The organism is Intrasporangium sp., assembly GCF_039812505.1.
In the GTDB taxonomy this organism is placed as follows: Bacteria; Actinomycetota; Actinomycetes; order Actinomycetales; family Dermatophilaceae; genus Intrasporangium_A.
The window spans coordinates 1-47341 of record NZ_JBDIAQ010000013.1 but is presented as its reverse complement, the minus strand read 5'-3'; the positions used below and the strand labels follow the sequence as shown (position 1 = coordinate 47341).

The 47341-nt window shown below is 71.8% G+C and carries 46 protein-coding genes and 1 pseudogene; 24 read left to right on the top strand and 23 right to left on the bottom strand.

From position 1 onward, the window contains the following. Nucleotides 1–131 precede the first annotated feature (131 nt). From WMI84_RS03620 to WMI84_RS03610, 3 genes are read right to left on the bottom strand one after another with little or no spacing between them, the layout of a single operon-like run. Nucleotides 132–818 (bottom strand): response regulator transcription factor, encoded by a 687-nt coding sequence (locus tag WMI84_RS03620; protein ID WP_347350642.1) that lies wholly within the window; start codon nt 816–818, stop codon nt 132–134. After that, nucleotides 811–2052 carry a hypothetical protein gene (locus tag WMI84_RS03615; protein WP_347350641.1) on the bottom strand — a complete coding sequence of 414 codons (1242 nt, stop codon included), beginning with the start codon at nt 2050–2052 and terminating at the stop codon, nt 811–813. Before WMI84_RS03615 ends, WMI84_RS03620 begins: the two co-directional genes overlap by 8 nt. Before the next feature lie 36 nt (nt 2053–2088). Then, nucleotides 2089–3309 carry a DNA recombination protein RmuC gene (locus WMI84_RS03610; RefSeq protein WP_347350640.1) on the bottom strand — a complete coding sequence of 407 codons (1221 nt, stop codon included), beginning with the start codon at nt 3307–3309 and terminating at the stop codon, nt 2089–2091. Nucleotides 3310–3374: 65 nt separating this feature from the next. On the opposite strand from WMI84_RS03610, the gene WMI84_RS03605 reads away from it, so the two are divergent. The 4 genes from WMI84_RS03605 to WMI84_RS03590 all read left to right on the top strand — a co-directional run bounded on the left by WMI84_RS03605 (nt 3375) and on the right by WMI84_RS03590 (nt 7140). After that, the gene (locus WMI84_RS03605) at nt 3375–4226 is read left to right on the top strand and encodes a thioesterase family protein (protein WP_347350639.1); all 852 of its coding nucleotides are present in this window, start codon (nt 3375–3377) and stop codon (nt 4224–4226) included. A 515-nt stretch (nt 4227–4741) separates the two neighbouring features. After that, nucleotides 4742–5836 carry a redox-regulated ATPase YchF gene (ychF, locus tag WMI84_RS03600; protein WP_347350638.1) on the top strand — a complete coding sequence of 365 codons (1095 nt, stop codon included), beginning with the start codon at nt 4742–4744 and terminating at the stop codon, nt 5834–5836. A 243-nt stretch (nt 5837–6079) separates the two neighbouring features. Next, complete coding sequence (locus WMI84_RS03595; RefSeq protein WP_347350637.1) at nt 6080–6664, top strand: ArsR family transcriptional regulator; 585 nt, start codon at nt 6080–6082, stop codon at nt 6662–6664. Next, nucleotides 6655–7140 carry a hypothetical protein gene (locus WMI84_RS03590; protein ID WP_347350636.1) on the top strand — a complete coding sequence of 162 codons (486 nt, stop codon included), beginning with the start codon at nt 6655–6657 and terminating at the stop codon, nt 7138–7140. Before WMI84_RS03595 ends, WMI84_RS03590 begins: the two co-directional genes overlap by 10 nt. A gap of 350 nt (nt 7141–7490) precedes the next feature. Here the strand turns inward: WMI84_RS03590 and WMI84_RS03585 are convergent, their stop codons facing one another. From WMI84_RS03585 to WMI84_RS03570, 4 genes are all read right to left on the bottom strand, one after another. After that, nucleotides 7491–8510, bottom strand: coding sequence for an LLM class flavin-dependent oxidoreductase (locus tag WMI84_RS03585; protein ID WP_347350635.1), 1020 nt, complete (start codon nt 8508–8510; stop codon nt 7491–7493). A 63-nt stretch (nt 8511–8573) separates the two neighbouring features. Further along, complete coding sequence (locus WMI84_RS03580; RefSeq protein ID WP_347350634.1) at nt 8574–9236, bottom strand: DUF2461 domain-containing protein; 663 nt, start codon at nt 9234–9236, stop codon at nt 8574–8576. An 86-nt stretch (nt 9237–9322) separates the two neighbouring features. Next, nucleotides 9323–10045, bottom strand: coding sequence for a PIG-L deacetylase family protein (locus tag WMI84_RS03575; protein WP_347350633.1), 723 nt, complete (start codon nt 10043–10045; stop codon nt 9323–9325). 34 nt (nt 10046–10079) lie between these two features. Continuing rightward, a complete protein-coding gene (locus WMI84_RS03570; protein WP_347350632.1) occupies nt 10080–11720 on the bottom strand; it encodes an MDR family MFS transporter in 1641 nt (546 codons plus the stop codon). A 51-nt stretch (nt 11721–11771) separates the two neighbouring features. On the opposite strand from WMI84_RS03570, the gene WMI84_RS03565 reads away from it, so the two are divergent. Further along, nucleotides 11772–12284, top strand: a complete 513-nt coding sequence (locus WMI84_RS03565) for a GNAT family protein (protein WP_347350631.1) — start codon at nt 11772–11774, stop codon at nt 12282–12284. Here the strand turns inward: WMI84_RS03565 and WMI84_RS03560 are convergent. Beyond that, the gene (locus tag WMI84_RS03560) at nt 12233–13021 is read right to left on the bottom strand and encodes a DsbA family oxidoreductase (RefSeq protein WP_347350630.1); all 789 of its coding nucleotides are present in this window, start codon (nt 13019–13021) and stop codon (nt 12233–12235) included. The genes WMI84_RS03565 and WMI84_RS03560 overlap by 52 nt on opposite strands. A 122-nt stretch (nt 13022–13143) precedes the next feature. Here WMI84_RS03560 and WMI84_RS03555 point away from each other — a divergent pair, with 122 nt between their 5' ends. Continuing rightward, entirely contained in the window at nt 13144–13494 is a 351-nt protein-coding gene (locus tag WMI84_RS03555; protein WP_347350629.1) for a DUF488 family protein, read from the top strand. Between the two features lie 66 nt (nt 13495–13560). Here the strand turns inward: WMI84_RS03555 and WMI84_RS03550 are convergent, their stop codons facing one another. The 4 genes and pseudogenes from WMI84_RS03550 to WMI84_RS03535 form a co-directional block, all read right to left on the bottom strand. Next, nucleotides 13561–15249 carry an ABC transporter ATP-binding protein gene (locus WMI84_RS03550; protein WP_347350644.1) on the bottom strand — a complete coding sequence of 563 codons (1689 nt, stop codon included), beginning with the start codon at nt 15247–15249 and terminating at the stop codon, nt 13561–13563. Between the two features lie 87 nt (nt 15250–15336). Next, a pseudogene (locus WMI84_RS03545) lies at nt 15337–16152 on the bottom strand (ABC transporter permease); the annotation flags it as partial. Between the two features lie 56 nt (nt 16153–16208). Then, on the bottom strand, nt 16209–17297 hold the full coding sequence (locus WMI84_RS03540; RefSeq protein ID WP_347350628.1) for an ABC transporter permease: 1089 nt from the start codon (nt 17295–17297) through the stop codon (nt 16209–16211). 89 nt (nt 17298–17386) lie between these two features. Then, nucleotides 17387–19000 carry an ABC transporter substrate-binding protein gene (locus tag WMI84_RS03535; RefSeq protein WP_347350627.1) on the bottom strand — a complete coding sequence of 538 codons (1614 nt, stop codon included), beginning with the start codon at nt 18998–19000 and terminating at the stop codon, nt 17387–17389. Between the two features lie 213 nt (nt 19001–19213). Here WMI84_RS03535 and WMI84_RS03530 point away from each other — a divergent pair, with 213 nt between their 5' ends. After that, nucleotides 19214–20191, top strand: a complete 978-nt coding sequence (locus WMI84_RS03530; protein WP_347350626.1) for a universal stress protein — start codon at nt 19214–19216, stop codon at nt 20189–20191. A gap of 226 nt (nt 20192–20417) precedes the next feature. Here the strand turns inward: WMI84_RS03530 and WMI84_RS03525 are convergent, their stop codons facing one another. Together WMI84_RS03525 and WMI84_RS03520 are read right to left on the bottom strand one after the other, a co-directional pair. Continuing rightward, a complete protein-coding gene (locus WMI84_RS03525; RefSeq protein ID WP_347350625.1) occupies nt 20418–21440 on the bottom strand; it encodes a hemolysin family protein in 1023 nt (340 codons plus the stop codon). Further along, complete coding sequence (locus tag WMI84_RS03520) at nt 21437–22858, bottom strand: hemolysin family protein (RefSeq protein ID WP_347350624.1); 1422 nt, start codon at nt 22856–22858, stop codon at nt 21437–21439. Before WMI84_RS03520 ends, WMI84_RS03525 begins: the two co-directional genes overlap by 4 nt. Before the next feature lie 156 nt (nt 22859–23014). Between WMI84_RS03520 and WMI84_RS03515 the strand changes: the two genes are divergently transcribed. From WMI84_RS03515 to mshB, 3 genes are all read left to right on the top strand, one after another. Further along, nucleotides 23015–23482: an NUDIX domain-containing protein gene (locus WMI84_RS03515; protein WP_347350623.1), complete on the top strand. Its 468-nt coding sequence runs from the start codon at nt 23015–23017 to the stop codon at nt 23480–23482. A gap of 13 nt (nt 23483–23495) precedes the next feature. Then, nucleotides 23496–25415, top strand: a complete 1920-nt coding sequence (gene typA / locus WMI84_RS03510; protein ID WP_347350622.1) for a translational GTPase TypA — start codon at nt 23496–23498, stop codon at nt 25413–25415. A gap of 115 nt (nt 25416–25530) precedes the next feature. After that, nucleotides 25531–26403: an N-acetyl-1-D-myo-inositol-2-amino-2-deoxy-alpha-D-glucopyranoside deacetylase gene (mshB, locus tag WMI84_RS03505; protein ID WP_347350621.1), complete on the top strand. Its 873-nt coding sequence runs from the start codon at nt 25531–25533 to the stop codon at nt 26401–26403. 65 nt (nt 26404–26468) lie between these two features. On the opposite strand, the gene WMI84_RS03500 is transcribed toward mshB, so the two are convergent. Further along, nucleotides 26469–27512 (bottom strand): GNAT family N-acetyltransferase, encoded by a 1044-nt coding sequence (locus WMI84_RS03500; protein WP_347350620.1) that lies wholly within the window; start codon nt 27510–27512, stop codon nt 26469–26471. Between the two features lie 49 nt (nt 27513–27561). Between WMI84_RS03500 and fdxA the strand changes: the two genes are divergently transcribed. Genes fdxA through WMI84_RS03485 form a run of 3 tightly spaced genes read left to right on the top strand, consistent with a single transcriptional unit; the run spans nt 27562 to nt 30417 of the window. Next, entirely contained in the window at nt 27562–27888 is a 327-nt protein-coding gene (gene fdxA / locus WMI84_RS03495; RefSeq protein WP_347350643.1) for a ferredoxin, read from the top strand. Between the two features lie 13 nt (nt 27889–27901). Next, complete coding sequence (dapC, locus tag WMI84_RS03490; RefSeq protein ID WP_347350619.1) at nt 27902–29068, top strand: succinyldiaminopimelate transaminase; 1167 nt, start codon at nt 27902–27904, stop codon at nt 29066–29068. Between the two features lie 56 nt (nt 29069–29124). Further along, nucleotides 29125–30417, top strand: coding sequence for a citrate synthase (locus WMI84_RS03485; protein WP_347350618.1), 1293 nt, complete (start codon nt 29125–29127; stop codon nt 30415–30417). Nucleotides 30418–30553: 136 nt separating this feature from the next. On the opposite strand, the gene WMI84_RS03480 is transcribed toward WMI84_RS03485, so the two are convergent. Both WMI84_RS03480 and dapD read right to left on the bottom strand, forming a co-directional pair. After that, complete coding sequence (locus tag WMI84_RS03480; protein WP_347350617.1) at nt 30554–31447, bottom strand: hypothetical protein; 894 nt, start codon at nt 31445–31447, stop codon at nt 30554–30556. A 33-nt stretch (nt 31448–31480) separates the two neighbouring features. Continuing rightward, nucleotides 31481–32407: a 2,3,4,5-tetrahydropyridine-2,6-dicarboxylate N-succinyltransferase gene (dapD, locus tag WMI84_RS03475; RefSeq protein WP_347350616.1), complete on the bottom strand. Its 927-nt coding sequence runs from the start codon at nt 32405–32407 to the stop codon at nt 31481–31483. A gap of 77 nt (nt 32408–32484) precedes the next feature. Here dapD and dapE point away from each other — a divergent pair, with 77 nt between their 5' ends. The 4 genes from dapE to WMI84_RS03455 are packed head-to-tail and all read left to right on the top strand — an operon-like array spanning nt 32485 to nt 36180. Next, nucleotides 32485–33591, top strand: a complete 1107-nt coding sequence (gene dapE / locus WMI84_RS03470; RefSeq protein WP_347350615.1) for a succinyl-diaminopimelate desuccinylase — start codon at nt 32485–32487, stop codon at nt 33589–33591. 32 nt (nt 33592–33623) lie between these two features. Then, a complete protein-coding gene (locus tag WMI84_RS03465) occupies nt 33624–34406 on the top strand; it encodes a TIGR00730 family Rossman fold protein (RefSeq protein WP_347350614.1) in 783 nt (260 codons plus the stop codon). Continuing rightward, nucleotides 34403–34972, top strand: coding sequence for a DivIVA domain-containing protein (locus tag WMI84_RS03460; protein ID WP_347350613.1), 570 nt, complete (start codon nt 34403–34405; stop codon nt 34970–34972). The genes WMI84_RS03465 and WMI84_RS03460 overlap by 4 nt, the downstream gene beginning before the upstream one ends. Next, the gene (locus WMI84_RS03455) at nt 34969–36180 is read left to right on the top strand and encodes a hypothetical protein (RefSeq protein ID WP_347350612.1); all 1212 of its coding nucleotides are present in this window, start codon (nt 34969–34971) and stop codon (nt 36178–36180) included. The genes WMI84_RS03460 and WMI84_RS03455 overlap by 4 nt, the downstream gene beginning before the upstream one ends. A gap of 172 nt (nt 36181–36352) precedes the next feature. On the opposite strand, the gene WMI84_RS03450 is transcribed toward WMI84_RS03455, so the two are convergent. Then, nucleotides 36353–37156: an enoyl-CoA hydratase-related protein gene (locus WMI84_RS03450; protein WP_347350611.1), complete on the bottom strand. Its 804-nt coding sequence runs from the start codon at nt 37154–37156 to the stop codon at nt 36353–36355. A 143-nt stretch (nt 37157–37299) separates the two neighbouring features. On the opposite strand from WMI84_RS03450, the gene WMI84_RS03445 reads away from it, so the two are divergent. Next, nucleotides 37300–37473, top strand: coding sequence for a DUF3117 domain-containing protein (locus WMI84_RS03445; RefSeq protein WP_076262632.1), 174 nt, complete (start codon nt 37300–37302; stop codon nt 37471–37473). A 125-nt stretch (nt 37474–37598) separates the two neighbouring features. Here WMI84_RS03445 and WMI84_RS03440 read toward each other — a convergent pair whose 3' ends face one another. Beyond that, nucleotides 37599–38222: an O-methyltransferase gene (locus tag WMI84_RS03440; protein WP_347350610.1), complete on the bottom strand. Its 624-nt coding sequence runs from the start codon at nt 38220–38222 to the stop codon at nt 37599–37601. A gap of 192 nt (nt 38223–38414) precedes the next feature. Between WMI84_RS03440 and sigE the strand changes: the two genes are divergently transcribed. Genes sigE through WMI84_RS03420 form a run of 4 tightly spaced genes read left to right on the top strand, consistent with a single transcriptional unit; the run spans nt 38415 to nt 41532 of the window. After that, on the top strand, nt 38415–39047 hold the full coding sequence (sigE, locus tag WMI84_RS03435; RefSeq protein ID WP_347350609.1) for an RNA polymerase sigma factor SigE: 633 nt from the start codon (nt 38415–38417) through the stop codon (nt 39045–39047). Continuing rightward, nucleotides 39044–39760 (top strand): hypothetical protein, encoded by a 717-nt coding sequence (locus WMI84_RS03430; RefSeq protein WP_347350608.1) that lies wholly within the window; start codon nt 39044–39046, stop codon nt 39758–39760. Before sigE ends, WMI84_RS03430 begins: the two co-directional genes overlap by 4 nt. Further along, nucleotides 39757–41133: a trypsin-like peptidase domain-containing protein gene (locus WMI84_RS03425; RefSeq protein WP_347350607.1), complete on the top strand. Its 1377-nt coding sequence runs from the start codon at nt 39757–39759 to the stop codon at nt 41131–41133. Before WMI84_RS03430 ends, WMI84_RS03425 begins: the two co-directional genes overlap by 4 nt. A 54-nt stretch (nt 41134–41187) precedes the next feature. Beyond that, nucleotides 41188–41532 carry a preprotein translocase subunit TatA gene (locus tag WMI84_RS03420; RefSeq protein ID WP_347350606.1) on the top strand — a complete coding sequence of 115 codons (345 nt, stop codon included), beginning with the start codon at nt 41188–41190 and terminating at the stop codon, nt 41530–41532. 26 nt (nt 41533–41558) lie between these two features. Here WMI84_RS03420 and WMI84_RS03415 read toward each other — a convergent pair whose 3' ends face one another. The 4 genes from WMI84_RS03415 to WMI84_RS03400 form a co-directional block, all read right to left on the bottom strand. Beyond that, nucleotides 41559–42701: an Mrp/NBP35 family ATP-binding protein gene (locus tag WMI84_RS03415; RefSeq protein ID WP_347350605.1), complete on the bottom strand. Its 1143-nt coding sequence runs from the start codon at nt 42699–42701 to the stop codon at nt 41559–41561. Between the two features lie 74 nt (nt 42702–42775). Beyond that, nucleotides 42776–43312 carry a DUF1003 domain-containing protein gene (locus WMI84_RS03410; RefSeq protein ID WP_347350604.1) on the bottom strand — a complete coding sequence of 179 codons (537 nt, stop codon included), beginning with the start codon at nt 43310–43312 and terminating at the stop codon, nt 42776–42778. Further along, a complete protein-coding gene (locus tag WMI84_RS03405; RefSeq protein ID WP_347350603.1) occupies nt 43309–44613 on the bottom strand; it encodes a CBS domain-containing protein in 1305 nt (434 codons plus the stop codon). Before WMI84_RS03405 ends, WMI84_RS03410 begins: the two co-directional genes overlap by 4 nt. A 21-nt stretch (nt 44614–44634) precedes the next feature. Further along, a complete protein-coding gene (locus WMI84_RS03400; protein WP_347350602.1) occupies nt 44635–45165 on the bottom strand; it encodes a hypothetical protein in 531 nt (176 codons plus the stop codon). Nucleotides 45166–45253: 88 nt separating this feature from the next. Here WMI84_RS03400 and WMI84_RS03395 point away from each other — a divergent pair, with 88 nt between their 5' ends. Together WMI84_RS03395 and WMI84_RS03390 are read left to right on the top strand one after the other, a co-directional pair. Continuing rightward, a complete protein-coding gene (locus WMI84_RS03395) occupies nt 45254–46306 on the top strand; it encodes a CoA ester lyase (RefSeq protein WP_347350601.1) in 1053 nt (350 codons plus the stop codon). A gap of 43 nt (nt 46307–46349) precedes the next feature. Then, a complete protein-coding gene (locus WMI84_RS03390) occupies nt 46350–47252 on the top strand; it encodes a CoA ester lyase (RefSeq protein WP_347350600.1) in 903 nt (300 codons plus the stop codon). Nucleotides 47253–47341: the final 89 nt, after the last annotated feature.

The following is a 47341-nucleotide window of genomic DNA, read 5'->3' as shown; positions in this document are numbered from 1 at the left end:
CACGAGCGCGCCACGCGGGACGAGTGCAAGCTGCTGCATCGCGTGGTCCTCTCTCGTGGCCCACCTCGCGTGGGCTGCTGACACCACCATGCCAAGTCCACGTAGCTCGCAAAACCCCCAGAATCGGGGGGTCAGTCGCCGTCCAGCAGGTCTCCCGGCCCGATCCCGAAGGCTCGCTCGATGTCGCCCGGGCTCGTGTCCCGCAGGTAGTGGCGCAGCTTCACGCAGGCCGCCTGGTAGTGCTCGCGGGCCACTCCCTCGGTGATGTGGAGCATCGCGGCGATGTCCTTCCAGTGCCGCCCGCGAGCGCGGGCTGAGATGACCTGGCGCTGGCGCGGGCTGAGGTCGAGCGTGGTCTCGCGTCGGTCGAGCAGCTCGGTCAGGCCGACCAGCGACTGGGTGACCACGACCTGTCCCTGCCGGATGTCGCGCACCGCCTGGACCGCGACATCCGGCGGGTCGGACTTGTGCACGACGCCGTCGGCGCCTGCTCGCAGGCACAGCGCGAGGACCAGGGGGCGGCGTTCGTCGGTGTAGATGCAGACCGGGTAGCCGAGGCCACGCACCGCGCTGATGGCGGCCCGGCCCTGCTTCACCGCCGGCGTCGCCTGTTGCCGAGGGTGCCGCAACAGAAGGTCGAGGACGACCACGTCGCAGCTGGTCGGGTGCGCCTCGAACTCCTCGACCGTCGCGTACGTGGCGATCACGTCCAGACCTGGGTGGACGGTGGCGAAGCCGCCCCGGATCACGGTGCTGTCATCGATCACCACGACCCGCGGCGGGCCGGTCTCCGTGCGCGAGGCGTTCGGCTCAGCCACGACCGCTCGTCCTGCCACGTGGTGGCTCGGACCGGTGCGCCTGCTCCGCCGCCACCGGGCCCACGATGGTGACCGTCGTCCCTCGCCCCGGCGCAGACTCGATCCGGGTCAGGATGTCGAGGTCGCCCAGGACCTGCCGCACCTGGGTGTCCAGCCCGAAGCCGAGCGGGCGCCGGTCCTGGTCGAACCCGACGCCGTCGTCGGAGATGCTGACCTCCCAGGTGCGTCCGTCCGTGTCGGCGTGCACGACCACCTGGTGGGCGTGCGCGTGCAGGCGGACGTTGTGCAGCACGGTCGTCACGGCTCCGCGGGTGCCCGCCCAGACGTCGTCGGGGAGCGGAGTCGGTGCGCCCAGGTCGATCGCGAGTTCCAGCGGCAGGTCCTCGAAGCCCTGCAGGGCGGCGGCCACCATCGTGCCGACGGTGCGCTGCGTGTCCCCCGGGCGGGGCGCCTGCCGCCCGAGGTAGTGGCGCAGGCGTCGGGCCTCGAGGTCCGCCTGGCGTCGCAGGCCGGGAAGCACGGCTGCCGGGGTGGCCTCGTCGGACAGCAGCCGCAGCACGCTGGTCGCGTCGTGGACGGTCAGCTGGTAGCGCTGCAGCTCGAGCGCACGCGTCGCTGCCACGGCGTCCTCGCGGGCCTGGTCGGCGTCTGCGGCGAGGTCACGGACGTAGCGGACCAGCAGCGCCACCACGATCGCGTAGCCGGGGATGGTCAACGCGTCGGTGAGCAGGCTCGGCAGGGAGCTCACGCCGGCCATGGCGGTCCAGGCGAAGCACCAGGCGCCGAGCGCCACCGAGCTGCCCACGGCCACGGATGGTCGCAGCCACGAGGCCGCCAGCGCGGCGACGTTGATGGCATAACCGGTCGCCCAGGTGCCCCAGTCACCGACGATGTGGCCGGGCATCAACAGGGCCATCGCGGGGAAGCCCACCCAAGCCAGGGCGAGGTCCGGGAGATGCCAGGCTCCGCGGCGCACCGACCGCAGCGCGACGCACTGGACGATGACCAGGGACGAGACCGCGACGGCCGCCACCGTGAGCACCAGGTACCCGTCGGGGTGCGGCGAGACCTGGGCACCACCCACCGCGCCCAGGATGATCTGGAAGAGGACCACACCGCGCACGACCGGGGCGAGCAGGGCGATGTACTGCTCCGCGCGCTGGCCGGCGGAGGGCATCGGGCGCTCACCTGCAGAGGGGTGGGCGTCGGGCTGGGGCGTCACGAGGTCGGCCACCCGACCATGGTGGCAGGTGCTCGGCAGGTCGGCAGGTCAAGCAGTCCTCGTGACCCGCTCCGGGTCGTCGGCGCGGCTCACCTGCTCGGCGAGGAACGCCGCGTCACGGTTATCGCTGGTCGTTGCCGTGGAGTCCGTCGCCTCGACCAGCTCGGGGACGCTGAGCGTGCGCGGCCCGTTCGTGACCGGCTCGAGGCATGGCTCCTGTTCCGAGTTCAGCTCGAGCTCACGCATCCGTCGGGCGGTGACCATGACCCTCGACTCGAGGGTGCCGACGAAGCGGTTGTACTGCTCGACCGACTTCGCGAGGCTCTGCCCCATTCCCGAGACATGCTTGCCGAGCGTCGTGAGCCGCGCGTGCAGCTCCTGCCCCAAGCGCAGGAGCTCTCGGGCGTGCTGTTCCAGGGCCTGCTGCTGCCAGATCGCCCCGATCGTGCGGAGCACGGCGAAGAGCGTGCCGGGCGAGGCGAGGACCACGTTGCGGGTCAGTGCGTGCTCGTACAGGCCGGGGTCGCGGGCCAGTGCGGCACCCAGCACCGCCTCACCGGGCACGAAGCACACGACGACCTCGGGTGACCGCTCGAAGGCGGTCCAGTACGACTTGGCAGCCAGCGACTCGACGTGTCGCCGCAACGCTGTGGCATGGGCCGCGAGCAACTCCGTGCGCTCCGTGTCGGCGACCCCGTCGCCCTGGGCCCGCAGGAACTGGGTCATCGGCGCCTTGCTGTCGATGACGACGTGACGTCCGCCGGGCAGGTTGACCACGGCATCCGGCCGGATCGAAGCGCCGTGCCGGCTCACGGCTGACACCTGCTCGGCGAAGTCGCAGCGCGGCAGCAGCCCGGACAGCTCGAGGACGCGGCGCAGCTGCAGCTCTCCCCAAGCGCCCCGAACCGACGAGGCATTGAGTGCACTCGCCAAGGAGGCGGTCTGGGACCGGAGCGACTCGGTGGAGGCCCCGACGGCCAGCAGCCGCTCACTCAGCTCGCCGAACTGGTGCGCGCGGTCCCGTTCCAGCACTCCCACCTGCCGCTCCACGCGGACGACCGTGTCGCGCAGCGGGGCGAGCAGGAGCCGCGTTGCCTCGTCGTCTGCCCGCGCGGTCTCGAGCTGCGCGACGTGGCTGCGGAGCACGTCACGCTCCGACTCCGCGCTCGCGGCTCGCGCCAGCAGACCGGTGCGCCCCCACGACCAGGCCAGCACCGCACCGAGGATGACGCCGACCAGCAGACCGATCATGAGCATGGTTGTGTCCATGCCCGTCACCCTGTCACCCGGCACCGACAGTGCTGGCGGGAGCCCCGTCTGCTAGAGATGAGCCCGTGCACGAGTTCGACACGGCCATGCAGCTACGCCCCGACTCCCACGGCCGGTGGAGCGGTGCCTTCCACGACGGTTGGCGGATCGGCAAGGCGATCAACGGCGGCGTCGCCATGGCACTCGGGCTCACCGCCCTCGGCCGGCATCTGGCCGAGGACCCGGCCGAGACGCAGCGCCACCTCGACCCGGTCGTGCTCTCGGCCTACTTCATGACGGCCGCCCTTGCCGGGCCGTGCACCGTCGAGACGGAGACGCTGCGGTGCGGACGACGCCTGTCGACCGGCCAGATCAGCGTGTGCCAGCTCGGTCCCGACGGCGCTTCGGTCGAGCGGATGCGAGCCCTCGCCTCGTTGGGCAACCACCACACCGTGAGAACGGGCCGACAGGCCGAGCCGCCCGACCTGCCGCCGCCGGACCGGTGCATCCCCTCCGGCGCCGCCTCGCCGGACTTCCTGAGCGCGAGCCCCTTCCTCGACCGGCTCGACCTGCGCCTCGACCCCGACACGGCGGGCTGGGCGGTCGGCAAGCCGTCGATGCGCGGACTCATGCGCGGCTGGCTCCGCCTCAAGGACGGACGTGAGCCGGACACGACCATGCTCATGTGGGCGCTCGACGCCTTCCCACCCGTGGCCTTCGACCTCGGCATCTACGGCTGGGCGCCGACCCTCGAGTTCACCGGGCACGTCCGTCGTCGCCCTGCCGCCGGCTGGCTACGCGTGGTCCTGTCGAGCGACACCATGACCGGCGACCTCATGGAGGAGGACGCGACGATCTGGGACTCGGCGGGCAACCTCGTCGCACAGTCGCGCCAGCTGTGCAGCGTGCGTCCGGTCCCACCGGCTCCGGGAACCTGACCGACCACCAGCGTGGTCAGGTCGCCTGCCATGTGTGGTCAGGTCGCCGGTCGTGTGTGGTCAGGTCGCCAGTCGTCTGTGGCCAAGTCGCCGGTCATGTCGCAGGCAGGGACAGGGTCGAGCACGCGGCCTGCGTCGCGTTGCGACATGACCGGCGACTTGGGGCCGCGTTGCGACATGACCGGCGACTTGGGGCCGAGTTGCGACATGACCGGCGACTTGGGGCCGAGTTGCGACATGACCGGCGACTTGGGGCCGAGTTGCGACATGACCTGCGACCGGAACCGCCCGGCGACATGACCTGCGACCTGGTTGGAGTTCTGCGCCGGATCGGCGGGCCTCCGGACGCACCGGCCTCCGGACGCACCGGCCTCCGGACGCACCAGGCTGATGAGACTGTCAGGACCCGACCCACGGACCCGGCCGGCCGCTCGGCGGCCGGGACCGCGGTGCGGCACTGAGCGGCATACACGCTGGTCGGGAGCCCGCCACGCGCCAACTACACTCTCGGTCTTGTGGCACTCACCATCGGAATCGTCGGACTGCCCAACGTCGGCAAGTCCACGCTCTTCAACGCGCTGACCAAGAACCAGGTCCTCGCCGCGAACTACCCCTTCACGACGATCGAGCCGAACATCGGCATCGTGCCACTTCCCGACGATCGGCTGGGCCGGCTCGCCGAGCTCTTCAAGAGCGAGCGGATCGTGCCCGCGACGGTGAGCTTCGTCGACATCGCCGGTCTGGTCCGCGGCGCGAGCGAGGGGGAGGGGCTGGGCAACAAGTTCCTGGCCAACATCCGCGAGTCCGACGCGATCTGCCAGGTGGTGCGGGCGTTCCAGGACGACGACGTCGTGCACGTCGACGGCAAGGTCGACCCCCGCAACGACATCGCGGTCATCGAGACGGAGCTGTGCCTGGCCGACCTGCAGACACTCGAGAAGGCCGTGCCGCGCCTCGAGAAGGAGGTCAGAACCAAGAAGGGCGAGAAGAAGTCCGCTGAGCTCTTCGACACGGCGCTCGCCGCGCAGCGGGTGCTCGAGCAGGGCACCACGCTGTATGCCGCTGGGCCGGGCGCCGGAGTCGACATGGAGCTCGCGGCGGGGCTGGGTCTGCTCACCACGAAGCCGTTCATCTACGTGTTCAACCTCGACGAGGACCAGCTGACCGACGAGGCGCTCAAGAAGGAGCTCGGCGAGTCCGTCTCGCCGGCCGACGCGGTCTTCCTCGACGCCAAGCTCGAGATGGACCTCATGGACATGGAACCGGACGAGGCCCTCGAGATGCTGCAGGGTTTCGGCGCGGAGGAGTCCGGGTTGGACCAGCTGGCACGCAAGGGCTTCCACACCCTCGGGCTGCAGACCTACCTGACCGCGGGGCCGAAAGAGGCGCGGGCCTGGACGATCAAGCAGGGGTGGACCGCACCGCAGGCGGCCGGGGTCATCCACACCGACTTCCAGCGTGGCTTCATCAAGGCCGAGGTCGTCTCCTACGACGACCTCGTGGCAGCAGGGTCGATGGCCGCGGCGAAGGCGGCGGGCAAGGTGCGGATGGAGGGCAAGGAGTACGTCATGGCCGATGGCGACGTGGTCGAGTTCCGGTTCAACGTGTAACGCCATTGACGTTCAGCGTCACCCGGTTGTCGCTCGACGAGTTCCGCGTCCCGTCAGGCAACCGACGCGGCCGGCGAGCACAGCATCGGGGTCAACGACCACTGGCGGACGTGTCTCGTGTCGGGCAGGCGTCGGACGGGAGGAGATGGAGCAGCTCCCGCCTCCCGAAATCAACGTCCGGCCCGCCAGAACCGGGACGTACTCGCCTTGGCTATTCATATAGTGGAGGATAACCTCAGTTTCATGAGAAGTGAGGCGCCGCTCCTCGCTCCGGTCTTCCGATCGGACGGTCAGGCGCGTCTGCTCTCCACATTGTTGCTCATCGACGACGAGCTCAGTATCACCGATCTGGCCAAGCGAGCCGATCTGTCCTATCCGACCGCGCACCGCGAGGTCGCGCGCCTGTTGGACGCCGGCATCCTGAGCGAGCGGCAGGTGGGCCGTACCAGGCTGATCCGCGCCAACGACCAGAGCCCGCTGGTCGACCCCTTGCGCGCGATCCTGAGGGTCGCGACCGGGCCTGTCATGATCCTGGCCGAGGAGTTTGCCCGTATCGACGGGATCGAGTCGGCGTTCCTCTACGGCTCCTTCGCCGCGCGGATGCTCGGGAATGCCGGTCCCGCGCCGCGCGACATCGACGTCATGGTGCTCGGTGAGCCCGACGTGGATGCGGTCTACGAGGCAGGCACCCGGGTCGAGACCGCAGTGCACCGTCCCGTGAACCCGACCATCCTGACTCCTGAGGAGTTCGCTGAGGCCTCCGGGTTCTTGGATAACGTGCGCAGCGGGCCGGCGGTGGCCGTGATCGGGGAGCTGCCGTGGCGCTGATCCCGCTCACGCGTGCCCAGCAGGGCACTGTCCTCGCGCTGGTCGAGGCGCGACGTCTCCATGTCGTGCACACCGACCTGACTCGTGCGACCTCGTTCCTGCGCCAAGCTGAGGAGCGCCTGAACCAACTACCGCTACTCACCAGTGTCGTCGTCAGGTACGGCATCGCCTACGACGCCTGTCACGACACCGGCGAGGCGTTGCTGGCGGCGTATGGGTTCCGGACGACCAACGGGTCCGGCCAGCCCGAGGCGCTCGGCCGCTACCTCCGTGTCGTCTTCGACAAACCGCCCGCGGACCGGGCGGCGCGAGAGTTCGACCGTCTGCGACGCGCTCGCAACCAAGGTCGCTACGAGGCTAAGCCGGTCGGTGCCGCGGCGACCCAGAAGGCCGAGCAGATCGCCTGGACGCTGTTCAAAGCCGCCCTCGCCAGGGGGATCTCGCCGCGACCCAGCAGTCCGCGAGAAGTCCGGTGAGACCGGCGATCGCCGATGACGTCCCACGCTCCCGCGCATGTCCGCCCAGCCACAGGACGTCCTCCGGAGTGCGTCATCCATTTGACGGCCGGGTCGCGAGTATGACTCTGACGTGCCGTCTCGTGGTCTTCACCACTCCGGGTCGTACCGTACGAACCGCACCCGGTTGCCGGCTCGGGCCGACCGGCCAGCGAGCTGCGACCCGCGATGCACGCCCAATCGGCAGACCGCCCCTGGTGCGCGGCCGAGGACCCGGAGCGCGGACGGAACCGCGACGAGGTCCGCAAGGGATATCGCCGGTACAGCATCTCGGCGCTCCGCGCCGTCTGGACGGCAGCCCACCTCCCGCCTCAGCGCCACCCCAGCTCCGGCGCGACCAGCCGCAGGATGCTCTCCAGCACGTGGGCGTTGTAGTCGACCCCGAGCTGGTTCGGCACGGTCAGCAGCAGGGTGTCCGCCGCCGCGACCGCCTCGTCGCGGGCGAGGTCACGGACGAGCTGTTCGGGCTCGGCGGCATACGTCTTGCCGAACCTGGCCAGCCCGCCCTCGAGGAGGCCGACCTGGTCCTGGCTCGCGGTCTCGCGCAGGAAGTAGGCCCGGTCCAGGTCGCTGACGATCGGGAAGATGCTGCGGCTGACCGAGACCCGCGCCGCGCGCTCGTGCCCGGCCGCCGCCCACGCGTCGCGGAAGCGTTGGATCTGCTCGGCCTGCAGCTGGTGGAACGGCACCCCGGTGTCCTCGGTGAGCAGCGTCGAGCTCATCAGGTTCAGCCCCTGCCCGGCGGTCCACTCGGCGGTGGCCCGTGACCCGGCGCCCCACCAGATCCGGTCCCGCAGACCCGGCGAGTGTGGCTCGAGCCGAAGCAGGCCCGGGGGGTTGGGGAACATCGGGCGGGGGTTCGGCTCGGCGAAGCCCTTACCGTCGAGCAGCTCGAGGAAGGTTGCCGCGTGCCGGCGCGCCATCGTGGCCGCGTCCGAACCCTCCTTCGGGACGTGGCCGAAGTAGCGGTAGCCGTCGACGACCTGCTCGGGCGACCCCCGGCTGATCCCGAGCTGGAGCCGCCCGCCCGAGATGAGGTCGGCGGCACCCGCGTCCTCGACCATGTAGAAGGGGTTCTCGTAGCGCATGTCGATCACGCCGGTGCCGATCTCGATCCGCTTGGTACGAGCGCCGATCGCCGCGAGCAAGGGGAACGGGGACCCGAGCTGGCGCGCGAAGTGGTGCACGCGGAAGTACGCCCCGTCGGCGCCGAGCTCCTCGGCGGCGACGGCCAGCTCGATCGACTGGAGCAGCGCGTCGGAGGCGCTGCACGTCGCGGAGTGCGGTGAGGGCGTCCAGTGGCCGAACGACAGGAACCCGATCCTCTTCATGCCGCTGCAACGTCGATGCGCCGCTCGTGCTTCCGCAGGTCGGCCCCCGATCCGGCGGGACGCCTACCGCGGATCGGCTCGTTCGCCCGGGCCTGCCCGACCCACCACGGCAGCGAGCCACTCGACGAGGGGGCGCACCTCGCGCCACCGCTCCCGCACCTGCTCGGCCAGCCGGGGCGTCTCGACGACGGCGGGGTCGGCGATCCAGCGCATCACCGTCAGCGTCCGGTGCCGCAACAGGGCGATCCGGGGGTGGTCGCGTGGGACCCCGCGAGGTGCGGTGCGCAGCGCCTCGTCGTTCAGCTCCCACCCGGAGTCGGTCAGGTCGGCGACCATCCCGGCCAGCGCGGCGCCGGACGGCCCGGCCACGGCGGTGCGGTAGGCCGCGAGGGCCGCTCCGTCGGGGTGGTAGAAGCCGCCGCCGAGGCGGAACCCTTCGGCCGACACCTCCGCGTACCAGCCGGTGAAGGGCCCGGCGGCCCCAACGAAGATCCCCTGGTTGGTCTTGTACGGGGTCTTGTCGCGGGAGTAGCGCAGGTTGCGGTAAGGGCGGAACGCCTTGCCCGGGCCGAACTCGCCCTCGAGCAGGTGCAGCAGGGCGGTCATCGGGTCGTGGACGGCCCGGTCGTAGGTGTCGCGGTGGGCGAGCCAGAACTGCCTGCTGTTGTCCTTCTCGAGGGCGGCGTAGAAGTCGACGGCGGCCCTTGGGAGCCCGGTGAACGTCATACCGGCAGCGTATGTCGCGGCAACGGCTCGGCCGGGGCGCGCCGGGAGCTCGTCGGTGCCGTCGTACCCGCCGCGCGGTCGCCGGCTCAGCCCATCCGGATCGCCCGCACGCCCAGGGCCCGCTCGACGCCCGCAGCCGCGCCGCCCTGCGTGACGACTCCGGTGACCAGCTCGCGCGGCGCCGGGTGGTCCGGCAGGGCCGCGAGGTAGACCTCGTGCGCCTCGAGCGAGGCGACCGCCTTCTCGACGGCGTCGGCGCCGAGCTCGATCGCGTGGGTCGGGGTCGCGCCGGTCACGAGCAACCACCGCGTGGACCACGGCTCGAGGCCCTCCTGCTCGCGCAGCTCGCGGAAGACCCACGGGTTGTCGGCATCGCGGATCGCGTCGGCGGTCGCCAGCCCGGCCGCGCGGTGGTCGGCGTGGTTGAGGCCCCATGGCACCTCGAGATCCCAGGTGGTGCAGAGGATGGCGTGCGGCCGGACCTGTCGGATCCGGCGGGCCACGTGCCTGCGGGTGGCCAGGTCGGGCTCGAGCACCCCGTCGGGCAGGTCGAGGATCGTCAGGTCCTCCACCCCGACCGTGGCGCAGGCCCGCCGCTGCTCCCGGGCGCGCAGCGGTCCAACCTGCGCAGGGTCACGGTCGCGGATCCCTGCCTCGCCCGACGTCAGCAGCAGGTAGGCGACCTCGATGCCGTGGGAGGTCCACTGCGCGACCGCCGCCGACGCGCCGTACTCCATGTCGTCCGGGTGGGCCACCACGCACAGCACCCGGGTCACGTCAGGGTCGTCGAACAGCTCGAGGTCGGCCATGCCCGCACGTTACCGGCCGGAGGAGGTATGCCGCTCAGCCGGCTTCCGAGGGCCGGTGCCCTCGGGCGTCGCCGGCCTCCCCAGCCGCGGAGGCCTCCCGGTCGACCGGCACCGCACGGTCGGGAGTCGCGGCCTGCGGTGTGGTCGTCCCCCCGGCGGCGGACGCCTCCGACGGGGCCTCCTCGACCGTGGGGAAGTGCCGTGGCACGACGAGCAGCACGAGCAGCGAGGCGACCCCGGCCGCGAGCAGGCCGAGGAACACCGCATGGGTCGAGGCCTGCAGGGCAGAACGCATGAACTCCTGCGCGGCCGGCGACGGGTGTCCGAGTAGGGCCCGGCTCACCTCGTCGACGCTCGACGGGACGATCCCGCGCAGGTCTGCCGGGGTCGTCTCGAGGTGGCGCAGCAGGACGAGGTTGGTTATCGCGCCGAAGACCGCGGCTCCCAGGCTCTGCCCGAGGAAGCGCGAGAACATCGCGCCGCCGGTGATCACCCCGCGCTGCGACCACGTGACCATCGACTGCAGCCCGACGATGAGCGGGGTGGTGATCAGGCCCATCCCGGCACCCATGAGCACGCTGCCGAGGACGGCCAGCCAGATGGTGCTGTCCTGGCGGACCTGGACGAAGACCACCCCGGACGCGATCGCGAACCCGGCACCGACGATCGCGGTGTCCCGGAAGCCGATGCGCAGGTAGAGCCGGCTGGACAGGCCCGAGGCGATCGGCCAGCTCATGCTCATCGTCCCGAGCACGAAGCCGGCCGCCACCGGGGTCAGGCCACCGACCGCCTGCGCCCAGGTCGGCAGGAAGGTGGACAGGCCGATGACGGCCAGGCCCGCGAGGATCGTGGCCACGTAGGATCCCGCGGTGATCCGCTTCGTCCACAGCCACATCGGCATGATCGGCTCCGCGGCCCGCCGCTCGACGCGCACGGCGGCGACGCCGGAGAGTCCGGCGGCCACGAAGATCACCACGCTCGGCACCGACCACCAGGGCCAGCTGGTGCCCCCCTGCAGCACGCCGAACATGCCTAGCCCGGCGGCCAGGAACAGCAGCACCGCGCCCACCCAGTCGATCCGGTGCCGGTGGTGCTCCACGTCCTCGTGGACCCGGCGCACGATGAAAGTCAGGGCGATGGCGCCGATGGGGATGTTGACCAGGAAGATCCAGCGCCAGCTCGTGTACTGGGCGAAGATGCCGCCGAGCGTCGGCGCCACGACGGCAGAGATGCCCCAGACGCTGGACAGGTAGCCCTGGATGCGTCCCCGCTCGCGAATGTCGTAGAGGTCGCCGGCCAGGGTGTTGACCGTCGCGCCGATCGCACCGGCACCGAACCCCTGCAGCGCGCGGAAGAGGATCAGGGCGAGCATGTTCCACGAGAAGGCCGACAGGACCGAGCCCACCAGGAAGATCACCGAGCCGATGACGAGGATCGGCTTGCGCCCGTAGATGTCGGCGAACTTCCCGTAGATCGGGATCGTCACCGTCTGGGCGAGCAGGTAGATCGAGAAGACCCAGCCGACGAGGGCGAACCCCCCCAGGTCGCTGACGACCTGGGGGATCGCGGTTGCCACGATCGTCGTGTCCATCGCGATGAGGGCCATCGCGAGCATGAGCGCGACGAGGACGGGGGTGCGTGAGTCACGCGGGTGCACGAGGCGGCTCAGCTGCATCCGTCCTCCTTCCTGCGCACGTCTCCATCCTGCTCCTCGTAGTCTTCCGGTATGCCGCTCACCCCGTCGGTCGCGCTTCGTCCGCTCCGCTCCGGCGAGCTCGCGCAGGACTGGCCTGCCGACTCGGAGTTCGACGACTTCGGGCCCCGGGACGCCCACCTCGGGCCGCCGTGTCGACTCGACGGCGACGGCCACCTCGGTGTCGTGGCCGACGGCCGCCTGGTCGGGACGATGAGCTGGACCTGGGTGGGCTGGGGTCCCAACGAGGCGTCCCGGTGCCCGATGATCGGCATCTGGCTGCGGGCGGACGCCCGCGGAGCCGGGGTCGGCACGCAGGCCCAGCGTGACCTGGTGGACCTGCTCTTCCGGCACACTGCGACCAACCGGGTGCAGGCGCACACCGACGTCACCAACGGCGCCGAGCAGCGCGCCTTGGCCAAGGCCGGGTTCACGGCCGAGGGGGTCGTGCGCGGCGGGCAGTGGCGCAACGGCTCATGGCACGACGGCAGGCTCTACTCGATACTCCGGTCGGAGTGGCGGGCCGACCGAGCCGCCGCCGGTTGAGGCGCCCGCGCAGGAACGGCCGATCGGCCCGGGATGACGCAGCCGTCGGGACCGCACGCCGGGTCGTCCTCGGCCGCAACCGGGCTCACCATGACGAGTGGGTTCGCCTCGCGCCACACCTGCTCCAGCGTCTCGCTGAAGACCTCCGTCGGCTGGGCGCCGGACACGCCGTACTTGTCGTCGAGCACGAAGAACGGGACGCCCTGGATGCCGAGGCTTCCCGCGCGGCGGATGTCCGACTGCACTGCTGCGCGGTAACGCCCGTCTGCCAGAGCCTGCTCGACCTCGCTGCCGTCCAGCCCCGCCGCGGTGCCGATGCGGACCAGGACCTCGAGCGAGCCGATGTCCTCGCCGTGCTCGAAGTGGGCCGACAGTAGCGCCTCGTTGACGGGTCCGTCCAGACCGTGCGCGGCGGCCAGGTGGACCAGCTCGTGGGCGCGCAGGCTGTTGGCCACGACGAGCGAGCCGAAGTCGTAGCGCAGTCCCTCACCGGCGGCGACCCCGCCTATGTGGTCGAACATCCGGCGCACCTGCTCGGGTGTCATGCCCTTGCGACCGGCGAGGTAGTCGAGCTCGGCGCCGTCGTAGTGCTCGGGCAGGTCCGGGTCGAGCTGGTAGCTGTGCCAGCTCACCTGCACGTCGTCGCGGTGGGCGAACCCGACCAGGGCCCGCTCGAACCGCCGCTTGCCGATGAAGCACCACGGGCAGGCGATGTCCGACCAGATGTCGATCCTCATGACCGTGCCAACACGGCGGAGGCGGCGGCCCTTCCCGGGTGTCCGACGGCTGGACGGCGGGCCGTCCCCACGGCGGGGGCGCGCCGACGGGTTAGTCTCGAAGGAGAGGGAAGGACGGGTCCATGGCAACGGTGCACACCAAGCGGGTCTACGAGGAGGCGGCTCCCGAGGACGGCTACCGGGTGCTGGTCGACCGGGTCTGGCCGCGTGGCATCTCCAAGGAGCGGGCCCACGTCGCCGAGTGGCAGAAGGAGGCGGGCCCGTCGACGGAGCTGCGCAAGTGGTTCGGGCACGTGCCGGAACGCTACGAGGAGTTCCGGCGCCGCTACCGTGACGAACTCGTCGGCAGCGACGCTCTGGGGCACCTGCGCGAGGTCGTCGCGGGCCATGACGTCGTCACGTTGGTCTACTCGGCCAAGGACGAGCAGTACAACCAGGCAGTGGTGCTCTCGGAGCTCCTGCGCGAGCCGTGATCCCCGGCCCGACGGGGCCGCGCCCCCAGGACCACGGTCGGGCCACGGGGCACGGTCCCGGGGCCCTCAGCTGATGTCCGTCAACAGGTTGCCGCGCTCGGCCCGCCGGCGCCGCTGCTCGACGGGGTCGGGCACCGGGACGGCCGCGATGAGCTGCTTGGTGTACTCCTGCTGCGGGGAGCCGAGCACCTGGGCGCGCGAGCCGATCTCGACGATGCGGCCGCGCTGCATCACGGCCACCCGGTTGGCCAGCATGTCGACGACCGCCAGGTCGTGGCTGATGAAGATGCACGCGAAGTGCAGCTCGTCCTGCAGCTCCGCGAACAGCTCGAGCACCCGGGCCTGCACCGACACGTCGAGGGCCGAGGTCGGCTCGTCGGCGATCAGCACCTCGGGGCGCAGCGCCAGCGACCTGGCCAGGCTGACGCGCTGGCGCTGCCCGCCGGACAGCTCGTGGGGGAAGCGCTCATCGTACGAGGCGGGCAGCTCCACCCGCTCGAGCAGCTCGCGCACGTGGGACCGCTGCTCGGCGGGGCTGCGACGTCCCTCCGCGCGCAGCGGCTCGGCCACGCAGTCCCCGATCGACATCTGCGGGTTCAGCGAGGCGGCCGGGTCCTGGAAGACGAAGCCGAACCGGCTGCGCAGCGGCTTCAGGTCGCGGTCCGAGAGGCCGGAGACCACCTGACCGCTGAGCCGGACCGTCCCTCCGGTGGGCTTCTGCAACCCGACGACACAGCGGCCCACGGTCGACTTGCCGGAGCCGGACTCGCCGACCAGGCCGAGCACCTCGCCGCGGTGCACGGTCAACGAGACGTGGTCGACGGCCCGGAAGCGGGGTTGGCCGAACCGGCCGGGGAACTCGACGACCAGGTCGTCGATCTCGAGCACCGGCTCGGCGCCCTCGGTCACGGACAGGTCCGTGCCGAGACCGTGGCCCAGGTGCGGTACGGCGTCGAGCAGGCGCCTGGTGTAGGGATGCTTCGGGTCGGCGAACAGCGGACCGACCGGTGCCTCCTCGACGATCGTGCCGCGGTACATGACCACGACCCGGTCCGCCATGTCGGCGACGACCCCCATGTTGTGCGTGATCAGCACGATCGCCGTGCCGAGCCGGTCGCGCAGGTCCAGGAGCAGCTCCAGGACGGCGGCCTGGACCGTCACGTCGAGCGCGGTCGTCGGCTCGTCGGCGACGATGACGTCGGGCTCGCAGGCGATCGCCATGGCGATGACGACCCGCTGCTTCTGGCCGCCGGAGAGCTGGTGCGGGTAGTAGTCGACGCGCCGCTCGGGGTCCGGCAGGCCGACCATGTCGAGCAGCTCGACCGCCCGGGCGCGGGCGTGCCGGCGGCTGACCTTCTGGTGGGCCCGGATCCCCTCGACGATCTGCCAGCCGATCGTGTAGACCGGGTTGAGCGCGGTGGACGGCTCCTGGAAGATCATCGACACCTCGTCGCCGCGCACCTCCTGCAGCACCTTGGCGGGCGCCCCGATGAGCTGCTGCTCACCACCCGACTCGGTGGTGAGCACGGCCGACCCGGAGACGCTGGCGGTGGGGGGGAGCAGGCCCAGCACCGCTCGGGAGCTGACCGACTTGCCGGACCCCGACTCGCCGACCACCGCGACGACCTCACCGGGTGCCACGTCGAAGCTGACCCCGTCCACGGCGTGCACCGGGCCGCTGTCGGTCCGGAAGGTGACCGTCAGGTCGGTCAGGTTCAGCGTCGCGACCCGCCGGTCGCCCTCGGCCCGGCGCACGACGCTGGCGTGGCTCGCCAGTCCCTCCACCGCGACCTCTGCCGCGTCGGCCTCGCTGGTGTCACCACGCCGGGCCCGCAGCCGGGGGTCGAGCAGGTCGTTCAGGCTCTCCCCGACCAGGGTGATCCCGAGCACGAGCAGCACGATCGCGGTGCCCGGGAAGACCCCGGTCCACCAGATCCCGTTGGTCGCGTCGGACATCGCCTTGTTCAGGTCGTAGCCCCACTCGGCGGCGGCGGACGGCTGGATGCCGAAGCCCAGGAAGCCGAGGCCGGCCAGGGTCAGGATCGCCTCGGAGCCGTTGAGGGTCGCGATGATCGGCAGGGTCTGGCGGACGTTGGAGAAGACGTGCCGGGTCAGGATGCGGGGCACCGGGGTGCCGACGACCCGCGCCGCGTCGACGTACGGCTCGACCTTGACGCTCAGGGTCGCGTTGCGGACCACCCGGAAGTACTGGGGGATGAACACCACCGTGATCGACAGGGCGGCTGCCATGATGCCGGCGGTGACGCCGGACTGGCCGCCGGACAGGACGATGGCCACGATGATGGCCAGCAGGAGCGAGGGGAAGGCGTACATCGCGTCGGTGATCAGCACGAGGACCCGGTCGAGCGCGCGGCCCACGTAGCCGGAGAGCAGGCCGAGGGGAACGCCGATGCACAGCGAGAAGACCACGGCGAGGACGACCACCTCCAGGGCGGTCCGAGCCCCGTAGACGACCCGGGAGAACACGTCCTCGCCGCCGACGCTCGTGCCGAACCAGTGCGCGGCCGAGGGCGCCCCCTGGATCGGGAAGTCGTGGCCGTTGGCGCTGGCGTCGTTGAACCCGTAGGGGGCGATCCACGGCGCGAAGACGGCCAGCACGACGAACAGGACGATGATGACGACGCCGGTCAGGACCATGGCGCGCTGGACGCCGCGGGTGTTGCGGATGAGGGCGAACATGGGGTGCTCCTGGCTCAGAACCGCACGCGCGGGTCGACGAAGGCGACGATGACGTCGATGACGAGGCTGGCGATGCTGACGACGATCGCGAACAGGGTCACGATGCCCTGCACGGCGATGAAGTCGCGTTTGATCAGGTACTGGGCCAGCGTGTAGCCCAGCCCCTGCCACTCGAAGGTCGTCTCGGTCAGCACGGCGCCGCCGAGCAGCAGGGCGATCTGCATGCCCATCACCGTCACGACCGGGACCAGCGCGTTGCGGAAGGCGTGCTTGCGGATCACCCTCCGCTCCGGCACGCCACGGGCCCGGGCCGCCGTCACGTAGTCCGCGCCGAGGGTGCCGATCAGGTTGATCCGGACGAGCCGCAGGAACACCCCGCCGGTGAGCAGGCCGAGGGTCAGCGCCGGCAGGACCGCGTGCTGCAGGACGTCCCAGACGTAGTCCGGGTTACCCCACAGGATCGCGTCGAGGATCATGATGTGCGTCTGGGGCGTGACGTTCGACAGGGCGATCTCGGTCTCGATGCTCGACCGCCCGGCCACCGGCCAGCCGAAGGGTGAGAAGGCGAGCTTGAAGAGCAGGCCGAGGAAGAAGACCGGCGCCGCGTAGACGACGATCGAGAAGATGCGCAGCACCACGTCGGAGGAGCGGTCGCGGTACCGGGCCGCGACCCGGCCGAGCGGGATGCCGATCAGGAAGGCGACGATCAGCGACCAGAAGGCCAGCTCGAGGGTGGCCAGCCCGTTGACCACGAAGATGTCGGTGATCGACCGGTTGTCGGTCAGCGTGTGGCCGAAGTCGAAGTGCAGGATGCCCCTCAGGTAGTCCCAGTACTGCCCCAGGATCGGCCCGCTCAGCCCCGCTGCCGCCTTGCGTTCCTCGATCTGCTCCGGCGACAGACGGCCGCCGAGGGCCGCCGTGATCGGGTCTCCGATCACCCGCATGAGCAGGAAGACGAGGGTGACGAGGATCCAGATCATCAGCGGTACGAGGGTGACCCGGACGATCAGGTACCGCAGCAGTGGCGGCATCCCGCCCGACCTGCGTCCCTCCGCCTTGCTGGGGGTCGGTTCCTCGGAGCCTTGGACCTCTGCGATGGTCATGGTGCGGGCCTTCCGACGCCGGGCACGAGACGGGCCCGGGAGCGTGGCGACTGCCAGCTGCCCCGGGCCCGTCGGACGTGCTCTCGAGGTTACTTCGACAGGGATGTGAACCGGAACTTGAAGGCCGCGTCGAGGGTCTCCTGGACACCCTTGACGTCGTCCTTGGCGACCGCCACCTGCGCGCCGTAGAGCATCGGCAGGGTCGGGACCTCCTTGGCGACCTTGTCCTGGATCTGGCCCAGCAGCTGCTCACGCTTGGCCTGGTCCGGCTCGGTCACCTGGGCGACGAGGAGCTTGTTCATCTCATCGTTCGAGTAGTGCGACTGCAGGAAGTTGTTCGGCCCGAAGAACGGGGTCAGGTAGTTGTCGGCATCGGGGAAGTCCGGGAACCAGCCGAGCTGGTAGATCGGGTACGAGTCCTTGGTGCGCTCCTTGGAGTAGGTCGTCCACTCGGCCGACTGGAGGTTGACCTTGAACAGGTTCGTCGCCTCGAGCTGCCGCTTGATCTCGTTGTACTCCTGGTCCGAGCTGCTGCCGTAGTGGTCCGGGTTGTACCAGATCTGCAGCGACACCGGCGTGCTCACCCCGGCGTCGGAGAGGAACTTCTTCGCCTCCTCGAGGTTCGGCGTGGCGCCGTAGAGGGTCTTGAACGCCTCGTTCGCGCCGGGCAGGCCCGGGGGCACCTGCGAGTACGACGGCTTGTACGTGCCCTTGTAGACCTTCGTCGAGAGTGCGTCGCGGTCGATGCTCGAGGCCATGGCCTGACGGACCGCGAGCTTCTGCGCGTCGTTGTCACCGGCCATCGTCTTGAGGTTGAAGACCATGTAGCGCAGCTCGCCACCGGCGCCGGTGTAGACCTTCAGGCCGGCGACCTTCTGCAGCGACTCGATGTCGGTCGGGGTGAGCGAGCGCCACGCGACGTCGATGTTCTTGTTCTGGATGTCCAGCTTGAGGTTGTCGGCGTCGGTGTAGTACTTCATGGTCACGTCGGCCACGTGCGGCTTGTTGAACGCCCCGTTGTAGCCGGGGTTGGCCTTGAACTGCGCAACCTGGTTCTTCTGGTAGGTGCCGATCGTGTACGGGCCGGAGAAGCCCTGCGCCTTGACGGCGTCGTCGTCGGAGAGGACCTTGTCGGCCGGGTAGACCTTCTCGTCGACGATCGGGCCCGCCGAGGTGACCAGGATCTGGGGCCAGGTCTGGTCGTTGCCGTTCTTGAGGGTGAACACGACCGTCTTGTCGTCCTTGGCCTCGACCGCCTTCATGTTGCCCAGCAGCGAGGCGGGTCCGTTCGGGTCGTTGATATCGACGATCCGCTTGTAGGAGAAGGCCACGCTCTTGGCCGTCAAGGGGTCGCCGTTGGCGAACTTGAGGCCGTCCTTCATCGTGCAGGTGTACTCGGTGGGCGTGGTGAACTCGCACTTCTCCGCGGCGTCCGGCTGGGGCTTGTTCTGGCCCTCCGGGAAGTTCAGCAGGTACTGGAAGACCTGCGTCTGCACCTGCATGGAGCCGTTGTCATACGCACCGGCGGGATCGATCGAGACGACCTTGTCCGTGGTGCCCACGATGAGCGATCCGCCCGCGGCGCCCGCCCCTCCTCCCGTGCTCTCGCTCTTGGTGCCGGGGTTTCCGGCACCACACGCCGAGACCAGCAGCCCCAGCGCGGCCACGCCGGCCAGGGCGGTTGCCCCACGACGAATCTGCATCACGTTCCTCCTGGTTGATGTGCGGGCCGATGCAGGCCGTGTCAGGGTCGTTGCGCACCGGCTGGACGCACCGTACCTGCCGCCGGGGGGTGGCGAAAGGCGTAGCCGCGATTGTGGCCGTTCTGAAGCCTTGCCGTGCCCGGGGCGTCCCGGTATCGACCGTAACGGCGCGTCCGGGGTGCCTCGGACCGGGGTACCGGGGGAGAATGGGGCATGTTCGCCGAACCCCGTGACAGTGGCGCCCGCCGGAGCGACGAGCCGGGAGGGCAGCTGGCCGGCCACCCGACCCACGAGGACGACGTGCCGACGGGTGCGGTCGTGGCCGGACTGGACGGCAGCGAGAAGGACCGTGGCGTGCTTGCCTTCGCCACCCGTGAGGCCGAGATTCTCGGCTCGCCGCTGCACCTGCTCATCGCCCAGGAGGTCCATGCCGGGCTGGTGGGGGCGTGGGACTCCGGCTTCATCCCGATCGGTCTCGAGCCGGAGCTGGGCCAACGCCACACGCGCACGCTCGACGGTCTGGTGGCCCAGCTGGCCGCACGGCACCCCGCGCTCGCCGTCACGGCCAGCCAGCCCTGGGGTACCCCGTCACAGGCGCTCGTCGACGCCTCTGAGCGGGCCCGGATCGTCGTCGTGGGCAGCGGCCGCAAGGGCAAGCTCGAGCGGATCCTGCTCGGCACGACCTCGCTCAACACCGCGATGCATGCGGTCTGCCCGGTCGTCGTCGTCGGGGACGACCCGGGAGACGTGCAGCGCCCGATCGTCGTCGGCGTCGACGGCAGCGCCCACAGCATCCGCGCGGCCACGGTGGCCGGCGACGAGGCGTCCCGGCGCGGGGTCGCCCTCGTGGTCGTGACGACCTGGTGGCTCGAGGTGGTCGACGGCATCGTCGTCACCGAGGAGGGCACTCCGGAGTGGCAGCGGGTCGAGTCCGGCTACCGGAGGATGATCGAGCAGGTCCTGGCGCCGATCCGGCAGAAGCACCCCGAGCTGGCCGTCGAGGTCGACCTGCGCAACGCCCGCGCCGTCGGGACCCTGCTCGAACGAGCCGCCGAGGCGGGGCTGGTCGTGGTCGGCGGCCGGGGTCATGGCGGCTTCGCCGGGATGGCGCTCGGCTCGGTCAGCCACAAGGTGCTGCAGCGCTGCACGATCCCGGTCGCGATCGTGCGCGCACAGGCTCGCACCGACTGAGGACCCTGACCCTCCCTCCCCCCGCCCCCATCGACAGTGCAGCAATCCCGATCGACAGTGCAGCAATCCCGATCCACAGGGCAGCAATCCCGATCGACAGTGCAGCGGGTCGCACTCTCGATCGACAGACGTGCACTCTCGATGGGGAAACGTGCACTCTCGATGGGGAAACGTGAACTCTCGATGGGGAAACGTGCACTCTCGACGGGGGGTCGGGGGAGTCGAGTCACCCGGCCGGTCGGTCCGTCTCGTCGTCGAACCGGCCGATGACCCGCTCGAGCAGGTCCTCCATCGACACGAGCCCGACCGGTCGTCCGGGCTCGCCGACGAGGACCAGCTGCTGGCGGGCGGCGCGCAGCTCTTCGACCGCCTCGAGCAGGGTCAGGTCGGGGGAGAGGACGGACACCGGTGAGACGAAGCGGGCGATCGGCCCGTCCTGGGGGGCGCGGACGACGTCGCGCACGTGGACGATGCCGATCGGTGCCCCGGCCTGCATGACGAGCAGCCGGGACCGCCCCGAGCCGCGGGACACCTCCTCGGCCTGCCGGCACGTCGCCTCGAGGCCGATGGTGACGGCCCGGCCGAGCGGGACCATCAGCGAACCCAGGCGGTGGGTCTGCAGGTCGATCGCCCCGGCGAGCACCCGGTGCTCCGGCTCGGTGAGGGTGCCCTGCTCCCGCGACGCCGCGATGAGCAGCTGCAGCGCGCGGGGGCCGTGGGCCTGGGCCAGCTCCGGCTGCGGGGTCACCCCGGCGAGTCGCAGCGTCAGGTTGGCCAAGCCGTTCAGCAGGGCCAGGACCGGGCGCACAGCCCGGGCGAAGGCACGGAACGGCAGCGCCAGCAGCACGGCCGAGCGTTCCGGATGGGAGATCGCCCACGACTTCGGCGCCATCTCGCCGACGACCATGTGCAGGAACACCACGACGGTGACGGCCAGCACCACACCCACGACGGCCGAGACCTCTTCCGGGACCCGCACGGCGCCCAGCGCCGAGCCCAGCAGGTCGGCCACGGCGGGTTTCGCGAGGGCGCCGAGCCCGAGGGTCGCCAGCGTGATGCCGAGCTGGGCGCCGGCGAGCATGAGCGAGAGCTCGCGAGACCCCGCCAGCGCCGCTCGCGCTGCCCGGGTGCCCGACTCGGCCAGCTCCTCGAGGCGGTGGCGCCGGCTGGCGACGAGCGCGAACTCGGCCGCGACGAAGAACCCGTTCAGGGCGAGCAGGAGGGCCGAGACGAGCAGCGCGGTCGTCACGGGGCCTCACCCCCCGCATCGTCCGCCTGCGGGCCGGGCGACGGCGGGGAGCCGGGCCGCACGTCGAGCGCCTGCAGGCGGACGAGCTGCGCCACGTGCCGCTCGACGGCGGTGACGACCATCCGGACGCCCCCCGCCATCACCCGGCGCGACCTCCCGTCGGTGGTGCCGACCTCGATGGGCTGCTCCGAGCCGGCGCCGACGTGCACCACGTCGCCGACCACGGGCGTGCGTCCCAGCCGGTCCAAGATGAGGCCGCTCACCGTCTCGAAGGGGTCCTCGGCCTCGATCCGCAACCCGGTGTCCGCCACCAGCTCGTCGAGCCGGAGCCGGGCCGGCACGAGCCAGGCGCCCAACCCGTCCGCGACGACGCCCCTCTCCGGCTCGTCCTGCTCGTCGAAGATGTCGCCCACGACCTCCTCGGCGATGTCCTCCAGGGACAGGACGCCGGCGAACCCGCCGTGCTCGTCGATCACGACCGCGAGCTGCCGATGCTCCCGGCGCAGCTGGTCGAGCACCTGACCGAGCGGGGCGCTCGTCGGCACGAGGCTCGCCGGGGACGCCACGTCGCGCACGCGGGCGCGGGGCCGCTCGGCGGCGGGGACGGACAGCACCTCGGCCAGCCCCACGACCCCGACGATGTCGTCCCGGTCCCGGCCCGTGACCGGGAAGCGCGAGTGACCGCTGTCGAGCAGCGCGACCAGGTCGGCCACGGTGGCCCTCGCCGGGATGGACACGACGCGAACCCGCGGGGTCATGGCGTCGTCGGCGGTCAGCCGGCGCAGCCGGAGCCCACCCTCGAGGGTGCCCGACAGCCGGTCGGCCAGCAGCCCGCCGGCGCGGGACTCGTCGATGATCCGGCCCAGGTCCTCGGCCGTGGCGCCGTGGTCGAGCTGCTCCACCGGCTCGATCCCGACCGCCCTGAGCAGCCGGATCGAGGCGGAGTCGAAGAGGCGCACGACCGGGCCTACGGCAGCGAGGTATACAAGCGTGCTGCGGCTCAGGGCCCGAGCCACCGGTACGGTCCGCGCGATCGCCAGGTTCTTCGGGGCCAGCTCGCCGAAGACCATCTGCACGGCGGTCGAGAACACGAGGACCGCGGCGACGCTGAGGCCGAGGCGAGCGGCATACGTCAGGCCGGTGAAGCCGAGCAGCTGCGCCAGCCCGACGCCGATCAGCGGCTCGGAGACGTAACCGACGAGCAGTGCCGTCACGGTGATCCCGAACTGGGCCGCGGACAGGGTGAAGGACAGGCGCGAGGTGATGCGCAGCGCGCGTTCGGCGGCGGCGTCACCCGACCGGGCGAGCTCGCGCAGTGCAGCCCGGTCGACCGCGACGTAGGCGAACTCCTGGGCCACGAAGTAGCCGGTCGCCGCGGTCAGCGCGAGGACCAGGACGATACCGAGCAGCAGGTCCATCCGTCAGCACCGGGCCGGCGGGGTCGAGTGGGGGAGCCGGGCGTCACCCGGCCGGGGACTGTGGCCCTCCCGGGGCGCGGACGTCATGGCCGAAGGGTACCGGGCCGGGCCGGCGTGCCGGGAATCGAGCGGCGATGTGTCACCATCGTCTCCGTCATGCGCACGCAGAGCCCGATCCGCCAGCACGCCGGCAGACGGCTGGTCGTCGGGGCCGCACTGGTCGACCACGCCGCCGCGCCGCGGCGACTGCTCGCGGCACGCCGCACGGAGCCGAGCGAGCTCGCGGGCGGCTGGGAGCTGCCCGGCGGCAAGGTGGAGCCCGGGGAGGCGCCGTTGGCTGCCCTGCACCGTGAGATCGGCGAGGAGCTGGGCGTCGACATCGTGGTGGGACCCGCCGTGCCGGGTCCGTTGCCCGGCGGGACCTGGCCGCTGGGTGACCGCTACGAGATGCTCGTGTGGCTGGCCACGGTCCTCGGCGGTCGTGCCCCGCGGCCCCTGGAGGACCACGACGAGCTGCGCTGGCTGGCCCGCGCCATGCTGCACGACGTGCCGTGGCTGCCGGCCGACCTGCCGATCATCGACGCCATCGCGGCCCGCCTGCACGACCCAACCCCACGACCTTGAGAGACTGACAGCCATGCCCAGGAGCACCCGAGCGGACATCCGCAACGTCGCCATCGTCGCCCACGTCGACCACGGCAAGACGACGCTCGTGGACAAGATGCTGTGGCAGGGCGGCGCGTTCGACGAGCACCAGACCGTCGAGAGCACCGGCGAGCGGGTCATGGACTCCGGCGACCTGGAGCGCGAGAAGGGCATCACCATCCTCGCCAAGAACACCGCGATCCACTACAACGGACCCTCCGCCGTCGCGGCCGGCCTGACCGACGGCATGACCATCAACATCATCGACACCCCCGGCCACGCGGACTTCGGCGGTGAGGTCGAGCGGGGCCTGTCGATGGTCGACGGCGTCGTCCTGCTCGTCGACGCCTCCGAGGGCCCGCTGCCGCAGACCCGCTTCGTGCTGCGCAAGGCCCTGGGCGCGCGGCTGCCGGTGGTGCTGTGCATCAACAAGGTGGACCGGCCCGACGCGCGCATCGCCGAGGTCGTCGACGAGGTCTACGAGCTGTTCATGGACCTGCTCGAGGCCGGCGCGGACGTCGACGGGGCCCTCGACTTCCCGATCGTCTACGCCTCGGCCAAGGCCGGACGGGCCTCCCTCAGCCGCCCGGCCGACGGTGGCCTGCCCGACGAGGAGAACCTCGAGGCCCTGTTCCGGACCATCCTCGAGACGATCCCGCCGCCGACGTTCGACCCGGAGGCGCCCCTGCAGGCGCACGTGACCAACCTCGACTCGTCGAACTTCCTCGGCCGGATCGCCCTGCTCCGGGTCTACAACGGCACGATCCGCAAGGGCCAGCACGTGGCGTGGTGCAAGCACGACGGCACCATCGAACGCGTCCGGGTCAGCGAGCTGCTGCTGACCGAGGGCCTGGAGCGCAAACCCGCCACCCAGGCCGGGCCGGGCGACATCATCGCGATCGCCGGGATCCCCGAGATCATGATCGGTGACACGCTCGCCGACCCCGACGACCCGCGGCCGCTGCCGCTGATCACCGTCGACGAACCGGCCATCTCGATGACCATCGGCACGAACACCTCCCCGCTGGCCGGGCGCGTGCGCGGCGCCAAGATCACCGCACGTCTGGTCAAGGACCGTCTCGACCGGGAGCTCGTCGGCAACGTGTCCCTGCGGGTCCTGCCGACCGAGCGCCCCGACACCTGGGAGGTCCAGGGACGCGGCGAGCTGGCCCTGGCCATCCTCGTCGAGCAGATGCGCCGCGAGGCCTACGAGCTGACCGTGGGCAAGCCCCAGGTCGTCACCCGGCTGGTCGACGGCGCCGTGCACGAGCCGGTCGAGCGCCTCACCATCGACACCCCGGAGGAGTTCCTCGGCGCGATCACCCAGCTGCTCGCCTCCCGCAAGGGGCGGATGACGCAGATGACCAACCACGGCAGCGGTTGGGTCCGGATGGAGTTCGTCGTGCCCTCCCGCGGCCTGATCGGCTTCCGCACCGAGTTCCTCACCGAGACCCGCGGCACCGGCATCGCGCACCACGTCTTCGACGGGTACGAGCCCTGGCACGGCGAGATCAGGACCCGGCTGACCGGTTCGCTGGTGGCCGACCGGAGCGGGCCGGCCACGACCTACGCGATGTTCAACCTGCAGGAGCGCGGCACGCTGTTCGTCGAGCCGACGACGGAGGTCTACGAGGGGATGATCGTCGGGGAGAACTCCCGGGCCGACGACATGGACGTCAACATCACCAAGGAGAAGAAGCTGACCAACGTGCGGTCCTCGACGGCCGACGTCCTCGAGCGGCTCGTCCCGCCGCGCCGCCTCTCGCTCGAGCAGTGCCTGGAGTTCTGCCGCGAGGACGAGTGCGTCGAGGTGACACCCCAGGCGGTCCGGATCCGCAAGGTCGTCCTCGACGCGCACTCCCGGGCCCGCACCGCGGCCCGGGCCCGGGCCGCCGCCAAGGCGGACGCCTGACCGGTGCCGATGGGGTCGGCGCCTGACGCGCCCGGCGAGTGGACGGCCCGGACCGGGCCACGCCGGCGGTGGCATCGTGGACCCGTCACCGTCGCCGTCCGATGATCGGAGGCCCATGCCCCACCGCCTGCTGTTCGTCCACGCCCACCCCGACGACGAGACGCTCACCTGCGGCGTGACGATGGCCCACCACGTGGCGATGGGCGACGAGGTACACGTCCTGACATGCACCCTCGGCGAGGAGGGGGAGGTCATCCCGGCCGAGCTGCGCCACCTCGCCGGGCGGCCGGACGACGCTCTCGCGGCCGTCCGCTACGACGAGCTGCGCGAGGCCCTGTCCCGGATCGGCGCGCAGCTGCACATCCTCGGCGCCGACCCGGGCGCGGGTCGTCTCTCGCGCTACCGCGACTCCGGGATGGCCGGCTCCGCGGCGGCCGCCCGCCCGGAGGCGTTCGTGGGCGCCGACCTCGACGAGGCCGGGCAGCTGGTCGCCGACCTCGTCCGGGCGGTCCGCCCGGACGCCGTCGCCACCTACGACCCGCAGGGCGGGTACGGCCACCCGGACCACATCCAGGCGCACCGGGTGACCCGGGCCGCCCTGGACCGGCTGCCCGACGAGGACCTGCCGGGCAGGGTCTTCGAGATCCTCGTCGCGCGCTCGTGGGCCCTGCAGGACCGCGCCCTGCTGCCGGAGCTCGGCGCGGCGGCATACGGACTCGTCCTGCCCCGCGCGCACGACCCCTTCCCGCCGTCGGTCGTCCCCGATGCCCGGGTCACCCACGTCGTCGAGGACAGCGCCGCGCGCGCCGTCAAGAACGCCGCCCTGCGCGCGCACCGCACCCAGGTCACGGTGGTCAGCGAGGACCTGCATGCCCTGTCGAACAACATCGCGGCGCGCACGAGCGAACGGGAGGGCTTCGGCCGGGTCGACCCGCGCACCTGGGCGCCGATCGGCGTCGGCGAGCGGCACGGCTCGCTCTTCTCCTGAGTCCGGCGCGACGCCACGACGCGGCGCCCCCCGCCGGCCGGGAGAGCAGGTCCCCGTGGACAGGATCAGCCCTCGGCAGCGGCCAGGTAGAGGTAGTCGTGGTGGGTGGTGAAGTCGAACTCCTGCCAGAACGCGACGGCCCCGGCGTCGGCACCCGACACCTGGGCGTACAGCGAGGGCATGTTGTTGTCCCGGGCAGCCATGCCGATCGCCGACACGATCGCGGTCGCGACCCCCCGGCGCCGGTGCTCGGGGCGCACCCACAGCCCGAAGATGCCGGCCCAGCCGGGGTGGATGGCCATCCGGGCGATCCCGACGAGCCGCCCGCCGGTGTCGTCCCGGACCGACATGAACAGCTGCCCGCGGCTGCCGGTCAGCACCGACTCGGTCACCCCCGGCACGACGTGGCGGGACTCGCCGTAGGCGATCAGCCAGTCCGACTGCAGCCTGGCGTCGGCGGTCACCGGCGGCGAGGCCGCGGTCAGCGGCGGCAGGGCACCCAGCGGGGCGGTCATGACGTGCACGTGCCGGCCGGCGTGCGCGGCCGGCACGGCATAGCCCCGCTCGAGCAGCTGGGCGCCCACCTCCGTGTCGGCGGGCTCGAACCCGGCCGGCCCGGGCAGCTGGAACATCGGCCGCCGGCCGCGCTCGCCGTACCACCTCTCGACGTAGTCGACCGCCCGGTCGAGCGGGAGGCTCGGGTCGCCGACCGGCAGGGCGGAGTTGGCCCGGCTGGTGAAGCTTGAAGCCGACCGGAGCAGCCACGAGCCCAGGCCGGCCTGGTCCACCGCGACCCAGCCGCGCGCCATCAGCAGCTCGAGGTCGTCGACACCCACCCGCCGGTGGGCGGGCCCGGGCCGGCTCGGCGGCGGTGGCACGTCCTTGGCGGCCACCACGGCACGGCGCGGGATGGTCACCGGCCCGAAGGCGCTGTCGACGACGAGGCTCTGCTCGTCACGCGAGCGCAGCATCCCGAGGACGTCCGTGGCCCCCGCCTCCGAGCCGGGCGGCAGCAGGTACCGGACGACCACGCGCTCACCGACCGTCAGGCGGCCCGACGGGTCGCCCCGCCGCGGGCTCGGTGGTCCCGTCGCGGCAGCACCAGTCATGTCCGGCATACTAGGGCTGCCGCAGACACCCGCCGAGGAGGACTCGTCCATGACCTACGTCATCGCCCAGCCTTGCGTCGACCTCAAGGACAAGGCGTGCGTCGAGGAGTGTCCGGTCGACTGCATCTACGAGGGGCGGCGCTCCCTCTACATCCACCCGGACGAGTGCGTGGACTGCGGCGCCTGCGAGCCGGTCTGCCCGGTCGAGGCGATCTACTACGAGGACGACGTGCCCGAGGAGTGGAGCGACTACTACACCGCGAACGTCGAGTTCTTCGACGACCTCGGCAGTCCGGGCGGGGCGGCCCGGCTGGGAATGATCGACAAGGACCACCCCATCGTCGAGGCCCTGCCGCCGCAGCAGCACGACGTGTGAGCGCTGCGCGGCCGTGCCGGACCTGCCCGACTTCCCGTGGGACACGCTCGCGCCGTACAAGGCGCGCGCGGCCGCGCACGAGGACGGGATCGTCGACCTGTCGGTCGGCGCCCCGGTCGACTCGACACCGCAGGTCGTGCAACGGGCGCTCGCCGACGCGGCGGACGCCCCGGGCTACCCCCAGACCGTGGGCACCGCGCAGCTGCGCGCCGCCATCGTCGACTGGTTCGCCCGGCGCCGCCACGTCACGCTCGGTCCCGACGCGGTCCTGCCCACGATCGGCAGCAAGGAGCTCGTCGCGTGGCTGCCCACCCTGCTCGGGCTCGGCGCCGGCGACGTGGTCGCCATCCCACCTGTCGCGTACCCGACCTACGAGGTAGGTGCCCGGATCGCGGGTGCCACACCCGTGGTCGCCGGGGTCCCTGACGACCTGCCCGCGCTCGACGCAGCGGCCACTCCCCGGCTGCTCTGGGTCAACAGCCCGGCCAACCCGCACGGGCAGGTTCTCGGGGTGGAGCACCTGCGCGCGGTGGTCGGGTGGGCCCGGGCCCACGGGGTCGTCGTCGCCAGCGACGAGTGCTACGCCGAGCTGGACTGGCGGCCGGGGCACCTCGGCCAGGCGACCCCGAGCATCCTGCACCCCGACGTGTGCGGCTCCAGCCACGCCGGCCTGCTCGCGCTCTACTCGCTGTCCAAGCAGTCGAACCTGGCCGGCTACCGGGCGGCCTTCGTCGCCGGTGACCCCACGCTCATCGGTCGGATCCGCGAGGTGCGCAGGCACGCCGGGATGATGATGCCGGCACCCGTACAGCACGCGAGCGCGGTGGCGCTGGGCGACGACGGGCACGTGCGAGCCCAGCGGGCGACATACGGACGCCGGCGCGAGCGGCTGGCCGCGGCCGTCGAGGGTGCCGGCCTGCGCATCGAGCACTCCGAGGCGGGCCTCTACCTGTGGGCGACCCGCGACGAGGACTGCTGGCGCACCGTCGCCGACCTGGCCGACCGCGGCATCCTGGTCGCGCCGGGCACGTTCTACGGAGCGCTCGGAGCGCGACACGTGCGGATCAGCCTGACCGCCACCGACGAGCGGGTCGAGGCGGCCTGCTCGCGGCTTCGGTCGCAGGCGCCGGGCCCGGACCTGCCCGGTGCTCCGTTACCGCGGCAGGACCGGCTGGGGTAACGTCGCAGGACAAGACCCCGGCCCGTCGAGGGCCGCCACGAGGAGGCGATGTACCAGTGACGCAAGCAGTGGACGGGACTCTCAAGGTTGGAGACAAGGAAGTCAGCTTCCCCGGTGTCGACGCGGTCCAGGGCAACCACGGACTGAACGTCTCGTCACTGCTCAAGCAGACCGGACTGGTGTCGTATGACGTGGGCTTCGTCAACACGGCCGCGTGCAAGAGCCGGATCACCTTCATCGACGGTGACCAGGGCATCCTGCGTTATCGGGGCTACCCCATCGACCAGCTCGCGCAGCAGTCGAGCTTCGTCGAGGTGGCCTATCTGCTCATCTACGGCGCGCTGCCCACCGCCGACCAGCTGGCGGCCTTCGACGCCCGCATCCGGCGCCACACCATGCTCCACGAGGACCTGAAGGCGTTCTTCAACGGCTTCCCCCGCGACGCGCACCCGATGCCGGTCCTGTCGTCCGCGGTCTCGGCGCTCGGCACCTTCTACCAGGACAGCCTCGACCCGTTCGACGCCGAACAGGTGGAGATCTCCACCGTCCGGTTGCTCGCCAAGCTGCCCACGATCGCCGCCTACGCGCACAAGAAGAGCGTCGGCCAGCCCTTCATCTACCCCGACAACTCGCTCGGCCTGGTCGAGAACTTCCTGCGCATGACCTTCGGCATGCCGGCCGAGCCCTTCCGGCCCGACCCGGTGGTCGTCAAGGCGCTCGACCAGCTGTTCATCCTGCACGCCGACCACGAGCAGAACTGCTCGACCTCGACCGTGCGCCTGGTCGGCTCGGCCCAGGCCAACCTGTTCAACTCGGTCTCCGCGGGCATCCACGCGCTGTCCGGCCCGCTGCACGGCGGGGCCAACCAGGCCGTGCTCGAGATGCTCGGCCAGCTGCGCAGGTCGGGCGAGAACCCGAAGAAGTTCATGGAGCGGGTCAAGAACCGCGAGTCGGGGGTCCGGCTCATGGGCTTCGGCCACCGGGTCTACAAGAACTACGACCCGCGCGCCGCGATCGTGAAGAAGTCGGCCGACGACGTGCTCGAGAAGCTCGGCGCCAACGACCCGCTGCTCGACATCGCCAAGCAGCTCGAGGAGGTCGCGCTGGCCGACGACTACTTCGTCGAGCGCCGGCTCTACCCGAACGTCGACTTCTACACCGGCGTCATCTACAAGGCGATGGGCTTCGAGTCGAAGATGTTCACCGTGCTGTTCGCGATCGGCCGGCTGCCCGGCTGGATCGCCCAGTGGCGCGAGATGATGACCGACCCGGAGACGAAGATCGGCCGTCCGCGCCAGGTCTACACGGGCGAGGCCGAGCGCCCCTTCGTGCCGATCGACCAGCGCTGAGCGGGTCTGCCCGGTCCCGGCGGGCGCAGAGCGAGCCACGAGGTGAGCCGGCCGTGCGCGGCCGGGCGGGTGAGCGGCATACCTCACGGGTATGCCGCCCACCGCGTCCCGAGGGGCTGCTCCCGTACGTGGCGGGTCAGCCGAGGGACACCCGGACCGTCGTCGTGGCGGTGCCGTCCGACCAGCCGTCGCCGCCCGCGGCACGGTCCCAGACCCGGTCCCCGACGGCCACCCGCGTGATGCCGTACGTCTGGGCCCAGGCCACCGCCCAGTGACCGACCGCCCACGCCTGTCGTTCGTCGCGGGCCTGCACGGTCAGGCCGTGCGAGTCGGTCGTGGCCGACACGCCCATCTGGGTGTGCAGGGCGGCGGCCACCTCGCTCGGTGCCGCGTGCGAGGTCGCGGGGTCGAGCCGACACGTCAACCCGGCAGGTGACCATCCGCTCAGGGTCGAGGCGAGGACCCGGCCCTGGCCCTCGTGGTCCCGGTAGGCCTCCGGGTAGGCGCTGCGCTGCACCTGCTGGGCGATGGTGGTGATGTCGGCCTGCTCGTAGCCCTTGAGCTTGACCAGCTCGTCGTAGAAGCGGTTCGTCGCGTAGACCGGGTCGAGGATCTGCTCGGGCGTGCCCCAGCCCTGGCTCGGACGCTGCTGGAAGATCCCGAGCGAGTCACGGTCGCCGAACCGGATGTTGCGGATCTTCGACTCCTGGTAGGCGGTCGTGATCGCGATCGTCGCGGCCCGGGCCGGCAGGTCACGCTTGATCGCGACCGCTGTGATGAGCGCGGCGTTCGCGGTCTGCTCCGGGTCGAACGTCTCGGTCATCCCGCCGGCCTGGATGGTGCAGACGGGTGACCGCATGCTGGCGAGCAGCGCCGACCCGCCGAGCCAGCCGGCACCGGCCACGAAGGCGGCGACGAGCAGCAGGACGAGCCGGCCGCGGCGGCGGTGCCGTGCTCCGCGCCGTGACCCGGTCACGGGCCGGGTCCGGCCGGACTCGGCGAGCGCCAGGCCGGTGCGGTCGGTCGGCATCGGTTCCCCTTCCCCGGGAGCCGGTGTCCCGGCTCAGTTCGTGTGCAGCGCAGCGTTGAGCGCGATGCCCCTACCGGTGCGGTCGCGGGCCTCGACCGTGCCGGTCGAGCTGTTGCGCCGGTAGAGGATGTTGCCCGCCCCGGACAGCTCGCCTGCCTTGACTACGGTGCCGTCGGGCAGGGTGACCTTCGTGCTGGCGGTGACGTAGAGCCCGGCCTCGACGACGCAGTCGTCGCCGAGCGAGATGCCGACCCCGCCGTTGGCGCCGACCAGACAACGCCTGCCGATGCTGATCCGTTCCGTCCCCCCTCCGGAGAGGGTCCCCATGATCGAGGCGCCGCCACCGAGGTCGGAGCCGTCGCCGACGACGACGCCCTGGCTGATGCGACCCTCGACCATCGAGGTGCCCAGCGTGCCCGCGTTGAAGTTGCAGAAGCCCTCGTGCATGACGACGGTGCCCGGGGCGAGGTGGGCGCCGAGACGCACCCGGTCGGCGTCGCCGATCCGCACCCCCGGCGGCACGACGTAGTCGGTCATCCGCGGGAACTTGTCGATCCCGTGGACCTGCACCGGCCCGTGCCCGCGCAGGGCGAGGCGGGTCTGCTCGAAGCCCTCGACCGCGCAGGGGCCGTGGTTGGTCCAGACCACGTTGGCCAGCGTCCCGAACACTCCCTCGAGGTTGATCGTGTTCGGGGCGACGAGGCAGTGCGACAACAGGTGCAGGCGCAGGTAGGCGTCGCTGGGGCCGGCCGGTGGCGTGTCCAGGTCGACCTGGACGAGCCGGACCTCGGTGCGCACCCCGCGGCGTCGGTCCGGCCCGGCCAGCGCGGTGAGCCCGGCGGGCGGCTCGGCGTCGGCGGGGGCCGCGCCCAGGGCCGGTCGGGGGAACCAGGTGTCCAGCACCTGGCCGTCGTCGGTGATCGTCGCCAGACCGTGTCCCCATGCGGTGCGTTGCGCCATGCGGCAAGGGTAGGGGGCGCCGGGGAGCACCCGAAACCGCGCCCGAGTGGTGGGCCGGCTGCCGCTAGCCTTCCGGTATGCCGCCCACCGACCCAGGTCCCGTACCCGCCGTCCTCGACCCGTCCAGCGAGGTCACCGCGCTCACTGCCGCGATCTGTGACGTGCCCTCCGTCAGCCGGGACGAGACGGCGCTGGCCGACGCCGTCGAGGCGGCCCTGCAGGGCCTGGGGCACCTGGAGGTGCTCCGGGTCGACAACACGCTGGTGGCTCGCACCCACCTCGGACGCGCCGAGCGGGTGGTCCTCGCCGGGCATCTCGACACCGTGCCGATCAGCACCTTTCCGGGCGGCGCGACGCCCAACGTGCCGACCCGGCTGGTCGAGGGCGAGCTCTGGGGTCGGGGCACGGTCGACATGAAGGGCGGGGTCGCCGTCATGCTCCGGATCGCGCACCTCGTGCCGGAGCCGAGCCGCGACCTGACCTTCCTGTTCTACGAGTGCGAGGAGATCGAGGCGGACCTGAACGGGCTGGCGCGTCTCGGGGCGCGGCGGCCGGAGCTGCTCGCCGGCGACTTCGCGGTGCTCCTCGAGCCGACCGGCGCGGCCATCGAGGGGGGGTGCAAGGGCTCCCTGCGGGTCGATGTGACCACGACGGGGGTGGCGGCCCACTCGGCCCGGCCGTGGAACGGCCACAACGCCATCCACGACGCGGCCGAGGTGCTCTCCCGGCTCGCCGGCTACCGGGCCGCGACGGTCACGGTCGACGGGCTCGACTACCACGAGGCCCTCCAGGCGGTCGGGATCGAGGGTGGGATCGCCGGCAACGTGATCCCCGACCGCTGCGTCGTCAGGGTCAACTACCGGTTCGCGCCCGACAAGTCGGTCGACGCGGCGTTCGAGCACGTGCGCGGGGTGTTCGAGGGATTCGAGTGCGTGCTCGGCGACGCGGTCGCGGGCGCCCGACCCGGGTTGCACCTGCCGGCGGCGCAGGCGTTCGTGGCGGCCCTCGGGCTGCCGGTGGGTCCGAAGGAGGGCTGGACCGACGTCGCCCGCTTCGCCGAGCTCGGCATCCCGGCGGTCAACTTCGGCCCCGGCGACCCGAACCTGGCCCACATGGACGACGAGCGCTGCCCGGTGGTGCAGTACGGGCGAGCAGAGCAGGCCCTGCTGCGCTGGCTCTCCTGAACCCGACGACCGGTCGCGCATAGGGTTGCCCTGTGACGCACCCAGGGCCCGGCGGGCAGCCGGATGACGAGGACCTCGAGGCGGGGGGCAGCGAGCGCCGCTCGGGTCCGGTCACCTGGCGCCGCGGGCGGGTCCCGGCCACGACGACCGACCAGCGCCTGCTGGACCGGAGGCAGCCGACCGACTGGCTGCACGCCGACCCGTGGCGGGTCATGCGCATCCAGTCCGAGTTCGTCGAGGGGTTCGGGACGCTCGCCGAGCTCGGGCCCGCCGTCGGGGTGTTCGGCTCGGCCCGGGTGGCGCCCGAGGATCCCGACTATGCCTTGGGCGTCGAGGTCGGCCGGCTTGCCGTCGAGGCGGGGTTCGCCGTCATCACCGGCGGTGGGCCGGGGGCCATGGAGGCGGCGAACAAGGGCGCGTTCGAGGCTGGGGGAACCTCGGTCGGGCTGGGCATCGAGCTGCCCTTCGAGGCGGGGCTGAACCCGTACGTCGACCTCGGCATCAACTTCCGCTACTTCTTCGCCCGCAAGACGATGTTCGTCAAGTACTCCCAGGGGTTCATCGTCCTGCCGGGTGGTTACGGCACCCTCGACGAGGTCTTCGAGGCCCTGACCCTGGCGCAGACCCGGAAGGTGACCGACTTCCCGCTGGTGCTGCTGGGCAAGGACTACTGGCGGGGCCTGATCGACTGGCTGCAGGATGGACCGCTGGCCAAGGGGATGATAGACGCCGGCGACGTCGCACGGCTGACGCTGACCGACGATCCTGCGGAGGCCGTCCGGTTGGTCCAGACCCACGCGGAGCCCTCGGCGTGAAGTGGCTCTTCCTGCTCGTCGGCATCGTCGTCCTCTGCGGGGTGGCCGCACTCCTGCTCGGGTACGTCGGCGGGGGAATGGGCCGGGCGACCTCGACGCTCAGCCACGAACCACTGCCTGACGACGAGCTGACCGACGCCGATCTCGAGAACCTGCGCTTCGACGTCGCGGTCCGGGGCTACCGCATGAGTGAGGTCGATGCGGTCATCGGTCGGCTCCGTCGGGAGCTGAAGGAAAAAGACGAACAGCTGGGCGTGCTGCTCGCCGACGCCCCCGGTGCCACCGGACCGGTCCCGTCGGGTCCGTCGACCACGCCGCCCGGGTCGTCGGTCGAGGTGGACCCGCCCGACCCGACCCGACCCACCGCGGACCACCCGTGGGAGCGTGACCCATCCGGGGGTGACGCTCCGTCCGGGGGTGGCGCCGGAACCATGGGTGACGCTCCGCCCGGGGGTGGCGCCGGAACCATGGGTGACGCTCCATCCGGGGGTGGTGGCGCCCCACCCCTGCGCGCCGCCGAACCGTTGCGTGGCGCCGAACCGCGCCAGCACCCGCGGGCCGAATGACGCCCGGCGCGGGGCGGGCCCGCCGCACCTTCGGGCTGACCGTGCTCGGGCTCTATGCCGCGTGCCGGGTCGTCACGACGCTGATCCTGCTCGCGGTGCTGCCACGGCAGGTGCCGAGCGGAATGACGGGCGGGCCGGACGTACCGGTCACCTACTGGAGCTTCACGGCTCTCTGGGACGGGCAGTGGTACCAGCAGATCGCGCTGCACGGCTACCCCGACGTCCTTCCGCTCGGGCCGGACGGGCACGTGCAGCAGAACCCGTGGGCCTTCTACCCACTCTTCCCGCTCGCCTCGCGGGCGGTGATGCAGCTCACCGGGCTCACCTTTCCCACCGCCGGCTCGACCGTCGCGTTGCTCTGCGGCTTCGGCGCGGCACTGCTGATGGGAATGCTGCTGCGTGACCGGGTCGGGGAGCGTGCCGCGCTGGTCGTGGTCGTGCTCTGGGCCAGCTTCCCCGCCGCTGTGACCTTGCAGCTGGCCTACAGCGAGGCGCTGGCGATGCTCCTGCTGGTCGGCTACCTCTGCGCGCTCGACCGCCGGCGCTGGCTCGTCGCCACGGCGATCGCCCTGCTCATCGGGCTGTCGAGACCGATCGGGGTGCCGCTGGGGCTGGTCACCCTGGTGGTCGTCCTGGTCCGGTGGCGAAACCGAGGACGGCACCCGATCGGCACGCCGGAGTACGCGTCGATGGCGGCGGCGTTGCTCGGGTGCGCCATCGCCGGGCTGCTCTGGCCGGCCATCGCCTGGTTTCGCACCGGCAGCCCGGGCGCGTACACCGACACGATGGCGGCCTGGCGAGGCTCGGGGCATCTCGAGCTCTTCACGCCTTGGCCCGGCGTGGCCAAGTGGTGGCTCGGTGACATCTGGGGGCCGCTCCTGCTCGCCGTCATCCCCCTGGTCATCATCGGCATGGTCGCCGGCCCGTGGGCGGCGGCGCTACGGGCAGACCTGCGCGCGTGGTCGCTGGCCTACCCGGTCTACCTGGCTGCGGTGCTCGACCCGTTCACGAGCATCGTGCGCTACCTCGTCCCGCTCTTCCCGCTCCTCGTCCCGCTCGTCGGGGCGGGCTGGGCCGACCGGCGCGGGACCACGTGGCGCGGGCTGCTCGCCCGGGGGGTCCCGCTGCTCGTGCTGTGCGTCGTCGGCCAGTACTGGTGGACGGAGACCCTCTGGAGGTTCGTGCCGCCGACCGACTACCCGCCGTGACACGGGGCTGCGAGCGTGCCACCACCGTTGGCGGGTCCCTCATTACCTGCTCCGCTGGGCGGAGCAGCGGGCCCGCTGCTCCCCTGGGCGGAGCAGCGGGCCCGCTGAGTCGCTGAGCGGAGCAGGTGTCGAGGGTCCGGCGAGGGGACGGGCGGGCGCCCGGGCCGGCGAGTCAGCGGCCGGTGAAGGTCGGCCTCTGCTTGGCGACGAACGCGTCGACGGCGGCGCGGTGGTCAGTGCTGGCGCCGGTCCGGTTCATCAGCTCACCCTCGTGCACGAGCGCGGCCGCCAGGTCGTGCGTCGAGCTGTAGGCGACGGCCCGGCGGATCGAGCCGTAGGCGAGCGTGGGCCCGTGCGCGAGCATCGTCGCGAACTCGCGGACCGTGTCCTCGAACGCCTCGGCGGGCACGACCTTGGTGAGCAGGCCGAGCTCGAGCGCCTCGGCCGCGGGAACCGAACGGGGGAAGTACAGCAGCTCCTTGGCCTTGGCCGGCCCGACCAGCCGGGGCAGGTGCCACGACGCGCCCGAGTCGCACGAGAGACCGATCCCGGCGAAGGAGGTGTTCAACGAGGCCGTGGCGACCGCGACCCGGAAGTCGCAGGCGAGGGCGAAGCTGAGCCCTGCACCGGCGGCCACCCCGTTGAGTGCCGCCACGACCGGCTTGTCCATCCCGGCGAGGGCCTCGACGATCGGGTTGTAGTGCTCGGTGACCGTCGTCCCCAGGTGCGCGTCACCGGCCGCGAGGTTGGCCAGGTGTTCCTTGAGGTCCTGGCCGACGCAGAAGGCCCGTCCCGTGCCGGTGAGCACGACGCAGCGGACGTCGGGATCGGCCGCCACCTGCCACAGGGTGTCTCGCAGGGCCTCCTTGAGCGCCGTGTCGAGGCTGTTCAACGCATCGGGGCGGCAGAGTCGTACCCAGGCGACGGCGTCGGCGGTCTCGAGCTGGAGCGGGTCTGGGGGCGGGGTCTCGGTCATGTCCGCAACTCTGTCCCATCGATCTCGGGGAAGGGAAGCGCCGCCGGCTGCCCGTGCTCTGGGGCACACCCACGATTAGGCCTCGTCGAGGCGGTCCGGAATAATGGTTCGTAGCACCCACGCATGTCTACGGAAGGGGAGTCATGGCAGCAATGAAGCCGAGGACCGGAGACGGACCGCTGGAGGTCGTCAAGGAAGGCCGCGGCATCGTGCTGCGTATGCCGCTCGAGGGGGGCGGTCGTCTTGTCGTCGAGATGACTCCGGACGAGGCAGCAGCCCTGCGTGACGCGATCCAGGGATGCGACGGCGTCAGCTGAGGTCCCGCACCGGGCGAGGGCCCCGACCCGCCGGGTCGGGGCCCTCGCCGCGCCACCGGCTCGGCGCTCCGCGCCACCGGCTCGGCGCTCCGCGCCACCGGCTCGGCGCTCCGCGGCGACGAGGCTCAGCGCTTCACCGCGACGAGCAGGCCGGAGCTGACCGGAAGCAGCGCGGTCGTGAACTGGTCGTGGTCGCGCAGGGCTCGGCCGACCTCGCGCAGGGTCGTCGTCTCGGGGTCACGGGCGGCCGGGTCCGACTCCCTGTCGGACCATGACATGACCAGTGTCCCGCCATGTCGCAGCAGCCGGGTGGCCTGCTCGACGTAGGCCGGGTAGTCCGTGCGGTCGGCGTCGATGATCAGCATGTCGTAGGCCCCGTCGGTCATCCTCGGCAGCACCTCGGCAGCCCGGCCGGTGATGACCCGGGTCCGCTGGTGGGCGATCCCGGCCGCAGCGAAGGCGCCCCGCGCTGCGCGCTGGTGCTCCGGCTCGAGGTCGATCGTGGTGAGGATGCCGTCGGGCGCCATCCCGCCGAGCAGCCAGAGCCCCGACACCCCGGCACCCGTCCCGATCTCCATGACGGCCCTGGCCCCGACCGCAGCGGCGAGGACCTGGAGCGTGGCCCCGGCCCCGTTGTCGATGGCGTCGACTCCCAGCTCGTCGGCCCGCCGTCGCGCGGCCTCGACATGCTCGGACGGAGCGACGAACTCCTCGGCGTGGGCCCACGCGGCCAGCTTCTGCGAACTCATGGCGCCACCCTACTGTCACGCGACCACGGCCCTTGCCGCCCTTCTGGCCGGCTGACGAGGGGATCACCGTCCACAGGTGGCTCTCAGGTTCACCACAGGGGGCGGCTGGCCCGAGGTCGCACGATGGGGGAACGAAACGAGCAGGGGTGACGTTGTGCCCTGTGGCAAACTCTTCGAGAGGTGAATGAGCGCGTGACGACCACGACCGACCGAACCGGGCACGGCGCCCCGTCGGACGCCGGCTGGACCCCACCCAGCTGGGCGGAGATCGTCGAGCAGCACTCTGCCCGCGTGTACCGCCTCTCCTACCGTCTGACCGGCAACCCGCACGACGCGGAGGACCTGACCCACGACGTCTTCCTGCGGGTCTTCCGCTCGCTCAACACCTACGAGCCGGGCACCTTCGAGGGATGGCTTCACCGGATCACCACCAACCTGTTCCTCGACCGCATGCGTCGCAAGCAGCGGATCCGCTTCGACGCGCTGCCCGAGGACGCGGCCGGGCGCATCGCGAGCCGCGAGAAGGGCCCGGAGCAGACGTTCGACGACACCCGGTTCGACGACGACGTGCAGCGCGCGCTCGATGCCCTGTCACCCGAGTTCCGCGCGGCGGTCGTCCTGTGCGACATCGAGGGCCTGTCCTACGAGGAGATCAGCGCCACATTGGGCGTCAAGCTCGGCACGGTCCGCTCGCGCATCCACCGCGGTCGCGCCCAGCTCCGGGAGGCCCTGGCCCACCGGGCCCCGGACCCGAGCACCCGCACCAGGGCGTCCCGGCCCGGCCTGCACCTGCCGGGTCGCAGAGTCGCGGCGGGTACTCAATGACCCCACACCTGCGCGGACACGTCCGCGCCTACGTGGACCGGACGCTGCCGGAGTCGCTGCTCCGGCTCTTCGACCAGCACCTCGTCGCCTGCGAGGTATGCCGGGCCGCGGCCGAGCAGGAACGGCGAATCGTGCTGGCGTTGCAGGCCGACACCGGGGTGCCCCAGTCGCTGCACTCCATGCTCCTGGGTCTGGCGACCACCGAGCCCCAGGTGCCGGCCGTGCCCGCGGCCCCTGCCCGGGTGCGGGTCAACCTGCCGGCCAGCCCCTTCCGCGACCCCCAGCCCGCGCCGCGTCACCCTGCGCTGCGTCACCCCGTGCCGACGGTCGCCCCGAACGCGCCGGCACTGCATCGTTCTCCCGTTCGCGCCGCGGTCTTCGCATCGCTTGCCGCGACTGCGTCGGTCGCCGCGGCCTGGGGTCTGAGCGTCGTGCCGCTGCAGGCCGGCAGCCGTGCCCCGGTGCCCTCGGCCCGGGTGCCCGTCGAAGCCACCCGCCTCACACCCGCCCCGCTCAGCCAGGTCGTCCCGGTCCGCACCGTCGTGAGCAGCCCGGTCGGCGTACGCGACCTGCGGCTCGCCCCGACCGACCAGAGCGGGGCCCAGGTGTCTGCGCCGGCCTCGATCTGGGCGGTCACGAGGGCGCTCGGGCTGCCTGACCTGGTCGGATCGGTTCGAGTCGGCGTGGTCGGTTCGACACAATCAGGTCCATGAGCGACCAGACGAGGGCGCCGGGTCCCGAGGAGCAGGCGCCCCCGCAGCCGGACCGCACCGAGGTGATCGACACCGGCCGGTCTCGCCGGACGGCCACCGGTGCGGACGCCACCCTCCACTGGTTCGACGTCCCGGTCCCGCCGCCGTCGGACCGTGCGGAGATCCCGTCGCCTGCGGAGCCGCCCTCCGCCGGTGCCCTCCGTGCGGAGCCCGGCTCGGCGGCATACCACGGCCTGAACCACACCATCCCGCTGGGCCCGGCGCTCTCGGTGGCCCGTCGCGACGCGCCGCCACCGACGACGCGGCGGTCACGGCGGCTGCTCGTGCCGCTCGTGCTCGCCCTCTGTCTGGCCTCCGGTGCGATCGGCGGGGTCGCCGGCCAGCTCGTCGCCGACTGGCGGCCGATCGGCTCGACGCTCCCGCAGCCCGGTCCGGGTGCCACGAGCCGACCCGCCGGCAGCATCGCCGGCATCGCCGCGAGGGCCCTGCCCAGTGTCGTGACGATCCGGGTCAGGGGCGGCGAGGGTGAGGCCACCGGATCGGGCTTCGTAATCGACGGCAAGGGCCACATCCTGACGAACAACCACGTCGTGTCATCCGCCGGTGAGGGTGGCGCGGTCGAGGTGGTGCTCAGCAACGGCGACACGGAGTCCGCGACGATGGTCGGTCGGGACGCCAGCTACGACCTGGCCGTCCTGAGGGTGGCGCGCACCGGTCTGGCCCCCCTCGCGCTCGGGGCCTCCGACCAGGTCGTCGTGGGCGACGAGGTGATCGCCGTCGGCGCGCCGCTCGGGCTCGACCAGACGGTGACGAGCGGCATCGTGAGCGCCCTGAACCGGCCGGTCACGCCCGGCGCGGGCGACGAGGCGTCGTACATCAACGCGATCCAGACCGACGCCGCGATCAACCCGGGCAACTCGGGCGGGCCGCTGCTCGACCTGAAGGGCCAGGTCATCGGGGTCAACTCGGCCATCGCCCGGGTTCCCGGCAGCACCTCGGCGTCCAGCGGCAACATCGGTCTCGGCTTCGCGATCCCGAGCGACCAGGCCCGCCGCACCGCCGACCAGCTCATCGCGACGGGGCACGCGACCCACCCGGTCATCGGCGTGCTGCTCGACCGCACCTTCGGCGGCGAGGGTGCGCAGGTCTCCACCGGCAAGGACGCCGTCACTCCCGGCGGCCCGGCGGACAAGGCCGGCGTCAGGCCCGGCGATGTCATCGTCGGCTTCGACGGCAGCCGGGTCGGCACCCCGGACCAGCTCGTCGTGTCCATCCGGTCGCGCGCGGTCGGGGACACCGTCAGGCTGCGGGTCCAGCGCGGCGGCGAGCAGCTCGACCTGCAGATGCGCTTGGAGTCGGCGCCCAGCGACTGATCGCAGGGAGGTTTCGTACCATGGTGCGGCGCGGGACAGCTGGGAGGTGGGTCGGTGATCGACATCAACGGGTGGGAGTTCATCCTGCTGGTCGTCCTCGCCGTCGTCATCCTCGGCCCGGAGCGACTTCCGGACTATGCCGCCAAGCTCGCCCGCCTCGTCCGCCAGGCCAAGGGGCTGGCCGAGCGGGCCAAGACGCAGCTGAAGGACGAGATGGGTCCGGAGTTCTCCGACATCGACTGGCGGGCCTACGACCCACGCCAGTACGACCCGCGCCGGATCGTCCGTGACGCCCTCAGCACGCCGGACCCCTCGGTCGACGGCCAGACGGTGACGCTGCCCAAGCCGGTCGAGCACGACCCGAGCCGGCCGACGCCGTGGGACAACGAGGCGACCTGACCGGCCCGAGTCGGCCTGAGCGGGCGTCAGCGCCCGACCGGGCTGACGCCGAGCGAGCGGCCGGCCAGACCGCGGGAGCGGTGCGCGAGCCCACGGGCGATGCCGCGCAGGGCCACCCCGGCCGGCGAGTCGGGCTCGCCGAGCACGACGGGCGTGCCGTCGTCGCCGCCCTCGCGCAGCCGCGTGTCCAGCGGGATCTGGCCGAGCAGCTGCACGGGCGCACCGATGTTGCGAGACAGCGACTCCGCGACCCGCCGGCCGCCGCCGGAGCCGAAGATCTCCTGCCGCGAACCGTCGGGCAGCTCCAGCCACGACATGTTCTCGATCACCCCGACCACCCGCTGGTGGGTCTGCAGCGCGATCGAGCCGGCCCGCTCGGCCACCTCGGCCGCCGCCTGCTGGGGCGTGGTGACCACCAGGATCTCGGCGTTCGGGATGAACTGGGCCACCGAGATCGCGATGTCGCCGGTGCCCGGCGGCAGGTCGAGCAGCAGGACGTCGAGGTCGCCCCAGAAGACGTCGGAGAGGAACTGCTGCAGGGCCCGGTGCAGCATCGGCCCGCGCCAGACGACCGGCTGGTTGCCGGGCACGAACATGCCGATCGAGATGACCTTCACGTCGTGCGAGACCGGCGGCAGGATCATGTCGTCGACCTGGGTCGGCTTGTGCTCGACACCGAGCATCCGCGGCACGGAGAAGCCGTACACGTCGGCGTCGACCACCCCGACGCGCAGGCCCTGCTCGGCCAGGGCGGCGGCGAGGTTCACCGTGACCGACGACTTGCCGACGCCGCCCTTGCCGGAGGCCACGGCATAGACGCGGGTCAGCGAGCTCGGCTTCGCGAAGGGGATCTCCTTCTCGGCGATGCCGCCGCGCAGCTGCTCGCGCAGGGCCTTGCGCTGCTCGTCGCTCATCACGTCGAGCGTGACCGTGACGCTCGTGACGCCGGGCACCCGTTCGAGCGCCAGGGTCGAGTGCTTGCTGATGGTGTCGCGCATCGGACAGCCGGAGATCGTCAGGTAGACGGTCGCGTCCACGTGGCCGGATTCGTCGATGTCAACCGACTTGACCATGCCGAGCTCGGTGATCGGCTTGCGGATCTCGGGGTCGTTGACGGTGGACAGTGCCGTGAGCAGGGCGTCACGGCTCGGCAGCGCGGAGACAGACATGGTCCCCATCGTATGTCGCACGCGGGGCCGTTCTCGTCGGGCGTCCGGACGGACGGATGGCACGGCGCGGGAGGCTACTCCGCCGACCGGGCCTCGTCGCGGGGGGCGATCAGGTGGCGCTCCTCCAGCTCGCCCAGCAGGTCGCGCAGCTCGGAGCGGACGAAGTCGCGGGTGGCCTGCTCGCGCAGTGCGAGCCGGAGCGAGGCCACCTCGCGAGTGAGGTACTCGGTGTCGGCGAGGTTGCGCTCGTCCCGGGCGCGGTCCTGCTCGACGCTGACGCGGTCGCGGTCGGCCTGCCGGTTCTGGGCGAGCAGGATGAGGGGGGCGGCATACGACGCCTGGGTCGAGAAGAAGAGGTTGAGCAGGATGAACGGGTACGTGTCCCATTTGAAGCCGTAGATCCCGACCACGTTGAGGACGATCCAGACGATGATGAACAGCGTCATGTAGACGAGGAACTTGGCCGTGCCCATGAACCGGGCGAACTTCTCGGCGAGGACACCGAAGCTCTCCTCGGTCAAGGTCGGTCTCGGCAGCAGGCTGGCGCGCTGCTCCCGGGGCTGGTCGAGCCGGTCGGTGCGCCGTGGACCACGGCTGGGCTGGTCGCTCACGGGCCCACCTCCAGCTCGTGGCGCCCCTCACGCCAGTCCTCGGGCAGGATGTGGTCCAGCACGTCGTCGACCGTGACGGCCCCGATGAGCCGGCCGTCCTCGTCGACGACGGGCAGGGAGACGAGGTTGTACGTCGCCAGGGTGCGCGCCACGTACCCCAGCGCGGCGTCGTCCTCCAGCGGGTCGACGTCCTTGTCGATGATCGTGCCGACGCTCGCGTGCGGGGGCTCGCGCAGCAGCCGCTGGATGTGGACGAGCCCGAGGTAGCGGCCGGTCGGCACCTCGAGCGGGGGTCGGCAGACGTAGACCATCGAGGCGAGCGCCGGGGCCAGCTCCTCCCGGCGGACCATCGCCAGGGCCTCGGCGATCGTCGTCTCCGGGGCGAGGACGATCGGCTCGGTCGTCATCATCCCGCCGGCCGTGTTCTCGTCGTAGGTGAGCAGGCGACGCAGCGGCGCGGCGTCGCCGGGCTCCATCATCTGCAGCAGCTGCTCGGCCCGCTCGTCCGGCAGCTCGGCGAGCAGGTCGGCCGCGTCGTCGGGCTCCATCTCCTCGAGCACGTCGGCGGCGCGCCTGGGGTCGAGCCCGACGATGATCTCGACCTGGTCGTCCTCCGGCAGCTCCTCGAGGACGTCGGCCAGCTTCTCGTCGTCGAGGGCGGCGGCGACCTCGGAGCGGCGCTTCGGGTTGAGGTCGCGGATGACCTCGGCCAGGTCGGCGACCTTGAGGTCGTCGTAGGTCTCGAGCAGGCGCTCGGCGCTCTGCGCCGAGGTCTCGTCGTGCAGCCCGGACACGTCGCGGATGTCGACGAGCATCGTGCGGCCGGAGCGGCGACGGGTGATCCGGGACATGGCCCGCGATGCGGTGGAGACGCCGGAGCTCTGGCGGACGAAGACCTTGACCGCGAACCAGTCGCGGCGCACGCGCTGCTCGATGGCAAGGTCCTCGACCAGGGCCGCCGAGATACCGGCCGCCTCGGCCTCCGGGCCGCGCACCGTGACGGTCCGGTCGAACAGCTCGGCCGCCACGAGCGTCTCGTTGGTGCGCTGCTCGAACCGGCGCATGTTGACCAGCCCGGTGGTGATGACGGCACCCGCGTCGATCGAGGTGACCCGCGTCATGGGCACGAAGACCCGGCGCCGGCCGGGCACCTCGACGACGATGCCGATCACGCGGGGCTCGGGCCGGGCGTGCGTGAACATCACGACGACGTCGCGCACCCGTCCGACCTGGTCGCCGAGGGGGTCGAAGACGGCGAGACCGGTCAGGCGCGCGACGAACACGCGGGTGCTCGCACTCATGGCCCCAAGGCTAGAGGCTGGTCAGGAGCCGTGCCGGGTCCCGCGCCGGTGGCGGCCACGCCAGTGCCACGGCCGCCAGGACGCCGTCGTGGCGGGGGTGTCCACCGGCGCGGCCCGGTGGGCGCCGGAGCCGTAGCTGCCCGGGCCCTCGACCGGCTGGCCGAAGGGGCGCAGCGCGGTGATCGTGCACTGCTGCGCCCAGCGGGTCAGGCTGTCGTCGACGGCGTTGAGCCGGGAGGCCTTGAGCAGCCGGGCGGCCCCGGTCCACTCCGGGGTGCCCGGCTCGAGGATCGACCGCGCGGCGCGCGTGGTGAGCAGCCGCCCACCGGTGTCCTTGCTGCGCAGGATGATGCGGACCTCCTCGGCCAGCCACGGCAGCGGCTGCTCACCCGGCCCGCTGACGATGTACGCGGTGCCCTCGCTCCAGACGTGCCAGACACCCCAGGCGCGGCCGTCGGGCGCCTCGACCCAGAGCAGCCCCGACTTCGACATCGCCTCGGCCAGCAGGGCGCTGGCGTTGACCGGCGGCACCTCCGGCGGCTCGTCGCTCACGGCGCCACCCTAGCCGCCGCCCCGTCACCCCGGTCAGGGGTGAGGTCGGTCACGACGCGAGGGCCCGCGGGTTGCTACCGTGCCCCGCATGCGCAGCGCCAAGGACTTCTTCCGCCCCCTCGCCCTCGGTGCCCCCACACCGGTCACCGAGGTGCCGGCCCGGCCCAGCCGGATGATCCACTTCTTCGACCCGAGCAACGCGAAGATGGCCGCCAAGGTGCCGGCCATGGTCGGCACCGTCGACGTCCTGCTCGGCAACCTCGAGGACGCCGTCAAGGCGGACCGCAAGGAGGCTGCCCGCGCCGGCCTGGTCGCCATCGCGAAGGTGACCGACTTCGGCGCGCACACCCAGTTGTGGACGCGGGTGAACGCGCTGGACAGCCCGTGGGTGCTCGACGACCTGACCACCCTGGTCACCGAGATCGGCGAGAAGCTCGACGTGGTCATGGTCCCGAAGGTGCAGGGAGTCGAGGACATCCACTACGTCGACCGGATCCTCGCCCAGCTGGAGGCCCGCGCCGGCCTGACCCGCCCGATCCTCGTGCACGCGATCCTCGAGACGGCCCGTGGTGTGGTCAACGTGGACGAGATCGCGACCGCGAGCCCCCGGATGCAGGGCATCTCGCTCGGCCCGGCCGACCTGGCCGCCGACCGAAGGATGAAGACAACCCGGGTCGGCGGCGGGCACCCGGGCTACCTGGTGCGCGAGGACGCCGTCGGCGGCGACATCCAGGGACCGCGCGCTACCCACCAGCAGGACCTCTGGCACTACACGATCTCCCGGATGGTCGACGCGTGCGCGGCCGCCGGGATCTTCCCCTACTACGGCCCGTTCGGCGACATCAAGGACGTCGTGGGCTGCGAGGACCAGTTCCGCAATGCCTTCCTGCTCGGCTGCGTCGGTGCGTGGTCGCTGCACCCGGTGCAGGTCGAGATTGCCAAGCGGGTCTTCTCCCCGTCGGCCGCGGACGTCGCGCACGCCCGCCGGGTCAAGGAGGCGATGGGCGACGGCACGGGCGCGGTCATGCTCGACGGCAAGATGGAGGACGACGCCTCGCTCAAGCAGTGCCTCGTCATCCTCGAGCTCGCCGAGCGCCTCGCCGGGACGGACCCCGAGCTTGCCACGCTCTACGCCCTCTGAGCGGTATGCCGCTCAGCCCGTTCCCGACGAAAGGTGCACCCAGGTGAGCGATCGGTCCCAAGCCGGCCCGGCGGCATACGGCGGCTATCGTCCGCGCCGCTCGGTGCTCTACATGCCGAGCTCCAACGAGCGGGCCCTGGAGAAGGCCAGGACCCAGCCGGTCGACGGGCTCATCCTCGACCTCGAGGACGCCGTCGCACCGGACGCCAAGGAGCAGGCGCGCGAGAACGCCTGCGCTGCAGTCAGGTCCGGCCAGTACGGCAACCGCGAGCTGACGATCCGGGTCAACGGGATCGGCACCCAGTGGCACGACGCCGACCTGGCCGCAGCCAGCGCGGCCGGTCCCGACGGGATCGTCGTGCCCAAGGTCGACTCGGCGGAGCAGGTGTGCCGGCTGGTCGCCGCGATGGAGGCGGCCGGCGCGCCGGAGCACACGATGCTGTGGGCGATGGTCGAGACGCCGGTCGCGATCCTGCACGCCGAGCAGATCGCCCGCGCCTCGGACCGCCTGGCCGTGTTCGTGATGGGCACCAACGACCTGGTCAAGGAGCTGGGCGCGGCGCACGTACCAGGCCGGTCTCCGATCCAGACCAGCCTGCAGCTGGCGCTGCTCGCCGCCCGCGCGGCCGGGATCGCGATCCTCGACGGGGTCTACAACGACGTCAAGGACGCCGAGGGCTTCGCCGCCGAGTGCCGCCAGGGCAGGGAGCTCGGCTTCGACGGCAAGACCCTGATCCACCCGGGCCAGGTCGGGCCGTGCAACGCGGCCTTCGCCCCGAGCGAGGACGAGGTCGCGAGCGCCCGCGAGATCATCGCGGCGTTCGAGGCCGCCCAGGCAGAGGGCCGCGGGGTCGTCACGGTCAACGGCCGGATGATCGAGAACCTGCATGTCGACACGGCGCACAAGGTGCTGGCCACCGCGGCGGCGATCGCGGCGCTGCGCTGAGGTCGGCGGCCAGTCCGCCGTCGGGAGTGATCGGAGTCGTCCGGACGTTGGGCAGGCATGGGCGAACGGCCGGAGGCGGGTGGCGCGGC

Bases quoted from the DNA above. Each gene is read 5' to 3' on its own strand.
- typA (WP_347350622.1), top strand. From the start codon at position 23,496: ATGCCCAGGAGCACCCGAGCGGACATCCGCAACGTCGCCATCGTCGCC.
- WMI84_RS03430 (WP_347350608.1), top strand. From the start codon at position 39,044: ATGACCCCACACCTGCGCGGACACGTCCGCGCCTACGTGGACCGGACG.
- WMI84_RS03610 (WP_347350640.1), bottom strand. From the start codon at position 3,309: ATGGACACAACCATGCTCATGATCGGTCTGCTGGTCGGCGTCATCCTC.
- WMI84_RS03535 (WP_347350627.1), bottom strand. From the start codon at position 19,000: ATGCAGATTCGTCGTGGGGCAACCGCCCTGGCCGGCGTGGCCGCGCTG.
- WMI84_RS03500 (WP_347350620.1), bottom strand. From the start codon at position 27,512: ATGACTGGTGCTGCCGCGACGGGACCACCGAGCCCGCGGCGGGGCGAC.
- dapE (WP_347350615.1), top strand. From the start codon at position 32,485: ATGCCGCCCACCGACCCAGGTCCCGTACCCGCCGTCCTCGACCCGTCC.
- WMI84_RS03445 (WP_076262632.1), top strand. From the start codon at position 37,300: ATGGCAGCAATGAAGCCGAGGACCGGAGACGGACCGCTGGAGGTCGTC.
- WMI84_RS03425 (WP_347350607.1), top strand. From the start codon at position 39,757: ATGAGCGACCAGACGAGGGCGCCGGGTCCCGAGGAGCAGGCGCCCCCG.
- WMI84_RS03575 (WP_347350633.1), bottom strand. From the start codon at position 10,045: ATGGCCGACCTCGAGCTGTTCGACGACCCTGACGTGACCCGGGTGCTG.
- WMI84_RS03515 (WP_347350623.1), top strand. From the start codon at position 23,015: ATGCGCACGCAGAGCCCGATCCGCCAGCACGCCGGCAGACGGCTGGTC.
- WMI84_RS03480 (WP_347350617.1), bottom strand. From the start codon at position 31,447: ATGCCGACCGACCGCACCGGCCTGGCGCTCGCCGAGTCCGGCCGGACC.
- WMI84_RS03585 (WP_347350635.1), bottom strand. From the start codon at position 8,510: ATGAAGAGGATCGGGTTCCTGTCGTTCGGCCACTGGACGCCCTCACCG.
- WMI84_RS03450 (WP_347350611.1), bottom strand. From the start codon at position 37,156: ATGACCGAGACCCCGCCCCCAGACCCGCTCCAGCTCGAGACCGCCGAC.
- dapD (WP_347350616.1), bottom strand. From the start codon at position 32,407: ATGGCGCAACGCACCGCATGGGGACACGGTCTGGCGACGATCACCGAC.
- mshB (WP_347350621.1), top strand. From the start codon at position 25,531: ATGCCCCACCGCCTGCTGTTCGTCCACGCCCACCCCGACGACGAGACG.
- WMI84_RS03570 (WP_347350632.1), bottom strand. From the start codon at position 11,720: ATGCAGCTGAGCCGCCTCGTGCACCCGCGTGACTCACGCACCCCCGTC.
- WMI84_RS03405 (WP_347350603.1), bottom strand. From the start codon at position 44,613: ATGAGTGCGAGCACCCGCGTGTTCGTCGCGCGCCTGACCGGTCTCGCC.
- WMI84_RS03415 (WP_347350605.1), bottom strand. From the start codon at position 42,701: ATGTCTGTCTCCGCGCTGCCGAGCCGTGACGCCCTGCTCACGGCACTG.
- WMI84_RS03440 (WP_347350610.1), bottom strand. From the start codon at position 38,222: ATGAGTTCGCAGAAGCTGGCCGCGTGGGCCCACGCCGAGGAGTTCGTC.
- WMI84_RS03540 (WP_347350628.1), bottom strand. From the start codon at position 17,297: ATGACCATCGCAGAGGTCCAAGGCTCCGAGGAACCGACCCCCAGCAAG.
- WMI84_RS03520 (WP_347350624.1), bottom strand. From the start codon at position 22,858: ATGGACCTGCTGCTCGGTATCGTCCTGGTCCTCGCGCTGACCGCGGCG.
- WMI84_RS03560 (WP_347350630.1), bottom strand. From the start codon at position 13,021: ATGAGGATCGACATCTGGTCGGACATCGCCTGCCCGTGGTGCTTCATC.
- WMI84_RS03595 (WP_347350637.1), top strand. From the start codon at position 6,080: ATGAGAAGTGAGGCGCCGCTCCTCGCTCCGGTCTTCCGATCGGACGGT.
- WMI84_RS03395 (WP_347350601.1), top strand. From the start codon at position 45,254: ATGCGCAGCGCCAAGGACTTCTTCCGCCCCCTCGCCCTCGGTGCCCCC.
- WMI84_RS03530 (WP_347350626.1), top strand. From the start codon at position 19,214: ATGTTCGCCGAACCCCGTGACAGTGGCGCCCGCCGGAGCGACGAGCCG.
- WMI84_RS03580 (WP_347350634.1), bottom strand. From the start codon at position 9,236: ATGACGTTCACCGGGCTCCCAAGGGCCGCCGTCGACTTCTACGCCGCC.
- fdxA (WP_347350643.1), top strand. From the start codon at position 27,562: ATGACCTACGTCATCGCCCAGCCTTGCGTCGACCTCAAGGACAAGGCG.
- WMI84_RS03555 (WP_347350629.1), top strand. From the start codon at position 13,144: ATGGCAACGGTGCACACCAAGCGGGTCTACGAGGAGGCGGCTCCCGAG.
- WMI84_RS03455 (WP_347350612.1), top strand. From the start codon at position 34,969: ATGACGCCCGGCGCGGGGCGGGCCCGCCGCACCTTCGGGCTGACCGTG.
- WMI84_RS03565 (WP_347350631.1), top strand. From the start codon at position 11,772: ATGCCGCTCACCCCGTCGGTCGCGCTTCGTCCGCTCCGCTCCGGCGAG.